This is a genomic window from Tenacibaculum sediminilitoris, from assembly GCF_964513795.1.
GTDB classification, from domain to species: Bacteria; Bacteroidota; Bacteroidia; order Flavobacteriales; family Flavobacteriaceae; genus Polaribacter; species Polaribacter sediminilitoris.
Map to the genome: position 1 here is coordinate 115,344 of NZ_CAZEQR010000049.1, position 49,044 is coordinate 164,387.

A 49,044-nucleotide genomic window follows, 5' to 3' on the forward strand; every position below is an offset into this window, starting at 1 on the left:
GGAGCAGGATTAATCGTAATCGGTGGAGGAATCGGATTAGGTCAAATTGGAGGAAAAGCAATGGAAGGAATTGCTCGTCAACCTGAGGCTGCTGGTAAAATCCAAACAGCGATGATCATCATCGGAGCATTATTAGAAGGATTAGCATTCGGTGCTTTAATCTTAGGAAGATAATCTCCCAAGAAACAGAAAAGTGAAACATTTTCCTGTAACGGTTGGTTACAGGAAATGTTTTAAAATTAAACAAACAAAGAATTTAAAAGAATAAATTAGATATATAATGGATCAGTTATTAAATGATTTTTCTCCAGGGTTGTTCGTAATGCAACTAGTTGTTTTAGGGATATTATTATTTTTATTAGCAAAGTTTGCTTGGAAACCAATCTTAAACTCTTTAAATGAAAGAGAAGAGGGGATTCAAAACGCATTAGATCAAGCAGAAAATGCTCGTAAAGAAATGCAAAACTTACAGGCTGATAATGATAGATTGTTAAAAGAAGCACGTGCAGAAAGAGACACAATGATGAAAGAAGCTCGTGAAATAAAAGACAACATTATAGCGGAGGCTAAAGAAGAAGCTTCTGAGCAAGCAACAATCATAATTGAAAATGCTAAAGCTACAATTAAACAAGAGCAACAAGCAGCAATTGCTGAGTTAAAGAAGAATGTAGCAGATTTGTCAATTGATATCGCTCAACAATTAGTAAGAAAAGAATTAGCTTCTCAAGCAGATCAGTTAAAGCTTGTGGAAGGAATGTTAGAAGAGGTTACTTTAAACTAATCAGTAGATGAAAGAAGCAAGACCAGCATTACGTTACGCCAAAGCAGTTTTAAACTTAGCTAAAGATTCAGAAAATGAAACTTTAGTAAATGATAACATGAAGTTAATTGTAGATACAATTGCTGGAAGTGAAGATTTACAAACAATGCTTAAAAGTCCTGTAATTAAAGCTGCAAATAAGCATAAAGTTTTAGATGTACTTTTTGGAGATAAAGTAGATAACATCGTAAAGGGGTTGTTTAACTTATTAGAGGAAAATAAGCGTATGATGATGTTAGATTCTATTGCAAAGCAATACTCTATTATATACGATTATCACAAAAGTATGCAAGTTGCTAAGGTTACTACTGCAGTAGCTTTAACAAATGAATTAGAAGATAAAATACAAGCAAAAATTGTAGCACTCACAGGTAACAATGCTAGTATTGAAAATATAGTAAATCCTGATATTTTAGGAGGATTTATTTTACGTGTTGGAGATGTGCAGTACGATGCAAGCATCTCTAATCAATTTAATGAGTTAAGGAGAGAGTTTGACAACAGTCATTACATTCCAAAAATTTAATTATACATCAAAAGAAATAAGATGGCAGCAATTAAACCAGCTGAAGTATCAGCAATTTTAAAGGAACAATTAACAAATTTTGAGTCTAAAGCTTCATTAAACGAAGTAGGGACTGTATTACAAGTAGGTGATGGTATTGCACGTGTTTATGGATTATCTAACGTACAATATGGAGAATTAGTAGAATTCGATAACGGTTTAGAAGGTATCGTATTAAACTTAGAAGAAGATAATGCAGGTGTTGTATTATTAGGAGCTTCTACTTCAGTAAGAGAAGGGTCTACTGTAAAACGTACAGAAAGAATTGCTTCTTTAAAAGCTGGAGAAGGAATCGTAGGACGTGTTGTTAACACCTTAGGACAACCAATTGATGGTAAAGGACCAATCGAAGGTAAAACTTTCGAAATGCCTTTAGAACGTAAAGCACCAGGAGTTATTTTCCGTGAGCCTGTTACTGAACCAATGCAAACAGGTATCAAATCTATCGATGCAATGATTCCAGTAGGACGTGGTCAACGTGAGTTAATCATTGGAGACCGTCAAACAGGTAAATCAACTGTTGCTATTGATACTATCTTAAACCAAAGAGAATTTTATGATGCAGGACAGCCAGTGTACTGTATCTATGTAGCTATCGGTCAAAAAGCTTCAACAGTAGCTGCTATTGCTAATATGTTAGAAGAAAAAGGAGCGTTAGCATATACAACTATTGTTGCTGCAAATGCATCTGATCCAGCTGCAATGCAAGTATACGCACCATTTGCAGGAGCTGCAATTGGAGAATATTTCCGTGATACAGGTAGACCAGCCTTAATTGTTTATGATGATTTATCTAAACAAGCTGTTGCTTACCGTGAAATTTCATTATTATTAAGAAGACCACCAGGACGTGAGGCATATCCAGGAGATGTATTCTATTTACACTCAAGATTATTAGAGCGTGCTGCGAAAGTTATCAATGACGATAAAATTGCAAGTGAAATGAATGATTTACCAGATTCTTTAAAAGGAATTGTTAAAGGTGGAGGTTCTTTAACTGCATTGCCAATTATTGAAACTCAAGCAGGAGACGTTTCAGCATACATTCCAACAAACGTAATTTCGATTACAGATGGTCAGATTTTCTTAGAGTCAGATTTATTTAACTCAGGAGTTCGTCCAGCAATTAACGTAGGTATCTCAGTATCACGTGTAGGAGGAAATGCTCAGATTAAGTCAATGAAGAAAGTATCTGGTACGTTAAAGTTAGATCAAGCTCAGTACCGTGAATTAGAAGCTTTCGCTAAGTTTGGTTCTGATTTAGATGCTGCTACCTTAAACGTAATTGAAAAAGGTAAACGTAACGTGGAGATTTTAAAACAAGCTCAAAACGATCCTTATACAGTAGAAGATCAAGTAGCTATCATTTATGCAGGTTCTAAAAACTTGTTAAAAGATGTACCTGTAAATAAGGTAAAAGAATTTGAAAGAGATTATTTAGAGTACTTAAATGCTAAATACAGAGATACTTTAGATACTTTAAAAGCAGGAAAATTAACTGATGAAGTAATTGATACTTTAACAGAAGCTGCTAAAGAAATTTCAGCTAAATTTTCAGCTTAATAAAAGATTTTAGTATTGAGTATTGAGATGAATTTTCTCAATACTTAATACTCAATACTAAATACTTACTAGTATGGCAAACTTAAAAGAAATACGTAACAGAATTACTTCAATTAAATCAACAATGCAGATTACCTCTGCCATGAAAATGGTGTCGGCTGCAAAGTTGAAAAAAGCTCAAGATGCAATTACAGCAATGCGACCGTATTCATCTAAGCTTACCGAATTATTACAAAGCTTGAGCGCTACATTAGATAGCGATGCAGGTGGCGTATATTCAACACAAAGAGAAGTTAATAAAGTGTTATTAGTTAGTATAACATCTAACAGAGGTTTATGTGGTGGTTTTAACTCTTCTATTATAAAAGAAACAGTTAAAACTATTGAAGATAAATACAAAGGTAAAGATGTAGACTTACTAACTATTGGTAAAAGGGGTAACGATATTCTATCAAAAGAACACAATGTAATTGAAAATAGGAATGATATTTTTGATGATTTAACTTTTGATAATGTAGCACAAGTTGCTGAGCAATTAATGAATTTATATGCAGATGGTTCTTATGATAAGATAGAAATCATTTACAACAGATTTAAAAATGCAGCAACACAAATAGCACAAGTTGAGCAATTTTTACCTATTCAACCAGTTGAAAATGACGAGAATGTAAATTTAGATTATATTTTCGAACCTTCTAAAGAAGAAATAGTATTAGAATTAATTCCTAAGTCATTAAAAATGCAATTATACAAAGCAATTCGTGATTCATTTGCTGCCGAACACGGTGCTCGTATGACTGCAATGCATAAAGCAACTGATAATGCTACAGAATTACGTGATGAGTTATTATTAACCTATAATAAAGCTCGTCAAGCTGCCATTACAAATGAGATTTTAGAAATCGTTGGTGGAGCAGAAGCTTTAAATAACTAAGAATACTTATTAAAGTTATATAAAAAAGGTTGTCTTTAAAGACAACCTTTTTCTTTTGCATTATATTTATTTTCTACTCAAAATCTGATGAATGATAATAGTTTTCAGGAGTAATCGGGTATAATCCATCTTCAAAAAACTGATTCATAATTCGAGTAGTAACAGGACTAATTCCAGTACTTACTCCACCTACTTCATGTGGGTAGGTCATATTTGAAGAATGGTTATAACCAATAGTATGTCCTATTTCATGCGCTGTTATAAAACCTGTTTCTTTACGAATATAGTCTCTAAGTACATGTTCGGCAAAGCCCAGAGTAGAACCACCTCCTAAGCCAGAAACATTAACAACTTTACCACAGTTATAACGTGTTTTGTTGATAATAGAGTTATAAGCGGCTTCCTTTTCACTTTTTGTTAATGGAGTTGTTCCGTCATTGCCTATGATGTTTTCATTCATAAACTCATTTTTAAAATCGTCAGAAGCAAATATTAAACCTAGATTAATCATTAAACCTGAAAAACGGCGAATATCTTTAGCGCTAATGTCCTCAGTCCAATTATTACTGGTGTCATTCTCTGGATCGAAATCATGATATTTTATGACCCATTTTAATTTGTTTAAGCCTTTAAGTTGTTGAATAACCTTGCCATGACCAGTAAAGTCAAAAGAAATATCACTAGGGTTTATACCTGTTTCTTTAAACATCGAAAGATCAACTTCTTGGTTACTTGCATTTAAAAATAAAGAAGTGTTATCTATAAAAGGATAATTAATTTCTTGCTTACCATGAGCTCTTATCTTATCAATTTTAAATAGCTTAATAGGTTTAAGGAATCCTTCTGTTTCAATTGTCGCGGTAATTGTAATGTCTTCTATATCTATAGGAGCGAAATTAGCCACTTCAATAGTGGTGTTATCAATAGGTTTTACTCGTATTACTTTACTAATTTCATAAGCTCTCCATTCTGAAGTCATTGTAGATAATTCTTCACCATCTTGAAACATAAGACTAGAGTTAGCTTCTGAGTCAAAAGAATAGCTTTCGAGATTAATATTAGGAATGGTTTCTTTATCACTACAGGATAGGACTAAGAATGAACAAACCAAAGCTCTAAACAGTACTTTCATGTATTATAATTTATAAGGGTTTATTTCGCAAATATAAAACTTTGAAGCTATACAGTTTCTGAAAGTTTTTATTTCTTAGAGATTCTAATGATGAAAAAGCAAGTATAAACCCAATATAAAACAACTAGTTAACAAAAAAATTAAGCAGAAGCTAAGTTTTTTAGAACTCTTTTTAGTTAAATTTTGTAATTAAAGACAGCGAAGGTGTAAGTAGTCGATTTTGATTTAAATCTGTTCCAAGTACCAATGATAAAATGTCATTTATTGCAGGTAGTGATTCAAGAAACAACAGAACACCAAGAAGAGGTGCTAATTTATTAGTTTCTAAATTAAAACCAACGACGGTATTTTTTGTAGGAGACATGACTAATGGAGATTCTAATTCTGAATGGCAATATAATACTGCAAGTGATGGTAGAATGTTTCCTATAGCGTCAACAAGAGGAAACCATGAAGGATCTAATAATAATATCTATAACTTATTTAATGTTCCTTCAACAAATGTTTATTATGATATCACACTCGGAAATAATTTATACGCTGAACTTAGAGATTTCTGCTGGTGGTACTCAGTATTCATGGTTGAGTCAAAGGTTGAATGCTAACAATTCTATTTAGAAATCTTCCCAATACCACAAACCTATGCGTCCACACGTATCATCAAAATCAGAAGGAAATGATGAATACGCTAGTTAGTCTCAATTATTTTATGACAAAGGAGTGAATTTAGTATTTGAATCAGATTCTCATATCGTAAAAACAACATGGCCAGTAAAACCTTGTTCAACTGGAAGTAATTGTGATGAAGGGTTTGTAAGAGACGATGTTAACGGAACCGTTTATGTAGGAGAAGGTTACTGGGGTGCACCGTTGCGTTTATCCAATGATTCAAAAAACTGGACAAGAGACGCGAGTACTTTTAATCAGTTTAAATGGATTTTTGTTGAAGAATCTAAAATAGAAATTAGAACAATTAAAGTAGATAATACAAGTAGTGTAGGTGCTGTTTCAAATCAAAACCCATTTACACAATTTACTACAGATGAAACAAATTCGGTAAGTACATCATTTAAAATTCAAGATTCGTCAAATGCACCAAATATTACTTCTCAAAGCTATAATATTACTTCAAGAAGTTATAATAGTCAATCGGTTGCTTGGAATCCTAGTTCTTGGAGCTCTGTTGGAGCATTTGAAACAGCACAAAGAACACCAGGTTTAAAACCATTAGTACAATATGTTGTAAACAAGTCTAATTGGGCAACAGGTAATTCAATGCTGTTTTATATTTCTGGAACAGGAGAACGAACAGCTGAATCATACAATGGAAGTAGTGCTATTGTTCTAAAACTGATGGTTACTTATAGTACAGAATCTCCTGATAATGGAGGAGGAGAGACTCCAGAATATGAGGGTGTAAACGTAACAATTACGTTTGATAAATATTCTTATGAAACTTCTTGGACTTTGAAGGATGGTAATGGACTAACGGTGATGAGTGGAGGTGATTATACCCAAGGAAATGAAGAGTTAAAAAGCGAACCAATTTGATTCGCTTTTCTTTTTATAATAAATCTTGAATTGTTTTTTTAATTGAATTAACATCTATTCCACAAATTTCTTGCAATTGTTGAATTGTGCCATGATGTATAAACTCATCAGGAACTCCTAATAGTTTAATTTTTCCTTGATAATTTACTTCGGAAGCATATTCTAACACAGTACTTCCAAACCCGCCTTTGATAGTACCATCTTCAATAGTAATAATAGTATCAAATTTTTCGAAAACGCTCTCTAAAAGTTGTTCATCTAAAGGTTTTACAAAACGTAAGTCGTAATGTGCGACGACTTCTTTGTTTTTAAACAGATTTAAAGCTTCAGAAACGTTATCGGCTATTGTTCCTATAGATAATACTGCTATTTGATTTCCTTCTTTTAAACAAGCTCCTTTTCCGATTTCAATCTTTTCAAAAGGAAGGTTCCATTGCTCTAATTTTCCTTTGCCCCTCGGATACCGAATCGCAATCGGATGTTCCAATCCTTGTTGAGCGGTAAACATTATGTTACGTAGCTCAATTTCGTTACAAGGAGCAAATACGATTAGGTTAGGTATACAATTTAAATAGGCCAAATCAAAAACTCCGTGATGCGTTGCTCCATCTTCACCAACCAATCCCGCTCTATCAAGACAGAAAATTACAGGTAATTTTTGCAAGGCTACATCATGAATTACTTGATCGAAAGCGCGTTGTAAAAAGGTAGAGTAGATATTACAAAAAGGAATTAACCCTTGGGTAGCCATACCCGCAGCTAAGGTTACCGCATGTTGTTCGGCAATACCAACATCAAAAGTTCTATCAGGAAAAGCTTCCAACATAAATTTTAACGAACTTCCTGTTAACATTGCAGGAGTAATCCCTACAATTTTTTCGTTTTGTTGCGCTAGCTCAACAATAGTTTTCCCAAAGACATCTTGATATTTGGTATATTTACTTGCTTCTTTAGGAAGTACATCACCAGAAATTTTATCAAATTTCCCAGGTGCATGGTATTTTACCTGATCTTGTTCTGCCTGTCGTAACCCTTTCCCTTTGGTGGTAATTACATGTAAAAACTTAGGGCCTTGAATCTTTTTTAATCGATCTAATTCACGTAGTAATTCTTCAAAATTATGCCCATCAATTGGTCCCGAGTAATCAAAGTTAAGAGCTTCAAAAATATTATGCTGCTCAATTTCTAATCGAGGAGCTTTAATTTTTGTCAAATAATCTTTTAAAGCACCTACGGAAGGGTCAATCCCAATAGCATTATCGTTTAAAATAACTAAGAGGTTTGCGTTAGTATCTCCTGCATGGTTTAAAGCCTCAAAAGCCATTCCACTTGCTATAGAAGCATCTCCAATCACAGCTATATGATGTTTTTTAACTCCCTGCAACTTTGAAGCAATAGCCATTCCTAAAGCAGCTGAAATCGCTGTAGAGGAGTGACCAACTCCAAAAGTATCATATTCACTTTCTGAGCGCTTAGGAAAGCCTGAAATACCGTCGAACTGACGATTGGTATGAAAAACATCTTTTCTTCCTGTTAAAATTTTATGTCCGTATGCTTGATGTCCCACATCCCAAACTAACAAATCGTTTGGGGTATCAAATAAATAATGGAGAGCGATGGTGAGTTCTACCACACCTAAACTTGCACCTAAATGCCCTTCTTTTGTAGCAACCACATCAATAATAAACTCACGCAATTCTTGGGCGAGCTGTGGTAATTCTTCTGATGTTAACTTACGTAAATCAGCAGGAATTTGAATGTTTTTCAATAGGTCGTTCGACATATAGCAAAAGTACAAAAAGGTAGAGATTCCTAACTTTTTAGACTAAAAACTTTGTAGTTTTGTTGTATGAGCAAATTGTACTTGGTGCCCACACCGATTGGAAATTTAGAAGACATTACGCTGCGAGCGTTAAAAGTCTTACAAGAAGTAGATTATATTTTAGCTGAAGATACACGCACGAGTGGTAAATTGTTAAAACACTATGATATTGCTACTCCAATGCAATCGCATCATATGCACAATGAACATAAAACGGTTGATACCATTGTAAAACGTTTACAAAGTGGTGAAACTTTTGCATTAATCTCTGATGCTGGAACACCTGCTATTTCTGACCCTGGTTTCTTATTAACTAGAGCATGTATACAGCATGGTATTGATGTAGAGAGTTTACCAGGAGCTACTGCTTTTGTACCTGCATTGGTAAACTCTGGGTTGCCGAATGATAAATTTGTATTTGAAGGATTTTTACCTGTGAAAAAAGGACGTCAAACTCGTTTAAAGTTCTTGGCAGAAGAAACTCGTACGATAATTTTTTATGAAAGTCCACACAAACTACTAAAAACACTTGCAAATTTTGCAGAGTATTTTGGAGAGGATAGACAAATATCGGTTTCTAGAGAATTAACAAAATTGTTTGAAGAAACCAAGCGAGGAAGTGTAAAAGAAGTGTTAGCATATTATACTGAAAAACCAGCCAAAGGTGAGATTGTTGTTGTGGTTGAAGGGAAAAAGTAGTTTTAGATTGCTGTTGGCTTAACTGTTAGCAAATTTATATTCAGGATACTGCTCTTCGAGAAGTTCTTCAGCTTTTTTTGGGATTACTATAAGCGTAATGTAAGAGTATATTATTGTTAAAGTTAGTATTAAAGAAATTAGCAATGCTCCTAAATTAGAAGGAGTTTTTTCTATATGATTAAATACTTGGGGTAGATTAGAGGCAACCATAATACCTCCAAAAGAAGCTACGTTAAAAATCATATCTTCAAACATCCATTTTTTATTGTTTTTTTTAGTTCTTTTATTAAATTCCTTTTTCAGTTTAGTCACAAATAATAGGTCAAGTATAGCCAATATAAAAAGAGAACCGCCAACAATATAAACACCCATAGGAATTTGTATGAAATAGTAAAAGAAAAGAAAGATACTTGCTGTAAGTATTATTTTAGGAAGTTTAAACCACTCTTTAACATACTTCCAGAGTACTTTTCTATATTTTTTTCCAAGTTGTTTTTGCTTTTCCTCAACAACATCCATAAATCCAAAGACACCAAATTTTTTAAAAGACTTGTCACGTGCTTGTTCAAAAGTAAGTATTGGTGTTTCTTCCCAAATTTGTTCAATATCGTTGGCTAGGTGATCTACCAATTCAGTTTGTACGTCGTAATGTTCTACGTAGTGTTGACGTGTAAACCTGTAGAGTTGCTCTATATGTTGGTCGGTTAGTTTCATAAAGCTAATTCTTTTTTCATTTTCTCAACTTTAATTATGGCAGTTTTATAAACTTTATATCCCGTATAGGTTATAACATAAAACAAGGGAATGAAGATGAGGAAAAATAGTTTTTGAAAATTTTCAGATGATTCTTTGATAAATTGTAAAGGAAGATTAACTATAAGAAAAGGAAAAGAAAAATAGAATGTTCCATAGTCTAAGTTTACAGACCTTCCATAAGATTTTAATAATTGCTTTGTAGTGATTAAAAGAAAAGGAATTATAAGTAAAAGAAATAATGAGATACTTACTTTTGAAAAAGTATAATGATTCATTTGTTTTGAAATGAAATAATAAAGAAACGCAAGTAAAACAAAAGAAAGAGTGTTTTTAAAGGATTTAAAAAAGCGTATAATTTCTTTATAATATTTTCTTCTATACTTTGTATTAACATTTTTCCATCCCTCTTGATTTTCTTTACGTAAACTTTCTTGCCATCCTAACTTTTTTAAAGATTTTTCTAGTTCTATTTTAAAGTCATTAGTTGTTGCATTTTCTTCAATATCAGAAACAATATGATCTACCATTTCAACACGTAGATCCCAATATTTAATACCTTTTATTTTTAGACGGGTGTCAATTTTTTTGATTTGTTCTTTTGTTAACTCCATAGTTAAAAAATTACTCTAAACTAAATTTAGGGTTTACTAGTTGTTGCATGGTATTTAAAAACCCTTGCATCTCAGAAAGACGATTTACTGTTTCTTTAGTGCCACTTTCGGTAAGCTTGTAATACTTACGTAAGCGATTACCAACCTTAGCAACTTCAACGTCTAACAAGCCTTCTGCCTCTAGTTTGTGCAAAGCAGGGTACAAAGCCCCCTCAGTAATCTTCAATTCTCCTTTGGTAAGTTCTTTTACCCTTTGAGTGATTTCGTATCCGTACATTTTATCATTTTGAGCTAATAATTTCAAAATAATAGTTTGTAAAGAACCTTTATATAATTTCTGATTTCCCATAAGTTCGAAATTTTACCCTAAGATTCTTAGGTATACAAATATACATAATTTTCTTATGTATAAAAATCTTAGGTATATATTTTATATTAACCCTAACTTTTGTTCGTGTTGAGTTTGTTATTTTTGCATTTCAAATTTGATTACATGAGTACTTTTTATAAACTAACAATACAACAAATAATAAAGGAAACGAAAGATGCTGTTTCCATTCTTTTTAATGTTCCTGCAGACTTAAAGGACAAATTTCAATTTATTGCAGGGCAATACATTACATTAAAAGCAACAATACAAGGTGAGGAAGTGCGTAGAGCTTATTCTATTTGTGCATCACCAAAAAGCAATCAATTAAAAGTAGCGGTGAAAGCTGTAGAAAATGGAAAATTTTCAACGTTTGCAACCACTCAATTAAAAGAGGGAGATGAACTAGAGGTAGCAGTACCAGAGGGAAAATTTACGTTAACTCCAGAAGACAATAAAAATTACATTGCATTTACAGCAGGGAGTGGAATAACGCCTGTTTTATCAATGATTAAGTCAGTTTTAGAGGATTCCTTGTCAACATTTACTTTAGTGTACGGAAATAGAAGTATTGATACTACTATTTTTTACAATGATTTGAACTTATTACAACAAGAATATCCTAAACGATTTAACTTGCATTATGTGTATAGTAGAGAGCGTCAGGAAAACACTTTGTTTGGTAGAATTGATAGAGGACATGTAAATTATTTTGTAAAGAACCTTTATAAAGAAACTTCTTTTAATGCAGCCTTTTTATGTGGGCCAGAAGAAATGATTGAGCTAGCTTCTGAGACCCTAGAAGAAAACGGACTTGATAAAAAGGTTATTTATTTTGAGTTATTTACAGCTTCAACTACTGATGAAAACACAGACCAGATTAAAGAAGGAGAAGCGGAAATTACAGTATTACTAGATGATCAAGAAACTAGTTTTACAATGAAGCAAACCGATACGATTTTAGCTGCTAGTTTAAGAAATAAATTAGATGCTCCTTATTCTTGTCAAGGAGGGGTTTGTAGTAGTTGTATTGCAAAAATTACTGAAGGTAAAGCTGTTATGACTAAAAACTCCATTTTAACTGATGGAGAGTTAGAAGAAGGTTTGGTACTTACTTGTCAAGCGCATCCAACAACACAGAAAGTTGTCGTAGATTTTGATGATGTATAGGTAAAAACGTAACTTTATAGAATGGATTTTTACGACTTTAAAAGCGCATTTTTTGTAGGTGTTTTCATGGCTTTTATGATTGGCCCTGTTTTTTTTATGCTAATCAAAACTAGTATTTTAAAAGGAGCTAGAGCTGCTATTTCTTTTGATATAGGAGTGATTTTAGGAGATATTTCTTTTATGTTAATAGCTTATTTTGGAAGTAGAAGTTTACTAGAAAAAATAAAAGATGATCCACGTTTGTTTCTTATTGGTGGGTTGGTACTTATCGTTTACGGGTTAATTACCTACTTAGAAAAAAATAATAAAAAAGAAGCGAAAGCCCCTGATGTAATGTTGTTAGAAAGTAATAATTACTTAAAACTATTATTTAAAGGTTTTTTCTTAAACTTTATCAATATAGGAGTATTAGCCTTTTGGTTAGGATTAATTGTGGTAATAGGACCTACATACGATATGAATCCGAAGTACTTAGTTTGGTATTTTGGAACGGTAATAGTAGGATATGCTATTACAGATTTAGGGAAAATACTACTTGCAAAACAGCTGAAAAGTAAGTTGACGCCATTAGTTATTTACCGAATAAAAAGAGGAATGGGTGTGCTATTAATCGTTTTTGGAGCTGTATTAATGCTGAAAGGATTTATTCCTAAAAGTAAGATTGATAACCTAATTGAGAAGGTAGAGTCAACTGATTAAAAACCAATAATTATTTTTGCTATCCAAAAATAGATTAAAATCCCAAAAATATCATTACTGGTCGTAATAAAAGGACCAGTTGCAATTGCAGGATCAATGCCTTTCTTGTCTAAAAACAAAGGAATAAAAGTACCTACTAAACCAGCAACTATAATTACAGCAAAAAGAGAGATTGAAATAGCAGTAGCAATAATTATATCTGATTTCCAAACCCATACAAAGAAAAATAAAATAATAGCTAAAACAAGTCCGTTAACAGCAGCTAGAGACATTTCCTTGAGTAAGCGACTAGAAACACTTCCTTTTACATCATCATTAGCTAGCCCTTGTACGATTATCGCAGATGATTGAACCCCTACATTACCTGCCATAGCAGCAATAAGAGGGGTAAACATAAAAAGAATTGCATTTTCTTCTAAAGCACCTTCAAAAAACCCCATAATTCTCGCCGCTCCAATACCTCCTATTAAGCCTAAGAACAACCATGGTAGTCGAGCTCTAGTTAACTGTAGAATACTGTCTTCGGAGTCAACATCTTGGGTAATACCCGCGGCTAACTGGTAATCTTTTTCAGCCTCTTCTTTTATTACATCGACAATATCGTCAATGGTAATTCTTCCAACTAAAACTCCCAATTCATCTACTACAGGAATAGCCTCTAAATCATATTTACGCATTATATTGGCTACATCTTCTGCTTTATCATGAACATTGACAAAGTCTACTTTAGGAATATATACATCAGAAATTTTAGCACGAGTAGATGCCATTAATAGATCTTTTAACGACAAACGACCTTTTAATTTCCCTTCATCATTTACTACATAAATAGAATGAACTCTAGTAACTTCTTCGGCTTGTTGGCGCATTTTTTTTACACAAGTAAGTACATTCCAGTTTTCATTAACTTTTACAAGCTCTTTTGCCATCAAACCACCAGCAGAATCTTCATCATACCTTAATAATTCTACAATTTCTTTAGCATGCTCACGGTCTTCAATTTTCTGAATAACGTCTTGTTTTCGTTCTTCAGGAAGTTCGGCAATAACATCAGCAGCATCATCGGTATCAAGTTCGTCAATCTCTTCGGCAATTTCTTTTGCAGAAAGCTGTTCAAAAACTTTTTCACGAACTTCCTCATCAACTTCCATTAATACATCTGAAGTCGTTTCACTATCTAATAAACGAATAATATAAACGGCCTCTTCAAAAGAGAGTTCATCTATAACTTCAGCAATATCGGCATAGTGAATGTCTGAAAAAACCTCAGAAAGAGCGGTGTCTTTTTGGTTTTGGATGAGTTCTTGTACGTTTTCTAATAAGTCTTTAGTGATTTCTAATGCCATCGTGTGCAATTTTGCTCGATAATTGAGATTTGAATATTCCAGAATCTAATTCAAAAAGAAGACATGTTTTATTTAAAATAAACTCCTAACTATTGTTTTGAACTATTTTTTGTGTCAACTCAATGAATTTTTGTACCGATAATTGTTCGGGACGCATCGCAAATATAGGGTCTTCTTTTAAGGTATCCGAAAGATTGAAAGATTTTAAACTAGAACGCAACATTTTTCTTCGTTGATTGAAAGCAGTTTTTACTACTCTAAAAAATAATTTTTCATCAACAGGAAGAGTATAATTTTCTTTTCGTATAAACCTAATAACTCCAGAATCTACTTTTGGAGGTGGATTGAAGACTGAAGGCGGTACGGTAAATAAGTATTCTACATCATAAAAAGCCTGTGTTAGTACAGATAGAATTCCGTAAACTTTACTTCCTTCTTTTTCAGCAATTCGTTGAGCAACTTCTTTTTGAAACATTCCTGAAAACTCTGGAACAAACTCACGATTTTCAATAGCTTTAAAAACTATTTGAGAAGATATATTGTATGGGAAATTCCCTATAATAGCTACTTGTTGTCTGTTAAAGATTTCAATAAAGTTCTTTTTTAAAAAATCACCTTCAATAATGGTAAATTTTTCTTTTGAAGTATTTAATTTAAAATGTTCAACAGGAAAGGTTTTTTGTAAATAGGTAACTGACTCAGAATCTAACTCCATCACCGTAATTTTTGGCTTTTTTCCTAACAAATATTTAGTAAGAACTCCCATTCCAGGACCAATTTCCAATACGTTATCATATCCGTTTTCTGTTAACGAATCGGCGATTTTCTTAGCGATGTTTTCATCGTTTAAAAAATGTTGTCCTAAGTGTTTTTTTGCTCTTACGGTCATTTTTTGAAGTATCTACTTACTTGGTTTGTAATTTTAATGCTATAAACACTAGTCCAAAACCCATTTCACTAATAGTTTCTTAAGGTTCATTTCCAGAGTTGTTATGTCTTACCTTCCACCAATAGCAGTTGTAGTTATTAAGATAATTTCTTGTTATAATAAATTTAGTTGCTGTTCACTGCTGGAAAAAACTCATTAACTACTTTTAATTCAGTACGAAAGGCCAGCATTTTATCAGCAAATTTTTTCATACCATCATTACGTAGTTTTTCTGCACTGTGTTTATAGTAATTATCTAAATCTTCACGTGTTTTGGCAGTATATTGAATAGAGTAAGTAATTCCACCCATTTCTTCTTCAACCAGAACTTGAGTCATTTTTGCACTTAAAAAATGCCCTGTTGCTAATACTTCAGGTATATGACTTTCTATCCAAGTTAACCATTCTGCATGAATACTTTCATCTATATTTATTGTTACGTTATATATGTACATGATTGACTTTATTAAGCGTTATGATATTTATAAAAAATAAATAATTCAGCAAAATTAAGGAGTTAAACGTCATCTCCTCTTAGTTTTCTATACTTTTTTCGAGCTTCTACGAGATAGATGCTCGCAGGATGGTCAAAAATTATTTTCTGATAGTATTCTTTTGCTTTTTCTGAATTGTTTAATTCATAATTATACACTTCAGCTAAGTTATAATAAGCATCATCAACATATATCCCTTTGGGATCTAGGGTTATTATCTTATCATAATTCAAAATAGCTTGGTCGTACTGCTTTTTTTTAATAAATAATTGAGCTTGTTTGAACAAGGCTTCGTCTTCAATTGGTTGACCTTTATAATTAGTAATTAAGTTGTTCAAAATAGTAATTGCTTCATCGGTTTTATTTTGATAAGTTAATAAATCGGCTTTAGCATATTCTTTTAAGCCTGTGTCAGTACTATCTTTAGGTTCATTGTCTGAAATTGTTAAGAATAAATCAGCAGCATCGTTAGCAATGAGTTGTGTAGCTGATCCTTTTAAAACCTTTAGTTGAGCCTTTGCCCAAGTAAAGTCATTTTTAAAATAAGAAGCTTGTGCTACCTTAAAACGAGCTTCTTGACCTATGTAATGATTTTTAAATAGTGTTTGAACTTGAGAAAAGTAAATTAACCCTTTATTAAATTTACCCATAAAAACAAAAACATCACCAACTTTCAACTTTATTGTAGCTTTCATAAGATTTGAACTAGTAAATGTTAGTGCATTCTCTAAAATAACAGCTGCTTTTTTTGGGTTGTTTTTTGTAAAAGTTAAATAATTAGCATATTCTATTTGTGTGAAAAGAGTTTTGGAGTTAATTCCGTATTCTTTAAAAATAGTATTAAAACGTTCATCTATATCAGGTTGGCTTGTTGCGACAGCTATTTTTAAGTTATTGTTTATCGCTTTAAACTTATCTTTAGGATAATTAGTTTTTTCAATAACAAGATGAAAACACTCTTTAGCGGTTTCATAGTCTTTGTTTTCTAGAGCTATTTTACCCAAACTGTTAATTTTATCCAAATTATCTGGGTCTCTTGCAAGTAATGCTTTGTTTTGAATAAGGGCTTTGTTATATTGTTTTTGCCTAATAAACAACCAAGAAAGTAAATCATTCCAGATGTCTTTTGGGTTGCTTATTGATTTTCGTAATAGAGCTTTTTTAAATAAAATATTGTTTTCATTTTCTTTATCGTCAGTTAAATACCTTCCTGCATAGCGTTTAACATTATTTAGGTAGTTTTCATTTTTATCTACCAAATTAATATACGACTCAAACATTTGTTCAAAATTTCCTTTTTCACCATAAATCTGTGCCAGTTGAAATCCGTAATTAGCTTTAGGGTTGATTTCCATTGTTTTATTAAAAGCTTCAATGGCTAGATCTAACTTACTGTAGTTTTTAAACAATCCAGCAATTAAAGAACCATAGTTTGCTTTTTTATTGATAGATGTAATTGCTTTTTGGTAATTTTCATTAGCATCTTTAGTTTTTTCTTGACGTTCAAAATTATAACCAAGTATTACATATAGGTATGATAAATTGGGTTTTTCTTTTAATTTTTGAGTAAGTAAGTTTTCAGCGGTGATATATTGTTCAGTTTCCTGATAGGATGTGATTAATTTTTGTAAATAGGTAGTGTTGTATGGGCTTTGATTGTACAATTTTTTATACAACTGAATTGCTTTTTCATATTCATTATTTCTAAAATAATTTTCAGCAATAATAAAATCGTTTTGTTGAGCTTGACAAAACAAGTTAAAAATTAGTAGATTAAATAAAAAAACAACTTTTCTCATCTATCAAAAATACAGAACATAATTGTTAAAATACTATTAAAAGAGTTAGTTTTTTGAAAATCTGTGTAACATTTTGGCACGAACTTTGTCTTGTTAATAGAATAACTAAACAATGTAAACTATGAGAAATTTTTCGACACAATACGAGATGGCAAAACAAAACGCAAATGAGTATATGAGAAAAGGTCAAATAACTCAATACTTTGAAGCATTGTTAGAAATGAACAAATACAAGAGACTAATGGTAGCTGTGGTTGCCAACTAAACATATTTTTTAATGGGGATTAATTAATTTAAAAACCCAAGCATCTTAATTGAGGCTTGGGTTTTTTTATTTTGAAATCAAATATTGATTAATCAATCATATCAAAACCACAATAAGGAACTAGTACTTCTGGAATTTTAATACCACTCTCAGTTTGATAGTTTTCTAAAATACCTGCTAATACTCGTGGTAAAGCTAAAGAGCTTCCATTTAAAGTGTGTGCTAGTTGGCTCTTTCCTTCCTTGTTTTTAAAACGTAGCTTTAAACGATTTGCTTGAAAAGTTTCAAAATTAGAAGCCGAACTAATTTCTAACCAACGCTCTTGTGCTGTTGAGTATAATTCAAAATCGAATGTTAGAGCAGAAGTGAAACCTGTATCTCCACCACACAAACGTAGAATACGATATGGTAATTTTAATTCGCGTAAAATTTCTTTAATATGTTCTACCATTCCATTTAAAGCATTGTAAGAATTGCTAGGGTGTTCCACACGAACAATTTCTACCTTGTCAAACTGGTGTAAACGATTTAGACCACGAACATGTGCTCCGTAACTTCCAGCTTCACGACGGAAACAAGGAGTGTAACCTGTAACTGCAATTGGCAAATCGGTTTCTTTTACCAAATCACCTCTAAAGATATTAGTTACTGGAACTTCAGCAGTTGGAATTAAGTACAAATCATCACCAGTTACATGATACATTTGCCCTTCTTTATCAGGTAGTTGACCTGTTCCAAAACCAGAAGCTTCGTTCACTAAATATGGAACTTGTACTTCGTTATAACCAGCAGCAGTATTTTTATCTAAGAAATAATTAATTAAAGCACGTTGTAAACGAGCTCCTTTTCCTTTATATACAGGAAAACCAGCTCCAGTAATTTTAGCGCCTAAATCAAAATCAATAATATCATATTTCTTAGCCAATTCCCAATGAGGTAGGGCATTGTCTCCTAAATTAGGTATAATTCCTTCTTTAAAAACTTCTTCATTATCCTCTTCATTCTTTCCTGCTTTTACTGAAGGGTGAGGAATGTTAGGGATTTGGTATAATAGCTCGTTTAGTTTGTCTGCGGCAGCATTTAACTCTTCGGTTAATTGTTTAGATTGCTCTTTTAAGTCCCCTGTTTTTTCTTTTAATTGATTAGCTTCATCAACTTTACCAGATTTAAAAAGACCTCCAATTTCTTTGGATATTTTGTTTGATTCAGCTAAAATATTATCTAAAGAAACTTGTGTAGTTCTTCGCGTTTCATCAGCAGTTAATACTTCTTCAATAATTGTTTGGGCATTTGCAAAATTACGTTTTGCTAAACCCTCTAAAACAGTTTGTTTGTTTTCTCTAATAAACTGAACCTGTAACATCTTTTTAATTTTTAAGGAAATACAAAGATAAAAGAAGCAGTAGACTTAAGCAATGTGTTTTGTGTACTAAATTTTTTCGAACATCATAAAAAAATCTGATAGCGTAATATTAAAATAATCACATATTTTTTAAGGGTAGTAATGGTAATATTTGTTTTATTCTAGCCATTTGTATTCTAGTATTAATATAAAATTTGCTTGCAGTAATATGATATACTTCTTTATAAACTTTTTACAGAAAGGGCTACCTTTTTAAGATTATCTCTTTTTTAGCATCATTCTTATTTGATACAAACTACAAACTCTTAAAAAATATGAATTACGTAATGACAAGCCTGTCATTATAAAGGTTTTAAAAGAATTAACTTTTTAAAAAGAGTATTGAATTTTGCTTGTCTTTTTTTAGCTGATAAATTAAATCAGATACAGAATCGAATTTTTGCTCGTTTCTTAAATAGTAAAGTAGTTCGATTGTCAATTCTTTACCATATAAATTTTTATTGAAGTCGAAATAATGCACTTCAATTGTTTGGTGTTTACCGTTTACCGTTGGTCTGTTACCAATATTCATCATTCCATAAACAATATTGTTGTCAATCATAGATTTTACAATGTAAACACCTGTTTTAGGAATTAATTTATAGTCCTCAGGTACATTAATATTTGCTGTAGGAAAACCTATTTTTCCACCTAACTGTTTTCCGTTTACAACTTTTCCAGTAAGTGAAAAATTATATCCTAAATAATTATTAGCAGTTTTTAAATGCCCATCTGCAAGTGCTTTTCTAATTTTGGTAGAACTAACAGCTACTTCATCAATATCTTGTGCAGGAATTTCTTCAACTATAAAATCATATAGTTGAGAGTACTCTGTTAATTGTTCGATATTACCCTCTCTGTTTTTTCCAAAATGATGATCATATCCAATAATCAGTTTTGAAATATTTAGTTGGTTAACTAAGATATCACGAACAAAATCTAAAGCAGTAAGCCTTGAAAACTTTTTACTAAAAGGATGGATAATTAAATAATCTAACCCTAGTTTTTCAAGATGTTGTGCTCTTTCGTTAATGGTGTTAATCAACTTAATAGAAACATCTTTTTGTAACACCATTCTTGGATGAGGAAAAAATGTTAATAGCACTGATTTTTTATTGTTAGACCTTGCTTCATCAACCAATTTTTTTATAATTTTTTGATGCCCAATGTGAACCCCATCAAAAGTACCAATAGTTACCATAGTTTTTTGAGTAGGAATAAGATCAAAAATAGAATATATAATTTCCAAGGCTACAAATAAATTTAAGCAAAAATACAATTTGTATGAAACGAATAATAATAAATTAAAAAATAAAAATAAAATTAAGTATTGATAAAGTTAGTCTCTTTAAATTAGTATAATTATAAAAAAAGAAGCTAAATATTTCGCAAATGAAAAAAAATTGTATTTTGCACTACAGTTAACAAATTATTTTACATTATGATGAAAAAACTATTACTTGTTGCATTTGTGCTATTTGGTACTGCAATAATGGTTGCTCAGACTACCATTACAGGTACGGTCAATGATGCATCTCTTGGTGAACCATTACCAGGGGCAAACATTAAGGTTTCGAGAAAATCAGTAGGAACTTCTACTGACTTTGATGGTAAGTTTACTATGACAGTAACAGATATCCCTCCGTTTACCATTGAAATCTCTTCTTTAGGATATCAAACTAAAACAGTTGAAATAACAAAAAACAATCAAGTTGTTGAGGTTAGTTTAACAGAAAATGCTACTTCTTTAGATGAAGTAGTTATATCGGCTTCGAGAACTCCAGAGCGTGTTATGGAATCTCCAGTAACAATTGAGCGTTTTGATTCAAGAGCAATTAAAAATACTGCCTCAGCATCGTATTATGATGGGTTAGAGAACTTAAAAGGAGTTGATATTAACTCTGGTGGTCTAACTTTTAAAACGGTAAATACACGTGGTTTTGCTACGTTTGGTAATGAGCGTTTTGTGCAGTTGGTTGATGGAATGGATAATGCTTCTCCAGCACTAAACTTTGCGATTGGAAATTTATTAGGGATTTCTGAAGTAGATGTTAAAAGTGTTGAAATTTTACCTGGAGCAGCTTCGGCTTTATATGGTGCCAATGCATTTAACGGTATCATGTTAATGCGTAGTGAGAATCCGTTTAATGAACAAGGAATTAGTGTTGGTTTAAAGACTGGTTTAACAAGTCAAGAAGCAGCAGGAGATAATGGTTATTATGATGCTACTATTAAAATGGCACATGCTTTTGATGATTATTTCGCAGCTAAAGCTAGTTTTTCATTTTTAAAGGGTGAAGAATGGCATGCAACTGATTACAGAAATACTACTGGTATTGGGGGTACATATATTCCTGGAACCAGTCATAATGACAACCCAAACTATGATGGAGTGAATGTATATGGAGATGAGGTTTCTGTTAATTTAGGCGGAGCTATCGGGCAAGTAAGTAGAACAGGGTATAGAGAAGTAGACTTAATGTCTAACGAAGCTAAAAGTGTAAAATTCAATGGAGCTATTCACTATCGTCCGTTAGGAAATGACCGTGTTGAAATAATTTGGAACTCTAAATATGGTAGAGGTAACACTATTTATCAAGGTCAAAACCGTTATAATTTAGCTAACTTCTTTATGGAACAACATAAATTAGAAGTAAGAGGTAAAAACTTTTTCATAAGAGGATATTATGCAGGAGAAGATGCAGGAGATTCGTATGACACTCGTTTCGCTGCAATTAACATAAATAGTAAATGGAAACCTAATACCAATTGGTTTGGTGAATATGCAAAAGCATATTTAGTGTCTGGTTCTCACGAAGTGGCGAGAGCGGTAGCTGACACAGGAAGACCAGAACCAGGTTCAGCAGAGTTTACAAGGCTGTTTAATGAAGTAACTTCAGATTCTGATTTATTAACAGGTTCAAAGTTTAGAGACAATACAAGTTATTATCATGCAGATGGGAATTTAAATTTACGTGACTATATTGATTGGGCAGAAGTTCAAGTAGGTGGGTCTTATAGACAATATAGATTAAATTCTTATGGAACTATTTATACAGATAGTGATGGTCCAATTAAATATGGTGAATATGGGATTTATACTCAAATTCAAAAGAAAATGATGGATGACCGTTTAAAGTTTACTGGGTCTATTCGTTATGATAAATCAGATAACTTTGATGGAAACTTTACACCAAGAGTTTCATTAGCGTATGCAGCAGGAGAAAATAAGAACCATAACTTTAGAGCATCTTTCCAAACAGGTTTTCGTAACCCAACAACACAAGACCAGTATATAGGTTTAGCAACTGGAGCAGGGTTTATCTTAGGAACAGCACCAGACAATATTGGGCGTTTTTCTGCACCAGCAATAACAACAACAGGAAGTTTTGTTTTAACAGGTCAAGATGTATTTGATAGAGGATATTCAGCGAACTCAATTGCAAATGGAAATCCTACACTAGCAACAACTGATTTAGTAGAACCAGAAAAAGTAAAGTCTTTTGAGGTTGGTTATCGTGCTGCTCTTCCATTAGGAGAAAACAAGTTAACCATTGATTTTAGTACATATTATAATATGTATTCTGACTTTATTTCAAATAAAGATGTAGTTGTATTAGTAGACCCAAATACACCTGTTACAGTAAATAACCTAACTAATAGAGATTTAGTGAGAACTTTTAGTGTAAAGACAAACTCAACTGTTGATGTAGATTCTTATGGGTTAGGTTTAGGATTAAATACTAAAGTGTTTAATGGGTTTGATGTTGGGTTAAGCTATACATGGTCTAGATTTGATTTTGATCAAGCTGCAGACCCTGATTTTGAAGCTGGATTTAATACTCCAGAGCATAAGGTTAAGATGCAATTTGGACATCCAAATTTATTTGAAAACTTTGGGTTTAATATAAGTGCTCGTTGGCAAAATGAATTTTATTGGCAGTCTACATTCCTAGAAGGAAATGTAGAAGAAAGAACAGTATTAGATGCTCAGATTAACTATTCTGTTCCTTCAATTAAATCAGTATTTAAAGTAGGAGGGTCTAATTTAACAGGAAAAGAATATTTAAGTGCACCAGGAGTAGGAGCAGTAGGTTCTCAGTACTATATTTCTTGGACTATCAATAACTAAAAAAAGAAACAATGAAAAATACAATTAAATATACTTTTTTATCTGCATTATTTTTAGGTTTTGCCGCCTGTGATGTAGATAATACATTACCAGAAATTAAAGGTGAAGCAGAGAGTACAATAGCATTGCAAGCAGGTAGTGCAGATTTTTCTAAATATGTGTCAATAGGAGCTTCTTTTACAGCAGGTTTCACTGATGGGGCTTTATTCAAAGCATCTCAAGAAAATTCTTTTCCAAACATTTTAGCTAATAAGTTTGCTATGGTAGGCGGTGGAAGTTTTACACAACCTTTAATGAACGATAATATAGGTGGTTTTTTAATAAACGGTGAGGAAAAAGCTGAACCAAGATTTTATTTTAATGGATCAGGGCCTACAAGGTTATCAGCGGTGCCAACTACAGAAATAGGTAATATACAAGCTGGACCTTACAGCAATATGGGTGTACCAGGATTAAAAAGTTTCCATTTAGGAGTAGAAGGCTACGGAGCGTTAGTTGCTTTACCTAATGCGAATCCCTACTATGTAAGAATGGCTTCTGCACCAATGGCAAGTGTTATGCAAGATGTGCTAATGCAACAACCAACATTTTTTACGTTATCTGAAATTGGCGGGAATGATGTATTAGGATATTCTATTGCTGGAGGAGCAGGAGAAGATCATAATGAAACAGAGAATTTAAATCCTGCTACATATGGAGTAAATGATATTACAAATTCAAATGTTTTTGCTTCTGTTTTTTCAGGAACTGTTGATGCTTTAACTGCGAGTGGAGCAAAAGGAGTCGTAGCTAATTTACCTTATGTTACTTCGTTACCTTACTTCACTACGGTACCTTATGCACCTCTAGATCCAAGCAATCCTGATTTTGGAGCGCAGATACCAACGTTAAATAACGTTTTTGGGGCAATTAATGGAGTTTTTCAAGCTATAGGAGTTCCTGAAAGATCTATAGTATTTGCAACAGATGCTGCAAGTCCAGTAGTTATTAAAGATGAATCATTAGAAGATAAAACAGCTCAAATTATAGGAGCTTTATTAGCAAGTCCTACTTTTCCACCTTTTGTAGCTAGTTTTGGTTTACCTACAGACGCGACTACATTACAAAAAGTAGCTGGATTATTAGGAACTTATTACGGCCAAGCAAGACAAGCGACTGAAGAAGATTTATTAGTATTACCTAGCAGTACTATCATTGGTACTGTAAATACGAACTCAGTTGGTTTTTTAATGTCACAAGGTTTACCACAACAATTAGCAGGACAGTTTTCTGTTGAGGGAGTTTCTTTGCCTCTTGAAGATAAATGGGTGTTAACTCAAGATGAAGTGACAAGAGTTAAAACAGCTACAGACTCTTATAACAATACTATTAAATCTATAGCTGAAGCAAAAGGATTGGCTTTTGTAGATTTTAAAGGTATTTTACAAGAAGCGTCTACGGTAGGTTTAGAGTTCGGAAACTATAATATGAACACTAGTTTAGTAACTGGAGGTTTAGTTGGTTTAGATGGAGTTCATTTAACAGCAAGAGGATATGCATTAATGGCTAATAAAATGTTAGCCGCGATTGATACAACGTATGGATCTAACTTTACAGAAGGAAAAGATGGTTTAGCAAAACCAGATGATTACCCAACAAATTACTCGCCTACATTACAATAGTGCGCCATAAATAAAATTAAGAAAAGCTGAAGATTAATCTTCAGCTTTTTTTTTGTCTTTATTAGAGTTCATAACATACTTTTTATACTTGCCATCTTTGTATCTATAGTAGATAAATAAAGGCATTAATATAAAGGACATGTATAAAACACCTAAGCCCATTACAATTTGTGCTTTAGGATGCTTTGTGTTTAAAAGATAAGCTCCCACAATCATCCAAATTAAAAAGATGATGAATAATATTTTAAGTATAGTTTTCATCTGTTAGTTTACTATTAAAGCTCTTATATAATATTAAGACTTGTAAAGTTATTTGCTACTGCAAAAATAAAAATCCTAAACGGTTACGTTTAGGATTTTTATTTTATTGTTATAAGACTTATACTTCCATTTTTCGTAACCAAGAGCGTATATCTACATCTTGTTTAATAATGTTGCTTAATTCTTCTATTTTAACTCGTTTTTGCTCCATAGTATCTCTATGACGAATGGTAACAGTATTGTCTTCTAAAGTATCATGATCTACAGTGATACAAAAAGGAGTACCATTTGCATCTTGACGACGATAACGACGCCCTACAGCATCTTTTTCATCATAAACAACATTGAAGTCCCATTTTAATTCATCAACAATTTTACGAGCAATTTCTGGTAATCCATCCTTTTTAACTAAAGGTAAAATAGCAGCTTTTGTTGGTGCTAAAACAGCAGGCAGTTTTAAAACTGTTCTTGTAGTACCATTCTCTAGTTCTTCTTCTTGTAAAGAGTTAGAGAAAACAGCTAAGAACATTCTGTCTAAACCAATAGATGTTTCTACTACGTATGGTACATAACTAGTATTGTCTTCATGATCGAAGTACTGAAGTTTTTTACCAGAGAATTTTTCGTGTTGACTTAAATCAAAATCAGTACGAGAATGAATTCCTTCTAGCTCTTTAAAACCAAAAGGAAACTTAAACTCAATATCAGCAGCAGCATCAGCATAATGTGCTAGCTTGTCGTGGTCATGGAAACGATAGTTTTCTGCTCCCATTCCTAAAGACATATGCCATTTTAAACGAGTGTCTTTCCATTTTTCATACCATTCTTTTTGAGTTCCAGGCTTTACAAAAAATTGCATTTCCATTTGCTCAAATTCACGCATTCTAAAAATAAACTGACGTGCGACAATTTCATTACGAAAGGCTTTACCAGTTTGTGCAATTCCGAAAGGAATTTTCATACGTCCGGTTTTTTGTACGTTTAAGAAGTTTACAAAAATCCCTTGAGCTGTTTCTGGACGTAAATATACTTGAGTTGAGCTATCAGCTGAAGCTCCAAGTTGCGTTCCAAACATTAAGTTAAATTGCTTAACTTCTGTCCAGTTTTTTGAGCCAGAAACAGGGCATGTAATGCCTAAATCTATAATTAAGTTTCTAAACCCTTCTAAATCATTTTCTTCCTGAACTCTAGTTAGTTCAACGGTAATCTCATCAATTTGCTTTTGACGTCTTAAAACGTTAGGATTTGTACTTCTAAATTCGTCTTCATTAAAAGCATCACCAAAACGTTTTTTGGCTTTAGTAATATCTTTTTGAATTTTTTCGTTGATTTTTTCCCTATAATCTTCAACTAAAACATCAGCTCTATAACGTTTTTTTGAATCTTTATTATCTATTAGGGGGTCGTTGAAAGCATCAACATGACCTGAGGCTTTCCAAGTAGTTGGGTGCATTAGTATTGATGCATCAATACCTACAATATTTTCATGCATTTGCACCATTGCTTTCCACCAATAATCACGAATATTTTTCTTTAACTCTACTCCGTTTTGAGCGTAATCGTACACAGCACTTAAACCATCATAAATTTCAGATGATTGAAATACATAACCGTATTCTTTTGCGTGCGATAATACCTTTTTAAATTGATCTTCTTGTTTTGCCATGTTGCAAAAATAAAATAAGGATTTAAACTATGGGTATGTAAAAAGAAAAAAGTGAAGAATTAATTTAACTCTTCACTTTTTAGTTATATTTTATAAGTACTTTTTATCGTAAACTTATTACAGTATTTCCAGAATAAATACCGTCTACAAAAGCACTAATAACATACTTTCCTTTTTTAATGTCATCCCTATTTACTAATACTAAGGATACAAGGCTTAAACGATTATTGTTATAGTTGATTTCAAGAGAGTCAGTATACTGAATTTTTTGTCCGTTTTTGAGGTTAGTTTTTCCTTTAGCAGCAACTACTTTTTTATTCTCATCAATAATTTGAATGTATACACGTTTTTCACCAGCTGTTGTAATAGGGTTCTCTAATAAATCAAAATTAACTCTAAAAGCATCAGTTCTGCTCGATCTACCTGTAGAAGTTAATTTGCCACTACTTCTTTCTTTCATAGCTACGGCTTTAACAGGACTCGTTTTAATAATTCCTCCAATAGCTACTTTAGCTTCTAGTTCTTTGTTTTTTTCGGTTAAGGTTTGGTTTACACTATCTTTTTGTTGTAGAATTTCGCTAGTAATTATATTTTCTTGGGCTAAAGCATCATTAGCACCATTTAAAGAGTCTATTTGAATAAAGAGTTTTTTGTTTTCACGCTCTAAGCTCGTAATTTTTCTTCTGTATTTTTTAATGAGACTAAAATTATTAGATTTTAAGTTTTTTATTGAGTCTCTTAAAACTTTCATTTTTGTTAATTCTATTTCAAGTCTGTCTGTCAAACGTTTTTTACCGACTATAACATCGGTATAATCTTTAATAATTTCGTCAAGATCTTGCTGTAATTCAGCTTTTTCTTCTAAGAAGATGTTTTGAAGATTATCATATTCACTTGATTTCTGAAATGAGTAATAAAATAATAAGAGAGATAAGATTACCAATACAATTATTAGAGCATTTTTCTTCTTTTGATTATTCATGATTTAAGGAGGATTGATTAAGTTAAGTTCTATTGTTTTAAGGTTAGGAATTTATTAGCTGTATATATACCACTTACAAAGGCATTCATATTATGTGTTCCTGCATTGATTTTATCGTTAATATGTAATAAAAGAGATCATGGATAATTGTTTGTTGTTATATTCAGTAATTAAAATATTGTTGCACCATATATTTTTTGTTATTTAAGGTTATTTCTTTAGCATTGTCGTTTTTTGAAATTAGCTTATTGTTAATTATATTAAGACGATTTATTTGAGTAAAAAGTTTTTCATTTTCATCAATAAGAACTTCGGTTCTTTTTTATAATATCTAATAAATCTATAGTCTGCTTCTTTTAGGTTTTTAATAGAGTCTCTAAGCTAAATTACTTTGTGAAGTTCATCTTTTTAGTTTTAATGAATATTCACTTTTCTTGTAACTTGCTTCTTTAGGGTCTTTAAAAATGTTTGTTAACCCTCCTTTTTTAAGCTCAAAAACAGTTTTAAGTTTAGAGTAGTCACTGGCATTTTGATAAGACAAAAAACCTATAACAAGTGTTAGTAAAACCAAAAAGGCAGTAAAGCCATTGTTTTTTATTTTTGAGGCAAGCATCATTTTAAGGGGGTTATAATGAACTATTATGCTCCGTGCTAATATACTATTTATTTTTTAACACATTTGTAAATAAAAGCAGGAGGAAAGTTTAAAGGTTCAAAACTTAAATTAATGGCATCACCAAAAACCTCTTTTAATTTTTTATAATAGGTTAAACTATATTGGTATTGAATAAAAGCGCCTTTGTAACTTAAGAAGTTATAAGATTTTACAAGTATAGAGTGTGAGATTTCTTTTGGAATAATAGTTAAAGGCAAGCTAGAAACAATGTAATCAGCTTTAGTATACCCTAGCTTTTCTATTTGAGATTTAATAGCTTCTGCTGAATCTTTTAAAACAATTAATTGCGGATGTTTTATTTTTTTTAACTCTTTATAAAAAGCATCATTAATTTCAAAACAAATTAATACAGCTTTTGGTTTAATTTTTTTTAAAATATGTTGAGTTATTGCTCCATTTCCTGGGCCTAATTCTACAATTACTTCTGCAGTTTTAAAATCAATTTCTTTTAGCATTTTTGCCGCTAAGTACCTAGAACTTGGAACTACAGTGCCCGATGTTTTGTAATTTTTTACTGCTTCTTTAAAAAAGTTAAACTTTTTACCCAAAATATAATTTTTGTTGTTTTTTGTATCTTTCTAGAAAAAAAGGCTTGTAAAGATGCAATTTTTAAAAGACATATTCTATTTATTTTATCCCAATCTATGTATAAAATGTGAAATAACATTATTACAAAATGAATTTTTTTTATGTACTATTTGCAAAAACGATTTACCAATTATAGACGATAATGAGCACATAAATGTTACATTAATGTCAAATTTTTACGGAAAAGTACCAGTACAGAATGTACGATCCTTTCTTTTTTATCAAAAAGGGGGAGTTACACAAAAGCTTATTCATAAATTAAAATATAACAACCAACCAGAAATAGGAGTTTTTATAGGAAATTGGTTTGGAGAGCGGTTAAAGTCAGCAGCTGTTTTTAATGATGTGGATTATATTGTTCCTGTACCATTACATATTAAAAAACTTAAAGAAAGAGGCTACAACCAAGTTACTATGTTTGGTGAAACGTTAAGCAAAATTTTAAATATCACATATAAGCCAGATATTCTTATTAGAACTTCAATAGCTGAAACACAAACATTAAAACAACGGTTTGAACGATTTTCTAATAGTAAAACAAAGTTTAAAATTACTGACACTAAAGTTTTTGAAAAGAAACATGTTTTACTAGTTGATGATGTAATTACAACTGGTGCAACGCTTGAAGCTTGTGTGAATGAATTATTAAAAACAAGTAATGTTAAAATAAGTATTGGAACTATGGCGTATACACCAAAAGACTAATTTCATTCCATCTTAATTTACTACTTTTGAATATTGGATTAAAACAATTTAATTTGTGAGAAATAAACATCTTATTTTAGTAACTCTTTTCGTTTTTATAATAAGTAGCTGTGCTCGAAAAGGCCGACCAGAAGGAGGGCCAAAAGATGAAACAGCACCAATTATGGTTACTGCGAATCCACCTTATGAAACCATTCATTTTGATGATGATAAGATTCGTATTTATTTTGATGAATATATAATTTTAAAAGAGTTACAGAAGCAATTAGTAGTTTCTCCTCCAATGAAAAACCCTCCTTTAATTACACCTCAAGGAACACCTAGTAAATACATAAATATTAAAATACTAGACACATTACAACCAAAAACTACTTATACTTTTAATTTTGGAAATGCAGTTCAGGATAATAATGAAAACAATAAGTTAGAAAGTTTTAAATATGTATTTTCAACGGGAGATTATATTGATTCTTTAAAAATTAAAGGAACAGTAGCTGATGCTTTTGATAAAAAGGAAGTAAAAGAAGTGAGTGTGTTATTGTATAAATTAGATAGTACTTATAACGATTCTATTATTTACAAACAAAAACCAAACTATGTAACAAGTACGTTAGACTCTACAAATTTTGAGTTTAGCAACCTACGAGAAGGAAAATACTTAATGCTGGCGTTAAAAGAGTCTGGAAATGACTATATTTTTAATAGTAAGACAGATAAGGTAGGTTTCGTAGCAGATACAATTACATTACCTCGAGACACTATTTTAAATAAGCCGATTCGTTTTTTTAAAGAAACACAACCATATAAATTTAAAAGAGGTAAAGAAGTATCAAAAGGAAAAATTCAATTTGGATTTGAAGGCAAGCAAGAGAATATGAATGTAGAGTTGCTATCTGAAGTTCCAGAAAATTTTAAATCATTTTCTGAATTTGAAAAAGACAAGGATACACTTAATTATTGGCATACACCTATCGAAAGAGATTCGTTAAATTTTATAGTTAACAATCAAAATATTAAAGATACAGTAACGGTGTTTTTAAGAAAAAAAGAGTTAGATTCTTTATCTGTAACATCTAGTGTAACTGGAGTTTTACACCCAAAGGATACAATGTTTATTAAAACAAATAACCCTATTATTTCTTTTGATAAATCAAAATTTTCATTGATTGATACAGATACAATAGCTGTTGATTTTGAACTGAAAAAGCAATCAATTAATAAACTAGCTGTTTTATTTAAAAAGAAGCAAAAGGTAGGATATATTTTTAAAGCTTTACCTAAAGGAATAGTTGATGTTTACGAAACAACAAACGACACTCTTGACTATAAGTTTACAACACGTACTTTTGAGGATTATGGAAGCATATTATTAGATGTCAAAAACAAAACAGATCACAATGTTGTTATTGAGTTATTGTATCAAGAAGAAGTAGTTGAAAAAAGGTATGTTACAACTTCTGAAAAAATAGAATTTACGTTATTGGAACCTAAAGAATATAGGATAAGGGCTATAGTCGATGAAAATAATAATCGTATGTGGGATACGGGTGATTTCTTATTAAGAAAACAACCAGAACAAATAATTTATTTACAAACAATATTCAAATTAAGAGCCAATTGGGTTCAAAACGAAACGTTTGTAATTGAATAATAATATCACATTTATTATTTCTAAACTAGAAAAAACCTTTAATGGGCTTCTAACCAATTAGCTCCTGTATCAATTTCAACATCTAACGGAACTCTCATTTTAAAAGCATTCTCCATTTCTTGCTTAATGATAGGTTTAATAATGTCTAATTCATCTTTATGTGCATCAAAAACCAATTCATCATGTACCTGTAATAACATTTTCGATTTGAAGTTCTCTTGCTTAAATCGTTTGTAAATGTTAATCATAGCAAGTTTAATAATATCTGCCGCAGAACCTTGAATAGGAGCATTTACAGCATTTCTTTCTGCAGCACCACGAACAATAGCATTACGAGAATTAATGTCTTTTAAATAACGACGACGACTTAAAACAGTCTCTACATACCCATGTTCACGAGCAAAATCTACTTGCTTAGACATATAATTTCTCAGTTTCGGATAGGTCGCATAATAGGTGTCAATCAGCTCTTTGGCTTCTTTACGAGATAAGTCGGTTTGATTACTTAACCCGAAAGCAGAAACCCCATAAATAATTCCGAAGTTCACCGTTTTAGCATTGCTACGTTGCTCACGAGTTACTTCGTTAATAGGAACATTAAATACTTTTGCAGCGGTAGAAGCATGAATATCTTCACCATCTTGAAAAGCTTTAATCATAGTTTCTTCTTCGCTTAATGCAGCAATAATTCGTAGTTCAATCTGGCTATAATCTGCAGCTAGTAATACATAATTTTCATCTCTTGGAATAAATGCTTTACGCACTTCTTGTCCGCGTTTAGTACGAATAGGAATGTTTTGTAAGTTCGGGTTGTTAGAACTCAAACGCCCTGTAGCAGCAACTGCTTGTGCGTATACGGTATGTACCCTTCCAGTTTTTGGATTGATTTCATTCGGAAGCGCGTCAACATAAGTACTTTGTAGTTTTTTATATTGACGATATTCTAAAATATCAGCAATGATTTGATGATCTTTAGCTAAATAAGAAAGTACATCTTCTGCGGTTGAATATTGTCCTGTTTTAGTTTTTTTGGGTTTATCAACCAGTTTTAACTTGTCAAATAAAATAGGACCTAATTGCTTTGGAGAGGCAATGTTAAATTCTTCACCGGCTTGTTCGTATATATTTTGCTCAAGTTGAGAAATGTCTTTAGACAATACCTTGGAAAGTGTTTTTAAAAAGTCGACATCTAAATTAATACCTTCTATTTCCATAGCGGTTAATACCGAAACTAGTGGTGTTTCAACGTCGTTGAATAACTTGGTAACATTACCGCTTTCAAGCTCTTTAGAAAAATGCTCTTTTAATTGATAAGTAATATCAGCATCTTCAACTGCATATTCGGTTTGTTTTGGTAACTCAACCTGTCGCATTGAAAGTTGATTTTTACCTTTTTTGCCAATCAATTCTGTAATAGAAACAGGTTGATAGTTTAAGTAGGTTTCAGCAAGCACATCCATGTTATGACGCATATCTGGATTGATTAGGTAATGCGCAATCATGGTATCAAACAACTTACCTTTTACAGGTATGCTGTAGTTAGATAGTACTTTAATGTCGTATTTTAAATTATGACCAATTTTTTCAATGGTTTCGGCTTCAAAAAATGAGCGAAAATCTTCTAAAACTGTTTTGGTTTCTTCTTGGTTTTCAGGAAAAGGAACATAATAGCCTTTACCAGTTTCCCAAGAAAACGAAATTCCAACCAGCTCAACTTCCAAGGCTTTTAACCCTGTTGTTTCAGTATCAAAACAAACAGAGTTTTGTAGCATTAATTTCTCTAACAATAATTTTCTTGAAAGAGGCGTATCCACTAATTGATAGAAATGATTAGTATTTTCAATAGTTTTAAAACCATTAATATTTGTTTCTTTAGTAGCACTTCCACTGCCAGGAGTTGCAAATAAATCGAATTGACCTGCGGTACTATCCTTTGTTGTTTTTGGTTTTTCTGCTATAGCAGAACTTTCTTCAGAAGGCGCAAACGTTTTTAAGAAGTTCTCCGTTAAACGACGAAACTCTAGCTCAGTAAAAATTTCTTTGGTGGCTTCAATATTAGGTTGTTCAAAAACCAATTTATCTAACTCTAATTCTACTGGAACGTCTAGCATAATGGTTGCTAGTTTTTTAGAAAGTAACCCTAATTCTTGATTAGCTTCTACCTTTTCTTTCATTTTTCCTTTTAGCTCATGTATATTTTCAAACAAGCCTTCCATACTTCCATAAGAAGCAATGAATTTTTTGGCTGTTTTTTCACCAACACCAGGCAAACCAGGAATATTATCAACAGCATCTCCCATCATTCCTAAAAAGTCAATTACTTGCAATGGGTCTTCAATACCAAACTTTGTTTTAACTTCTTCAACTCCCCATTTTTCGTATCCATTCCCCATACGAGGCGGACGGTACATAAAAATATTGTCAGAAACCAGTTGAGCAAAATCCTTATCAGGTGTTACCATATAGGTGTGAAGCCCTTCTTTCTCGGCTTTTTTAGCAAGTGTTCCTATAATATCATCAGCTTCATACCCTTCTTTTACAATGGCAGGAATGTTCATAGCTTCTAATATTTTTTCTATATAAGGCACTGCTAAACGAATGGCTTCAGGAGTTTCTTGTCGGTTGGCTTTATAGTCTTCGAAAGCTTCTACACGATCAACACTTCCACCTCTGTCAAAACACACTGCCAAATAATCTGGTTTTTCACGTTTAATTACATCTAGTAAAGAGTTTGTAAAACCCATAATTGCTGAGGTATCTAACCCTTTAGAGTTAATACGTGGGTTTTTAATAAAAGCATAATATCCTCTAAAAATTAAAGCGTATGCGTCGAGTAAAAAAAGTCGTTTATGATCTGCCATGCTATGTTTTAAGTCTGATAAAAATAAAGTGTTGATAGCGATTTGTTTACCAAAAAAAGTAGGTAATATTTGTCAACAAATATTCTAAGGGTAAAACTACGAAACTTTACAGGATGTTGAAAATGAATTTTAAGAAACGGAAGAAGTTTGTTAAACTCTTCTAAAAATCAAATCGTTAAACTTTTAAAAGAAGTAAATTTGCTAAAATTTTTTACATGCCACGTAGAGTCATAATTACTTTTGCAGTTATAGGTGTTTTAATCTTTATAACAGAATACTATACATTTCAAGCTCTTAAGATAGCAACTAAGCTAAAAGCTTTAAAATGGGTTGTACTTATTACAAGTATACTTATTTATGTAAACTTTTTTTACACGATTTATTCTATGGATAGAGGAGGTGGACAAACGATTACTTTTCAATGGGCATTTGGTTGGTTACTAATAGCGTTAATACCTAAGATTTTTATCATGTTATTTCTTTTTGGTGAAGATCTTTTTAGAGGAGGGCAAAAGGTGTTTTCTTTTTTTATATCAGAAACAAAACCAATTGGAGGACGTAGGAAATTTTTATCGCAATTGGCGTTAGGAATAGCTGCTATTCCTTTGGCAAGTTTGTTATATGGTGTTTCAAGAGGGAAGTTTAATTATAAAGTAATTAAATATCAATTAAAGTTTAAAGATTTACCTAAGGCTTTTGACGGTTTTACTATTTCGCACGTTACCGATATTCACTCTGGAAGTTTTGATAATAAAGAAAAAATTCAATATGGTGTAGATTTAATTAATCAGCAAAAATCTGATATGATCTTATTTACGGGTGATATTGTAAATAATTTCGCATATGAAATGGATGAGTGGGTATCAATGTTTTCTGAATTAAAAGCACCTGCAGGAAAATATTCAATATTAGGAAATCATGATTATGGAGACTACTCTGATTGGAAAACTCCAGAAGATAAAAAGGCTAATTTTCAAGCCGTAAAGGATATTCATCCAAAAATAGGTTTTGAGTTATTACTGAATGAGAATAGATATATTGAAAAAGATGGACAAAAAATAGCTTTAATAGGAGTAGAAAACTGGGGAAAAGGTTTTAACCAAGCAGGTGATTTAGAAATGGCATCTGAAGGAGTAGCACAAGATGATTTTAAAATATTGCTTTCTCACGACCCTAGTCACTGGGAGTATAAAGTAAAACAAGATGATTTTAATTATCAACTTACTTTAAGCGGGCATACTCATGGTTTACAATTTGGAATTGAAATTCCAGGTTGGATTAAATGGAGCCCTGCAAAATATGTTTACAAGCAATGGGCAGGTTTGTATGAGGAATTTGGTAGATATATTAATGTAAATAGAGGATTTGGGTATCATGCTTTTCCTGGAAGAGTAGGGATTTGGCCAGAAATTACTGTAATTGAGTTAAAAAAAGCTTGATTTCCAGTATTTTTAAGGTTTTCATAATAATTACATAATAAATAATTAGTAACTTTAGGCGCTTTACTGATAAAACTTATGCAAAAAATGACAAAGTTTGGTGAAATAATAAGTATTGATAAGCCTGTGTTGATTGATTTTTATGCAGACTGGAGTGAGCTAGAACCTAGTTTAGATACACTTCGTGACGTAGCTGCTGCGTTAGGAGATAAAGCCAAAGTAATTAAAATAGATATTAAAAAAAATGAAATTCTTGCTGATGCCTTACGTGTTAAAGGGAATCCAACTTTTATGATTTATAAGAACGGTGAGATGAAATGGCGTCAAACAGGTGAGCAAGATGCTAATACGTTAATAGGGTTAGTTCAGCAATTTGTTTAAGAAATTGCTTTAAATTTATAACCTTGCTGCGTAAATTCTTCTAAAACTTTAGGAAGTACGTAGTACAATTTGTTATTAGCTTTTATACTATCGTGAAAAACGATAATACTTCCGTTCTGTACATTTCTTAGTACGTTTTGTAAACATTTTTCTTTGGTAATAGTTGTGTCAAAATCTGCCGATAACACATCCCACATAACAATTTTATAGCCTTTTGTAATTAATTTTTTTGCTTGTGATTTTTTAATCTTTCCGTAAGGAGGACGAAATAGCTTTTTTTGGTTTGTTAGTAAATTCTCACATTTACTCGTGTTTTCAAGATAAGTCGTATCACTGCTTTTCCATCCGTTTAAGTGATTAAAAGTATGATTTCCTACCGAATGTCCTTCGTCAACAATTCTTGAAAAAACAATAGGGTGTTTTCGAATATTATCACCAATACAAAAAAAGGTAGCTTTAGCATTGAAGTTTTTTAATTGATTAAGTACAAATTCGGTAACCACAGGAATAGGACCATCATCAAAAGTGAGATAAATTTCTTTTTTATCGGTAAAAAAACACCACGTATACTTAGTAAATAGTTGTTTAAGTATACGTGGTGTTTTTACAAAATACAACCTCATTCATTAAGGTTTAATAGTGTCAAGTTCTTGAGGTAATTCAGGTTCTTCTTCGGGCATTAAATGACTAAATAAACGAGCATGCGTTATATAGTTTTCAAAAAACGTCTTACCATACTCTTCGTCTTTGTCGTATCTAGTAATTTGCTGAACCAAGTTTTGATACATGTACAGAGTTGTTTCTAAATTATCAATAATTAAACCAATATCTTCACTTTTAAACGTACTGTAATATGTAAGCTTTTGTTGGAAAATGTAAGCCAAAGTTTCAGCCGTTTCACGAGCCTTATTAATATCACCAATGCTATAATACAGCTCAGGGTAACCTAAAGAGAAATTATAATGGTCAAATTCTTTAATAGGCATTTTGTGTAATGATAAATCTAACACATCTTTTGCTTTTACTGAATCTCCTTTTTGTAAGAATTCTTCAGATAAACGAATTAAGTTATTGCGTAATGAAATAGCATTACGTTTACTTTGCTCATCTAAGTAAATTTCACCATTGTTAATGGTTCTCCAGTCCCATTTTTTTACGTTGGCATACATTTTTTCAGGGTCGATACGTCCCATATCAAAAATTGTTCGTCCTTCATTCGGTGTTTTGATAGGAACCAATTTGTAAGCCATTCCATCCAACTGCAAGTAATCTTTTAACCAGATGTATTCTTCATCGGCGTTAGCACCACCAGTGAAGTAAATAGGTCGCTTCCAATCAAAATTATTTAGGATATCTAACATTAAAAGTCTGGACTTTGATAAACCACGGTCATCTACTGTAATGTCAATATAATCTACCATTTTATCAGCATCTTTTTGTGCTACTAAACCAAATTTTAATGCATTTTCTTTGTTAACAGGAATACGTATTCTATTCGTTGGGTAGAATTTTTCTTTAGCTCCGTCTCCTGCATCTAAATAAGTAGCATCGTTATCACTAGCAATCCAACGCATAAAATCTTTAATAGAAAGAATAGAGTCTTTTAACTTTGGAATAGGATAGTAATATGCCATATCCAAGGTTCCATACTTGTACTGATCGTGTGTTAACTGTGACGGAATTGGCTCAGCATCGTAGGTTTTCTTTTTCATTTGGTCGATGTACCAATCTGTTTGAAAAAGACTTGTATTTACTATTTTAATATCTCTACGTACACCTTCTACTTGTTGCATGTACCAAAGAGGGAAAGTGTCATTGTCTCCAATAGTAAAGATGATTGCATTTGGGTCACAGCTTTCTAAATAAGTTTGTGCATTCAATTGTGCTAAATAACGGTCAGCTCTATCATGATCGTCCCAGTTTTGGAAGCCCATTAAAGTAGGAACAGCTAGCAATGAAACCACTGAAACAGCAATAGCAACCACCTTTTTACTAGCGTACTTTTTAAAGTAATCATAAAGGGCAAGTACTCCAAAACCAATCCAAATAGCAAAAACATAAAACGAACCAACTACCGCATAATCACGTTCACGAGGTTCAAAAGGTTTTGGATTAGTGTAAAATATGATAGCTAGACCTGTGAATAGAAAGAACAGTGTTAACACATAAAAATTCTTCTTATCTCTATTGAGTTGATATAATAAACCAATAAGACCTAAAATAAAAGGCAAAAAGAAGTAGGTGTTACGTCCTTTGTTGTTTTTAACATCATCTGGTAATTTTTGTTGTGAGCCTAAGCGAGCTTCATCAATAAAGTCAATACCACTTAACCAATTACCATTTTCAATATCTAAATGCCCTTGAATATCATTCTGACGCCCTACGAAGTTCCACATAAAATAACGCCCATACATGTATCCAAATTGGAAGTCAACCATAAACTTTATGTTCTCTAAAAAAGTGGGGCGTCTTTTACTTCGAGCAGGTATACCAGCAATGTTTTTATATTCCTGCTCGGAAGCAGGATTCACCATACGAGGAATAAATCCTTTATGTTTGCTTGAGTAATTAGGAAGTACTTTTTTGTATTTATTAACAATAACATACTTACCATCTATTTTTTCGTACTTAGGTTTGTCATCTTTATATGGGGTGTCAGCATCTTGCTCTCTATCATAAGCAAAAGAATAATAGTTGTCGTAAAAAACATTCGCATCACCGTACTGCTCACGATTGTAGTACGCTAATAATTCACGTGCACTTGATGGGTTGTTTTCGTTAATAATAGTATCAGCATTCGCACGAATGGGTAACATTAACCAAGATGAGAATCCAATCATGATAAATAATACAGATAGTATCAATGTATTTACAGTAACCAGGTTTTTTTTACGTGTATATTTTAATCCGTAAAAGAATAAACCGATTAAAATAAATCCTGCAATAATAGTTCCTGAGTTATAAGGTAATCCTACTTGGTTAATAAAGAATAATTCAGCAGCACTAAAGAATTTTAAAGTGAAAGGAAATAAAAACTTAAACACAAACGCTAATACTAGTATTGCAACTAGAGTAGCAATTGCAGTTGTTTTCAAAGTAATATTTTTATACGTTTTAAAGAAATATAGTAAAACAATTGAAGGAATTACTAATAATGATAATATGTGAACCCCAAAGGATAGCCCAACTACAAAACTGATTAATACTAACCATTTATTTCCTCTAGGAGTGTTTAATTCACTTTCCCAGCGTAATCCTAACCAAAATAGCACAGCCATTAAGAAAGAAGACATGGCATATACTTCTCCTTCTACAGCACTAAACCAAAAGCTATCAGAAAAAGTATACGCTAAAGCACCTACTAATCCGCTTCCTAATACAGCGATAGCTTCATTTTTGCCCAATTTCCCATTTTTCATGGCCATTTTCATAGCTAAATTGGTAATTGTCCAAAACATGAAAAGGATAGTAAAAGCACTTGCCAATCCAGACATAAAGTTGACCATTTTTGCCAACTGACTAGGGTCACTAGTAAACATAGCGAAAAAAGCCCCTAACATTTGAAATAAAGGAGCACCAGGAGGGTGTCCAACTTCTAAATTTACAGCAGTTGCGATGTATTCTCCACAATCCCATGAACTCACAGTAGGTTCAAGGGTTAGGGTATAAGTTATTAACGCTACCGCAAATGAAACCCATCCTAAAATGATGTTCCACTTTTTATAGTTAAACTCAGTCATAGTTTTTTATCTAGATATAAAGTACGAATGTATTAATTACTAATGATTTTTTACTGAAAACAAAAATATAATTTTGATAGTTTTTCTAATAGAACCCTTTGTTTAAAGTTCTGTTAAATGAATTTTAAGGAGTAAAAAAGATGTAAACGAAAAAAAGTATAAAAAATTTGCTGAAATAAAAGTTTGTTTTATATTTGCATCCGCAATAAGCAATTGGCCTATGGTGTAATGGTAACACACCGGTTTTTGGTACCGATATTCAAGGTTCGAGTCCTTGTAGGCCAACAAAATCCTTACGAACTTCGTGAGGATTTTTTTATAAAAAGTGTTTAATGATTTCTAAATATAAAACTTTGTTTTTATATTTGCAGTACAAATATTGGCCTATGGTGTAATGGTAACACACCGGTTTTTGGTACCGATATTCAAGGTTCGAGTCCTTGTAGGCCAACTTAAAAAGTCTTAACTGAAGAAGTTAAGACTTTTTTATTTGTAACAAATTCATATAGTAGTCGTCTTCAATTAAAACACTACAATTATGAAACGAATTGCAACCATCTTTTTCTGCCTCTTTGTGTTAAGTTCTTTTGCGCAAAAAGAAAACTTTAAAACATTTTACCAATCTAATAAAGACAAAGCAGAAGTGTCTTTAAATATTCCTAGTTTCTTTGCCAATATGTTCATCTCTGATGAAGACACCGATGAATTTGGAGTTTTCTTAAAGAAATCTAAAAACTATAAAATCATGGTGTTTAATAATAATATGGCATCAGTAAAACAAAATTTTAAAAAATTTGTACGAAGAAATAACTTGAAAACTTTAGTAAGAGTTAAGGATGGTAACGAAAGAGTTACGGTGTATTTTAGAGAAACTAAAGACCGAATTAAAGAAATTATTGTGAACGTTCACGATAAAAGTGATGGGCTGGTGTTGTTAGGAATTAAAACGAATCTTACCATGGATGAATTATCTGCTATGGTAGAGGCCTCTACCAAAAACAAAAGCATAGCTTCAAATTAAAAGACTTTTATGTTCCCTGAGCGTAGTCGAAGGGAAGTATATAAATTAGCATTATACAAAACTCCGACATTTTACAGTCGGAGTTTTGTAGTTATTTAACCCACAAGTTCTTTTAAACTTTCTACCACTTTTTTACTGTTTCCAATAAAAATTTGGTCATCAACAATAAAAACAGGACGTTTTAAAAATGTGTATTCATCTAAAATATATTGTTTGTAATCAGCTTCCGTTAAATTTTGATTCTTTAAATCCATTTCTCGATACAGTTTAGCACGTTTGTTAAATAAACCTTCATAGCTGTCTGCTAACTCACGCATTGATTCTAGCTGAGCAACAGTAATTGGGTTGGTTTTTATTTCTTGCTTTTCAAATCCATCAAGATTTACTTCCTTTAAAATTCTTCGACAAGTATCACAAGTTTGTAAAAAATAAACTTTTTTCATCTGTTTACGTTTTTATTGTATTAGCTATAGTTCAGTTTTAACCATTAAATAACAAACACTCATTGTAGGTTTTCATGGCTAAATAGGTATCTTTGAAATAGCTAAAATAAGTAGAAAAATGAACAAACAGTTTGAAGTTTTAAAAAGATCAAGAGACTTAGTTTTAAAAAGAATAGAAGGTTTATCATTAGAACAATTGCATATAACTCCTGAAGGGTTTAACAATAACATTGCTTGGAATGTGGCGCACTTAGTAGTTACACAACAATTATTACATTATAAGTTATCAGGATTAAATTGTTTAGCTCCTGATGAGTTAATTGAAGGGTATAAAAAAGGAACTTTTCCAACGAAAGATTTTACCGAAGAAGAACTTGAAGAGGTAAAAGATTTATTAGTTGGTTTACCTGAAACTTTAGAAGAAGACTTTGAAGCAGGTATTTTTAAAGAGTATCAAGAATATGAAACCAGTACAGGTTTTGTGATAGATTCTTTTGAAAGTGCTGTCGCCTTTAATAATTTACATGAAGGAATGCATTTAGGAATTATTATGAACTTGAGTAAATTGGTTTAGAGTTCTAATAATTTAATGTTGTTTCTGGAGTAAGTTGAATAAATACTAACAGATGAAATTCAATACGAAAACAATACACGGAGGTCAAAAACCTGAAGAAGCTACAGGTGCAGTAATGCCTCCTATTTTTCAAACATCCACTTATGCACAGTCGAGTCCAGGAGTGAATAAAGGATATGCGTATTCACGTTCAGCTAATCCTACACGTACCGCTTTAGAAAATGCATTTGCATCTTTAGAGAATGGAACACAGGGGTTTGCTTTTTCTTCTGGTTTATCAGCAATTGATTGTGTATTACGAACTTTGAATCCAGGTGATGAGGTAATTGCAGGTGATGATATTTATGGGGGAACATATAGAATGTTTACCAACATGTTTGAAAAATATGGATTGAAGTTTCAGTATGTTAACATGAATGAAGTTGCCAATGTAGTTAATGCAATTTCAGAAAAAACGAAACTAATTTGGATAGAAACACCAACCAATCCGTTAATGAAGATTGCAGATATTGAGGAAATAACCAAAGCAGTAAAAAAAATAAAGGAGGCTATTGTAGTAGCTGTTGACAATACCTTTGCAACACCCTACTTACAGCGTCCGTTAGATTTAGGAGTAGATATTGTAATGCATTCGGCAACAAAGTATTTAGGAGGGCATTCCGATTTGGTGATGGGAGCTTTGATAACCAAAAATGTGGAGTTAGCAGAACAATTACATTTTATTCAGTTTGCTGGAGGAGCTATTGCAGGACCTATGGATTCGTTTTTGGCATTACGTGGAATAAAAACGTTGCATTTACGTATGCAACGCCATTGTGAAAATGGTAAAGCAGTAGCTGAATATTTATCAGCACACCTAAAAGTAGGAGAAGTATTTTATCCAGGATTAGAAAGTCACCCAAATCATGAAATCGCTAAAAAACAAATGGGTGATTTTGGAGGGATGGTTTCTTTTCGATTGAAAGATGAAAGTAAACAAGCAGCTTTAACTTTTTTAGAAAATACTAAAATTTTTACCTTGGCTGAATCGTTAGGTGGTGTAGAAAGTTTGGTAAGCCACCCAGTAACGATGACGCATGCATCCATTCCTGAAGCTGATCGTTTAAAAATAGGAATTACCGACTCTTTAATACGATTGAGTGTTGGAGTAGAAGATATAGACGATTTACTGTCTGACTTAGAGCAAGCGTTGAGTAGATAAAAGAATAAATAAAAAAAGACCTGTATTTTTACAGGTCTTTTTTTATTTATTACAAAAGCTAAGAATTATTTAGCTGCAGCATATCTTCTTTCTACTTCGTTCCAGTTGATTACTTTGAAGAAAGCTTCGATGTAATCAGGACGACGGTTTTGGTAGTTTAAGTAATAAGCGTGTTCCCAAACGTCTAACCCTAAAATAGGAGTTCCGCCACAAGTAACACCTGGCATTAATGGGTTGTCTTGATTAGGAGTAGAGCAAACTTCTACTTTTCCTCCTTTGTGTACACATAACCAAGCCCATCCTGAACCAAATTGAGTAGCAGCTGCTTTAGAGAAAGCATCGATAAAAGCTTCTTTTGAACCAAACTCAGCTTCGATAGCATCTTTTAATTCTCCAGATAGATAACCTCTATCTTCTGGGTTCATTACTGTCCAAAATAAAGAGTGGTTGTAAAAACCACCACCGTTATTACGAACAGCAGCGTTGTTCATGTCTAAGTTAGTTAAAATATCTTCGATAGATTTTCCTTCTAAATTAGTACCTTCAATAGCAGCATTTAATTTAGTAGTATATCCGTTGTGGTGCTTAGTATGGTGAATCTCCATAGTTCTAGCATCTATATGTGGTTCTAAAGCGTCGTAAGCATATCCTAATTCTGGTAAGTTAAAAGCCATAATTATTTGTTTTTTAATAGATTAATTTTTCGTTTTTCCGAATGTAAATTTAATTCAAAAAAATAAGGCAAACAACTGTTTGCCTTATGGATAATTTATTTGAGTATAAATAATAACTATTCTTTAATAGGTTGGCTTTTCATCAGTAGAGAATTTAGTCATAAATTCTTCAGCTTTTTCAACCATTTGTATACTACCACAATAAAAAGGTACACGTTGGTGTAATTCGGTAGGTTTGATGTCTAAAACGCGAGTAAAACCATCGGAAGCTTTACCGCCAGCTTGCTCACAAATAAACGCCATAGGATTACATTCGTACAATAAACGTAATTTTCCTTTTGGTGTTATAGCAGTTGCAGGATAAATATATACGCCACCTTTTATCATATTTCTATGAAAATCTGAAACTAGCGATCCAATATAGCGTGCTGTATACGGACGGTTATCTGCTTCGTTTAATTCTTTACAATACACCAAGAAACGTTTCATTCCTTCTTGGAAATGTGTAAAATATCCTTCACTTACTGAGTAAATTCTACCAATTTCAGGGTAACTCATATTAGGGTGTGATAAGTAAAAAGTACCAATGGCAGGATTTAAGGTAAATCCGTTAACACCATTTCCAGTCGTAAAAACTAACATAGTTGAGGTACCGTAAGCAACATAACCTGCAGCTACTTGTTCGCTACCTTTTTGTAAAAAGTCTTCTTTAGTTACAGGAGTTCCTACAGGAGAAATTCTTCTGTAAATAGAAAAAATAGTTCCCACTGAAACATTTACATCAATGTTAGATGATCCGTCTAAAGGATCCATTAACAACACATATTTATTTTCGTTGGCTTTGTTTTGGCCTTCAACAACTACAAAGTCGTCTTCTTCTTCACTAGCTATACCACAAACAATTTCACGGTTAATCAATGTTTGTTTAAATAAATCGTTAGCTAAAACATCTAATTTTTGTTGTGCTTCCCCTTGAATATTAATATCACCAGCAGCTCCAGTAATATCAACTAATCCAGCTTTTCTAATTTCGTGGTTTACTACTTTGGCAGCTAAACGTATAGAATTTATTAAACGAGATAATTCACCAGAAGAATATTTAAAGTCTTTTTGTTTGCTGATAATGAACTCACCCAGCGTCATATGCTTATTACTCATGTCAAATTTTTGTTGTGCGTACAAAGATGCCAACTTTTATTTAGTAATTTAAAATTTTCAACAAAAAAATATGATGTGTTTTAATTTTTCATTTGTTTTATCAGAAAGTTTTAAGAGAAGTATCTTTACCAAAAAAATTAAGAAATGAGTTTTATTATCAGACCTGGAGAGCCAAAAGATGCTCAAGCTATATTAGATTTAATTATTGAGTTAGCTGTTTTTGAAAAGGAACCCGATGCGGTTAAAATTACGATTGAAGATATCGTTAAAGATGGTTTTTCTGATATGCCAAAGTTTAAAGTCTTTGTAGCAGAAGAGGATAATAACATTATAGGAATGGCGTTGTTTTATGAACGATATTCTACATGGAAAGGGAAAGCAATTCACTTAGAAGATTTGATGGTAACCCAATCAAAAAGAGGTATTGGTGCAGGAAAAGCATTGTACAGTGCTGTGATGAATTATGCATATAAAAACAATTGCAAAAGAGTTGCATGGGAAGTATTAGATTGGAATACAGGAGCTATTGATTTTTACAAAAGTACTGGAGCTACTGTATATGATGAGTGGAGAGTATGCCATATGAATGAACAAAGCTTAGAACAATTTTGTAATGAGAATATTTAAGTTTGGAGGAGCATCTGTAAAAGATGCAAATGGAGTAAAAAATGTTGCAAAAGTATTGCAGCACGAAGGAACAGAGAATACACTAGTTGTAATTTCTGCCATGGGAAAAATGACCAATGCTTTTGAGCAAGTGGTCGACGATTATTTCTATAAAAAAGAAAACCTTAAAGATTCTTTGAGTTTTATAGAAGATTTCCATCAAAAAATGTTGGATGATTTGTTCAATCCAAATCATGAGATTTATAACAAAGTAAATCATTTGCTAGGAGAGTTGGGTGGATTTATGGTTCGAAATACATCTAAAGATTATAATTATGTGTACGATCAAATGGTTGGTTTTGGAGAGTTACTTTCAACTACCATTGTAAGTGCGTATTTATCTGAAACTGGAGTAGAAAATCAATGGTTAGATGTAAGAGATTACATTAAAACCAATGGTAACTATCGTGATGCAAAAATTAATTGGGAGCAAACTCAGCAGCAAATTCAAGAAAAAGTAGATGTATCTAAACTAAATATTACGCAAGGGTTTTTAGGAGGATTTGGAGTAGAAACAACAACCTTAGGAAGAGAAGGTTCTGATTACACAGCAGGTATTTTTGCTTATTGCTTAAATGCCGATAGTGTTACTATTTGGAAAGACGTTCAAGGAGTTTTAAATGCTGACCCTAGAGTGTTTTCTGAAACAGCTTTACTACAAGAGATTTCATATACAGAAGCTATTGAGATGGCATTTTATGGAGCCTCGGTAATTCACCCAAAAACAATTCAGCCGCTAGAACAAAAAAACATTCCGTTATATGTGCGTTCATTTGAAGATGTTACAAAATTAGGAACATGTGTTGGGAGAGGAAAAAAAATAACACCAGAAGTTCCATGTTTTATTGTAAAGAAAAATCAAATTTTGGTAGCGATTTCAGCAAAAGACTTTTCTTTTATGGTAGAAAACAATATTAGTGATGTTTTTAAAAAGCTACACGATTATAATTTAAAAGTAAATTTAATACAAAATTCAGCAATAAGTTTTTCTGTTTGTATTGAGGATAAGTATAACAAATTTGAAGATTTTTATAACGAATTAAAGGCGGCATATAAAATTAAAGCCTATAAAAACACCACTTTGTATACAATTCGTCATTTTAATGATGAAGCAATAAAAACGATAAGAAAAAGAGGAAAATCAATCATTCGTCAAATAAATACTGAAACTGCACAGTTAGTGATTCAAGAAAACATATAAAGCTTGCAAAAAATCGATTATATTTGCAGTTATGTCAATTGATAACTATGTATGGGATTAGTAACACCTAAAGAAATTGCAGAAGCAATAGGAGCTGATAAATTCGGGGTTTTCGGAACATTTTCAGGTTGGTTGCTGATGAAAATGTTGCGAATTTCTACTGCTAACGAAATTTATAATAAGCATAAGCATAAAAAAGATTTGCCTTTTTTAAATGGTTTGCTTGAAGAGTTTCAGATAGAATTTGAAATTCCAGAAGAAGATTTAAAACGCATACCTAAAGAAGGTCCGTTTATAACGATATCTAATCATCCATTAGGAGGTATAGATGGTATTTTATTATTGAAACTTTTATTAGAGCATAGAACTGATTACAAGATTATAGCAAACTTTTTATTGCATAGAATAGAGCCTTTAAAGCCTTATGTAATGCCTGTAAATCCTTTTGAAAACCATAAGGATGCTAAATCGAGTGTAGTGGGAATAAAAAACGCTTTATTACATTTAAAAGAAGGAAAACCTTTAGGGCTTTTTCCAGCGGGTGAAGTATCTACTTACCGTGACGGAAAATTAATGGTTGATAAAGAATGGGAACAAGGAGCTGTACGCCTGATAAAAAAAGCGAAAGTACCTGTAATTCCTATTTATTTTCACGCTAAAAACAGCCAGTTGTTTTACACATTGTCTAAGATTAGTGATACGCTAAGAACAGCAAAGCTTCCGTCAGAATTATTATCTCAGAAAAACAGAGTTATCAAAGTAAGAATTGGTAAACCTATATCGGTAAAAGATCAAGATTCATTTACAGAAATTCCCGACTTCTATCAATTTTTACGTAGAAAAACGTACATGTTGGCAAATCCTTATCAGAAGGCATCTCAAAAGATTTTATCAACCCAAAGTCTAAAAATACAGAAGAAGGCTAAAAAGATTATTTCTCAAAAATCTCCTGATTTATTTGTAAAAGAAGTAGATGCTTTAAGAGATAAAGGAAGTAGGTTGTTAGAGAGTAAAAATTATGAAGTATTTTTTGCTAGTGCAAAAGAAATACCAAATATCTTACACGAAATAGGTCGCTTACGTGAAATTACGTTTAGAGAAGTTGGAGAAGGAACCAATAAGGCAATAGATTTAGATAAATTTGATAAATATTATCACCATTTATTTTTATGGGATAATCACAAAAATAGATTTGTTGGGGCCTATAGAATGGGGTTAGGAAAAGATATTTACAAAAAACATGGAGTAAATGGTTTTTATATTCAAACATTGTTTAGAATAGAGCCAGAGTTATACCCAATGATGGAGCAAACCATTGAAATGGGACGTGCTTTTATTATAAAAGAATACCAACAAAAACCAATGCCTCTATTCTTATTATGGAAAGGAATTGTACATGTTACATTGCGCCATCCAGAATATAAATATTTAATGGGTGGAGTAAGTATTAGTAATCAGTTCTCTGAATTTTCAAAGTCGTTAATGATTGAGTTTATGAAATCTCATTATTACGACCCGTATGTGGCACAATATATTCATCCTAAGAAAGAATTTAAAGTAAAGTTAAAAGATGCTGATAAAGACTTTGTATTTGATGCTACCGAGGCAGATATGCAAAAGTTTGATAAGATTATAGATGAACTTGAACCTGGAGAGTTACGTATACCCGTATTGATAAAAAAATACGTAAAACAAAATGCGCGTTTAGTTGCGTTTAATGTAGATCCTAAGTTTAATAATGCAATAGATGGATTAATGTATATAAAGGTAGCAGATATACCAGAAAGTACAGTAAAACCAGTTATGGAAGAATTTCAAGCAGAGTTAGAACGTCGAGCAGCAGAAATTTTGAATAATAAAGGATAATTAAAAAATATTTGAGTCGTCCTAAAATAGGTTGACAGTTATTTAAAAAATTATATTGAACCAGAGAAGTTAACTTCTCTGGTTTTTTTGTTATGTACAAAGTTAGGTGTTTTCATGTTAAGACTTAAATGTGGTCTTTTGTTATTATATGTATTTATAGACTCTTTAATTAATTGTTTAAGTTCCTTTCCATTATTACATTTATAAATTAAAAATTCTTGTTTTAATATTCCATTAATACGCTCGGCTAATGCGTTTTGATAACAATCATATCCATCAGTCATTGATGGTTTTACATTGTTTTTTAACAAAGCCTTTTGATAAATAGAAGAACAATATTGTAATCCTCTATCAGAATGATGTATTAATTCGTTGTTGTTGTTCCGATTCTTAACTGCCATATTAAAAGCTTGCACTACATTTTCAGCTCCCATATCATCACTAAGCTTATAGCCCATTATTTTTCTACTATAAGCATCTGTAACTAATGACAAATAATGTGTTTTGTCTCTACTTTTAATGTATGTTATATCACTTACATAAACATGTTCTGGTCCTTTTGGTATAATACTTT

At 32.0% G+C, this 49,044-nt stretch carries 46 protein-coding genes and 2 tRNA genes (1 of these 48 cut by a window edge); 25 read left to right on the forward strand and 23 right to left on the reverse strand.

What is annotated here, in order from left to right; all coding sequences use genetic code 11:
• The 5 genes from atpE to atpG form a co-directional block, all read left to right on the forward strand.
• On the forward strand, positions 1-174 hold the 3' portion of the coding sequence (gene atpE / locus ACKTSW_RS12685) for an ATP synthase F0 subunit C (protein WP_136950250.1). It extends 15 nt beyond the left edge of the window; 174 of the gene's 189 nt are visible here — the last part of the coding sequence; its start codon lies off the left edge, out of view; its stop codon occupies positions 172-174.
• A 106-nt stretch (positions 175-280) separates the two neighbouring features.
• Entirely contained in the window at positions 281-781 is a 501-nt protein-coding gene (locus ACKTSW_RS12690) for a F0F1 ATP synthase subunit B (protein ID WP_408025617.1), read from the forward strand.
• Between the two features lie 7 nt (positions 782-788).
• A complete protein-coding gene (gene atpH, locus ACKTSW_RS12695) occupies positions 789-1,346 on the forward strand; it encodes an ATP synthase F1 subunit delta (RefSeq protein WP_408025618.1) in 558 nt (185 codons plus the stop codon).
• A gap of 21 nt (positions 1,347-1,367) precedes the next feature.
• Entirely contained in the window at positions 1,368-2,948 is a 1,581-nt protein-coding gene (gene atpA, locus ACKTSW_RS12700) for a F0F1 ATP synthase subunit alpha (protein WP_408025619.1), read from the forward strand.
• Positions 2,949-3,021: 73 nt separating this feature from the next.
• Positions 3,022-3,882: an ATP synthase F1 subunit gamma gene (gene atpG / locus ACKTSW_RS12705; protein ID WP_408025620.1), complete on the forward strand. Its 861-nt coding sequence runs from the start codon at positions 3,022-3,024 to the stop codon at positions 3,880-3,882.
• Between the two features lie 73 nt (positions 3,883-3,955).
• Here the strand turns inward: atpG and ACKTSW_RS12710 are convergent, their stop codons facing one another.
• Entirely contained in the window at positions 3,956-5,014 is a 1,059-nt protein-coding gene (locus tag ACKTSW_RS12710; protein WP_408025621.1) for a hypothetical protein, read from the reverse strand.
• Between the two features lie 254 nt (positions 5,015-5,268).
• On the opposite strand from ACKTSW_RS12710, the gene ACKTSW_RS12715 reads away from it, so the two are divergent.
• Together ACKTSW_RS12715 and ACKTSW_RS12720 are read left to right on the forward strand one after the other, a co-directional pair.
• Complete coding sequence (locus ACKTSW_RS12715) at positions 5,269-5,619, forward strand: metallophosphoesterase (protein WP_408025622.1); 351 nt, start codon at positions 5,269-5,271, stop codon at positions 5,617-5,619.
• Positions 5,620-5,734: 115 nt separating this feature from the next.
• Positions 5,735-6,565: a hypothetical protein gene (locus ACKTSW_RS12720; protein ID WP_408025623.1), complete on the forward strand. Its 831-nt coding sequence runs from the start codon at positions 5,735-5,737 to the stop codon at positions 6,563-6,565.
• A 13-nt stretch (positions 6,566-6,578) separates the two neighbouring features.
• Here the strand turns inward: ACKTSW_RS12720 and ACKTSW_RS12725 are convergent, their stop codons facing one another.
• The gene (locus ACKTSW_RS12725) at positions 6,579-8,348 is read right to left on the reverse strand and encodes a 1-deoxy-D-xylulose-5-phosphate synthase (RefSeq protein WP_408025624.1); all 1,770 of its coding nucleotides are present in this window, start codon (positions 8,346-8,348) and stop codon (positions 6,579-6,581) included.
• A gap of 66 nt (positions 8,349-8,414) precedes the next feature.
• Between ACKTSW_RS12725 and rsmI the strand changes: the two genes are divergently transcribed.
• Positions 8,415-9,086: a 16S rRNA (cytidine(1402)-2'-O)-methyltransferase gene (rsmI, locus tag ACKTSW_RS12730; RefSeq protein WP_408025625.1), complete on the forward strand. Its 672-nt coding sequence runs from the start codon at positions 8,415-8,417 to the stop codon at positions 9,084-9,086.
• An 18-nt stretch (positions 9,087-9,104) separates the two neighbouring features.
• Here the strand turns inward: rsmI and ACKTSW_RS12735 are convergent, their stop codons facing one another.
• Genes ACKTSW_RS12735 through ACKTSW_RS12745 form a run of 3 tightly spaced genes read right to left on the reverse strand, consistent with a single transcriptional unit; the run spans position 9,105 to position 10,802 of the window.
• Complete coding sequence (locus tag ACKTSW_RS12735) at positions 9,105-9,800, reverse strand: hypothetical protein (protein WP_408025626.1); 696 nt, start codon at positions 9,798-9,800, stop codon at positions 9,105-9,107.
• Positions 9,797-10,453 (reverse strand): hypothetical protein, encoded by a 657-nt coding sequence (locus ACKTSW_RS12740; RefSeq protein ID WP_408025627.1) that lies wholly within the window; start codon positions 10,451-10,453, stop codon positions 9,797-9,799. Before ACKTSW_RS12740 ends, ACKTSW_RS12735 begins: the two co-directional genes overlap by 4 nt.
• Before the next feature lie 10 nt (positions 10,454-10,463).
• Positions 10,464-10,802: a PadR family transcriptional regulator gene (locus tag ACKTSW_RS12745; RefSeq protein ID WP_408025628.1), complete on the reverse strand. Its 339-nt coding sequence runs from the start codon at positions 10,800-10,802 to the stop codon at positions 10,464-10,466.
• A 144-nt stretch (positions 10,803-10,946) separates the two neighbouring features.
• Here ACKTSW_RS12745 and ACKTSW_RS12750 point away from each other — a divergent pair, with 144 nt between their 5' ends.
• Complete coding sequence (locus ACKTSW_RS12750; protein WP_408025629.1) at positions 10,947-11,990, forward strand: 2Fe-2S iron-sulfur cluster-binding protein; 1,044 nt, start codon at positions 10,947-10,949, stop codon at positions 11,988-11,990.
• Positions 11,991-12,011: 21 nt separating this feature from the next.
• Entirely contained in the window at positions 12,012-12,689 is a 678-nt protein-coding gene (locus tag ACKTSW_RS12755; RefSeq protein ID WP_408025630.1) for a LysE family translocator, read from the forward strand.
• Here the strand turns inward: ACKTSW_RS12755 and mgtE are convergent.
• From mgtE to ACKTSW_RS12775, 4 genes are all read right to left on the reverse strand, one after another.
• Positions 12,686-14,035 carry a magnesium transporter gene (mgtE, locus tag ACKTSW_RS12760; protein WP_408025631.1) on the reverse strand — a complete coding sequence of 450 codons (1,350 nt, stop codon included), beginning with the start codon at positions 14,033-14,035 and terminating at the stop codon, positions 12,686-12,688. The genes ACKTSW_RS12755 and mgtE overlap by 4 nt on opposite strands.
• 85 nt (positions 14,036-14,120) lie before the next feature.
• Positions 14,121-14,924, reverse strand: coding sequence for a 16S rRNA (adenine(1518)-N(6)/adenine(1519)-N(6))-dimethyltransferase RsmA (gene rsmA / locus ACKTSW_RS12765; RefSeq protein WP_408025632.1), 804 nt, complete (start codon positions 14,922-14,924; stop codon positions 14,121-14,123).
• Positions 14,925-15,088: 164 nt separating this feature from the next.
• Positions 15,089-15,418, reverse strand: a complete 330-nt coding sequence (locus ACKTSW_RS12770; RefSeq protein WP_408025633.1) for a DUF4286 family protein — start codon at positions 15,416-15,418, stop codon at positions 15,089-15,091.
• Positions 15,419-15,480: 62 nt separating this feature from the next.
• A complete protein-coding gene (locus tag ACKTSW_RS12775; protein WP_408025634.1) occupies positions 15,481-17,214 on the reverse strand; it encodes a tetratricopeptide repeat protein in 1,734 nt (577 codons plus the stop codon).
• Positions 17,215-17,377: 163 nt separating this feature from the next.
• Between ACKTSW_RS12775 and ACKTSW_RS12780 the strand changes: the two genes are divergently transcribed.
• A complete protein-coding gene (locus ACKTSW_RS12780) occupies positions 17,378-17,521 on the forward strand; it encodes a hypothetical protein (RefSeq protein WP_408025635.1) in 144 nt (47 codons plus the stop codon).
• Positions 17,522-17,609: 88 nt separating this feature from the next.
• Here the strand turns inward: ACKTSW_RS12780 and serS are convergent, their stop codons facing one another.
• Positions 17,610-18,884 (reverse strand): serine--tRNA ligase, encoded by a 1,275-nt coding sequence (gene serS, locus ACKTSW_RS12785; protein WP_408025636.1) that lies wholly within the window; start codon positions 18,882-18,884, stop codon positions 17,610-17,612.
• Positions 18,885-19,245: 361 nt separating this feature from the next.
• Positions 19,246-20,172 carry a bifunctional riboflavin kinase/FAD synthetase gene (locus ACKTSW_RS12790; protein WP_408025637.1) on the reverse strand — a complete coding sequence of 309 codons (927 nt, stop codon included), beginning with the start codon at positions 20,170-20,172 and terminating at the stop codon, positions 19,246-19,248.
• A 192-nt stretch (positions 20,173-20,364) separates the two neighbouring features.
• On the opposite strand from ACKTSW_RS12790, the gene ACKTSW_RS12795 reads away from it, so the two are divergent.
• Together ACKTSW_RS12795 and ACKTSW_RS12800 are read left to right on the forward strand one after the other, a co-directional pair.
• Positions 20,365-23,055: a TonB-dependent receptor gene (locus ACKTSW_RS12795; protein ID WP_408025638.1), complete on the forward strand. Its 2,691-nt coding sequence runs from the start codon at positions 20,365-20,367 to the stop codon at positions 23,053-23,055.
• An 11-nt stretch (positions 23,056-23,066) separates the two neighbouring features.
• On the forward strand, positions 23,067-24,716 hold the full coding sequence (locus ACKTSW_RS12800; protein WP_408025639.1) for a G-D-S-L family lipolytic protein: 1,650 nt from the start codon (positions 23,067-23,069) through the stop codon (positions 24,714-24,716).
• 33 nt (positions 24,717-24,749) lie between these two features.
• Here the strand turns inward: ACKTSW_RS12800 and ACKTSW_RS12805 are convergent, their stop codons facing one another.
• From ACKTSW_RS12805 to ACKTSW_RS12825, 5 genes are all read right to left on the reverse strand, one after another.
• Entirely contained in the window at positions 24,750-24,977 is a 228-nt protein-coding gene (locus tag ACKTSW_RS12805; protein ID WP_408025640.1) for a hypothetical protein, read from the reverse strand.
• Between the two features lie 118 nt (positions 24,978-25,095).
• On the reverse strand, positions 25,096-26,643 hold the full coding sequence (locus tag ACKTSW_RS12810; protein WP_408025641.1) for a glycine--tRNA ligase: 1,548 nt from the start codon (positions 26,641-26,643) through the stop codon (positions 25,096-25,098).
• Between the two features lie 103 nt (positions 26,644-26,746).
• A complete protein-coding gene (locus ACKTSW_RS12815) occupies positions 26,747-27,625 on the reverse strand; it encodes a hypothetical protein (protein WP_408025642.1) in 879 nt (292 codons plus the stop codon).
• Positions 27,626-28,025: 400 nt separating this feature from the next.
• Positions 28,026-28,241 (reverse strand): hypothetical protein, encoded by a 216-nt coding sequence (locus tag ACKTSW_RS12820; RefSeq protein ID WP_408025643.1) that lies wholly within the window; start codon positions 28,239-28,241, stop codon positions 28,026-28,028.
• 47 nt (positions 28,242-28,288) lie between these two features.
• Positions 28,289-28,849 (reverse strand): class I SAM-dependent methyltransferase, encoded by a 561-nt coding sequence (locus ACKTSW_RS12825; protein ID WP_408025644.1) that lies wholly within the window; start codon positions 28,847-28,849, stop codon positions 28,289-28,291.
• Between the two features lie 205 nt (positions 28,850-29,054).
• On the opposite strand from ACKTSW_RS12825, the gene ACKTSW_RS12830 reads away from it, so the two are divergent.
• Together ACKTSW_RS12830 and ACKTSW_RS12835 are read left to right on the forward strand one after the other, a co-directional pair.
• Positions 29,055-29,594, forward strand: a complete 540-nt coding sequence (locus ACKTSW_RS12830; RefSeq protein WP_408025645.1) for a ComF family protein — start codon at positions 29,055-29,057, stop codon at positions 29,592-29,594.
• A 55-nt stretch (positions 29,595-29,649) separates the two neighbouring features.
• Positions 29,650-31,245: an Ig-like domain-containing protein gene (locus tag ACKTSW_RS12835; RefSeq protein WP_408025646.1), complete on the forward strand. Its 1,596-nt coding sequence runs from the start codon at positions 29,650-29,652 to the stop codon at positions 31,243-31,245.
• A 38-nt stretch (positions 31,246-31,283) separates the two neighbouring features.
• Here ACKTSW_RS12835 and polA read toward each other — a convergent pair whose 3' ends face one another.
• A complete protein-coding gene (gene polA / locus ACKTSW_RS12840) occupies positions 31,284-34,106 on the reverse strand; it encodes a DNA polymerase I (protein ID WP_408025647.1) in 2,823 nt (940 codons plus the stop codon).
• 215 nt (positions 34,107-34,321) lie between these two features.
• Here polA and ACKTSW_RS12845 point away from each other — a divergent pair, with 215 nt between their 5' ends.
• Together ACKTSW_RS12845 and ACKTSW_RS12850 are read left to right on the forward strand one after the other, a co-directional pair.
• Entirely contained in the window at positions 34,322-35,545 is a 1,224-nt protein-coding gene (locus ACKTSW_RS12845) for a metallophosphoesterase (RefSeq protein WP_408025648.1), read from the forward strand.
• Positions 35,546-35,632: 87 nt separating this feature from the next.
• Positions 35,633-35,926, forward strand: a complete 294-nt coding sequence (locus ACKTSW_RS12850; RefSeq protein ID WP_408025665.1) for a thioredoxin family protein — start codon at positions 35,633-35,635, stop codon at positions 35,924-35,926.
• Here the strand turns inward: ACKTSW_RS12850 and ACKTSW_RS12855 are convergent.
• Positions 35,923-36,549 carry a polysaccharide deacetylase family protein gene (locus ACKTSW_RS12855; protein ID WP_408025649.1) on the reverse strand — a complete coding sequence of 209 codons (627 nt, stop codon included), beginning with the start codon at positions 36,547-36,549 and terminating at the stop codon, positions 35,923-35,925. The genes ACKTSW_RS12850 and ACKTSW_RS12855 overlap by 4 nt on opposite strands.
• A gap of 3 nt (positions 36,550-36,552) precedes the next feature.
• Entirely contained in the window at positions 36,553-39,666 is a 3,114-nt protein-coding gene (locus ACKTSW_RS12860) for a protein O-mannosyl-transferase family (RefSeq protein WP_408025650.1), read from the reverse strand.
• A 214-nt stretch (positions 39,667-39,880) separates the two neighbouring features.
• Between ACKTSW_RS12860 and ACKTSW_RS12865 the strand changes: the two genes are divergently transcribed.
• From ACKTSW_RS12865 to ACKTSW_RS12875, 3 genes are all read left to right on the forward strand, one after another.
• A tRNA-Gln gene (locus ACKTSW_RS12865) sits at positions 39,881-39,951 on the forward strand.
• Positions 39,952-40,046: 95 nt separating this feature from the next.
• Positions 40,047-40,117, forward strand: a tRNA-Gln gene (locus ACKTSW_RS12870).
• Between the two features lie 87 nt (positions 40,118-40,204).
• Positions 40,205-40,687, forward strand: coding sequence for a DUF4252 domain-containing protein (locus ACKTSW_RS12875; protein ID WP_408025651.1), 483 nt, complete (start codon positions 40,205-40,207; stop codon positions 40,685-40,687).
• A 95-nt stretch (positions 40,688-40,782) separates the two neighbouring features.
• Here ACKTSW_RS12875 and ACKTSW_RS12880 read toward each other — a convergent pair whose 3' ends face one another.
• A complete protein-coding gene (locus ACKTSW_RS12880; RefSeq protein ID WP_408025652.1) occupies positions 40,783-41,130 on the reverse strand; it encodes an arsenate reductase family protein in 348 nt (115 codons plus the stop codon).
• A 118-nt stretch (positions 41,131-41,248) separates the two neighbouring features.
• Here ACKTSW_RS12880 and ACKTSW_RS12885 point away from each other — a divergent pair, with 118 nt between their 5' ends.
• Positions 41,249-41,704 carry a DinB family protein gene (locus ACKTSW_RS12885; RefSeq protein ID WP_408025653.1) on the forward strand — a complete coding sequence of 152 codons (456 nt, stop codon included), beginning with the start codon at positions 41,249-41,251 and terminating at the stop codon, positions 41,702-41,704.
• Positions 41,705-41,756: 52 nt separating this feature from the next.
• Complete coding sequence (locus tag ACKTSW_RS12890; RefSeq protein WP_408025654.1) at positions 41,757-42,905, forward strand: cystathionine gamma-synthase; 1,149 nt, start codon at positions 41,757-41,759, stop codon at positions 42,903-42,905.
• Positions 42,906-42,970: 65 nt separating this feature from the next.
• Here ACKTSW_RS12890 and ACKTSW_RS12895 read toward each other — a convergent pair whose 3' ends face one another.
• Together ACKTSW_RS12895 and fbp are read right to left on the reverse strand one after the other, a co-directional pair.
• Entirely contained in the window at positions 42,971-43,579 is a 609-nt protein-coding gene (locus ACKTSW_RS12895; RefSeq protein ID WP_408025655.1) for a superoxide dismutase, read from the reverse strand.
• 123 nt (positions 43,580-43,702) lie between these two features.
• Positions 43,703-44,737, reverse strand: a complete 1,035-nt coding sequence (fbp, locus tag ACKTSW_RS12900; RefSeq protein WP_408025656.1) for a class 1 fructose-bisphosphatase — start codon at positions 44,735-44,737, stop codon at positions 43,703-43,705.
• 144 nt (positions 44,738-44,881) lie between these two features.
• On the opposite strand from fbp, the gene ACKTSW_RS12905 reads away from it, so the two are divergent.
• From ACKTSW_RS12905 to ACKTSW_RS12915, 3 genes are read left to right on the forward strand one after another with little or no spacing between them, the layout of a single operon-like run.
• Positions 44,882-45,364, forward strand: coding sequence for a GNAT family N-acetyltransferase (locus tag ACKTSW_RS12905; protein WP_408025657.1), 483 nt, complete (start codon positions 44,882-44,884; stop codon positions 45,362-45,364).
• Positions 45,351-46,604, forward strand: coding sequence for an aspartate kinase (locus tag ACKTSW_RS12910; RefSeq protein WP_408025658.1), 1,254 nt, complete (start codon positions 45,351-45,353; stop codon positions 46,602-46,604). The genes ACKTSW_RS12905 and ACKTSW_RS12910 overlap by 14 nt, the downstream gene beginning before the upstream one ends.
• A 51-nt stretch (positions 46,605-46,655) precedes the next feature.
• A complete protein-coding gene (locus ACKTSW_RS12915; RefSeq protein ID WP_408025659.1) occupies positions 46,656-48,470 on the forward strand; it encodes a GNAT family N-acyltransferase in 1,815 nt (604 codons plus the stop codon).
• Positions 48,471-48,520: 50 nt separating this feature from the next.
• On the opposite strand, the gene ACKTSW_RS12920 is transcribed toward ACKTSW_RS12915, so the two are convergent.
• On the reverse strand, positions 48,521-49,044 hold a 524-nt coding region (locus ACKTSW_RS12920), incomplete at its 5' end, for an IS3 family transposase (RefSeq protein WP_408025660.1).

Excerpts from the sequence above, each read along its gene's own strand:
- ACKTSW_RS12690 (WP_408025617.1), top strand. The coding sequence starts at position 281 with ATGGATCAGTTATTAAATGATTTTTCTCCAGGGTTGTTCGTAATGCAA.
- atpH (WP_408025618.1), top strand. The coding sequence starts at position 789 with ATGAAAGAAGCAAGACCAGCATTACGTTACGCCAAAGCAGTTTTAAAC.
- atpA (WP_408025619.1), top strand. The coding sequence starts at position 1,368 with ATGGCAGCAATTAAACCAGCTGAAGTATCAGCAATTTTAAAGGAACAA.
- atpG (WP_408025620.1), top strand. The coding sequence starts at position 3,022 with ATGGCAAACTTAAAAGAAATACGTAACAGAATTACTTCAATTAAATCA.
- ACKTSW_RS12710 (WP_408025621.1), bottom strand. The coding sequence starts at position 5,014 with ATGAAAGTACTGTTTAGAGCTTTGGTTTGTTCATTCTTAGTCCTATCC.
- ACKTSW_RS12715 (WP_408025622.1), top strand. The coding sequence starts at position 5,269 with ATGTCATTTATTGCAGGTAGTGATTCAAGAAACAACAGAACACCAAGA.
- ACKTSW_RS12725 (WP_408025624.1), bottom strand. The coding sequence starts at position 8,348 with ATGTCGAACGACCTATTGAAAAACATTCAAATTCCTGCTGATTTACGT.
- rsmI (WP_408025625.1), top strand. The coding sequence starts at position 8,415 with ATGAGCAAATTGTACTTGGTGCCCACACCGATTGGAAATTTAGAAGAC.
- ACKTSW_RS12735 (WP_408025626.1), bottom strand. The coding sequence starts at position 9,800 with ATGAAACTAACCGACCAACATATAGAGCAACTCTACAGGTTTACACGT.
- ACKTSW_RS12740 (WP_408025627.1), bottom strand. The coding sequence starts at position 10,453 with ATGGAGTTAACAAAAGAACAAATCAAAAAAATTGACACCCGTCTAAAA.
- ACKTSW_RS12745 (WP_408025628.1), bottom strand. The coding sequence starts at position 10,802 with ATGGGAAATCAGAAATTATATAAAGGTTCTTTACAAACTATTATTTTG.
- ACKTSW_RS12750 (WP_408025629.1), top strand. The coding sequence starts at position 10,947 with ATGAGTACTTTTTATAAACTAACAATACAACAAATAATAAAGGAAACG.
- ACKTSW_RS12755 (WP_408025630.1), top strand. The coding sequence starts at position 12,012 with ATGGATTTTTACGACTTTAAAAGCGCATTTTTTGTAGGTGTTTTCATG.
- mgtE (WP_408025631.1), bottom strand. The coding sequence starts at position 14,035 with ATGGCATTAGAAATCACTAAAGACTTATTAGAAAACGTACAAGAACTC.
- rsmA (WP_408025632.1), bottom strand. The coding sequence starts at position 14,924 with ATGACCGTAAGAGCAAAAAAACACTTAGGACAACATTTTTTAAACGAT.
- ACKTSW_RS12770 (WP_408025633.1), bottom strand. The coding sequence starts at position 15,418 with ATGTACATATATAACGTAACAATAAATATAGATGAAAGTATTCATGCA.
- ACKTSW_RS12780 (WP_408025635.1), top strand. The coding sequence starts at position 17,378 with ATGAGAAATTTTTCGACACAATACGAGATGGCAAAACAAAACGCAAAT.
- serS (WP_408025636.1), bottom strand. The coding sequence starts at position 18,884 with ATGTTACAGGTTCAGTTTATTAGAGAAAACAAACAAACTGTTTTAGAG.
- ACKTSW_RS12795 (WP_408025638.1), top strand. The coding sequence starts at position 20,365 with ATGATGAAAAAACTATTACTTGTTGCATTTGTGCTATTTGGTACTGCA.
- ACKTSW_RS12800 (WP_408025639.1), top strand. The coding sequence starts at position 23,067 with ATGAAAAATACAATTAAATATACTTTTTTATCTGCATTATTTTTAGGT.
- ACKTSW_RS12805 (WP_408025640.1), bottom strand. The coding sequence starts at position 24,977 with ATGAAAACTATACTTAAAATATTATTCATCATCTTTTTAATTTGGATG.
- ACKTSW_RS12810 (WP_408025641.1), bottom strand. The coding sequence starts at position 26,643 with ATGGCAAAACAAGAAGATCAATTTAAAAAGGTATTATCGCACGCAAAA.
- ACKTSW_RS12815 (WP_408025642.1), bottom strand. The coding sequence starts at position 27,625 with ATGAATAATCAAAAGAAGAAAAATGCTCTAATAATTGTATTGGTAATC.
- ACKTSW_RS12820 (WP_408025643.1), bottom strand. The coding sequence starts at position 28,241 with ATGATGCTTGCCTCAAAAATAAAAAACAATGGCTTTACTGCCTTTTTG.
- ACKTSW_RS12830 (WP_408025645.1), top strand. The coding sequence starts at position 29,055 with ATGTCAAATTTTTACGGAAAAGTACCAGTACAGAATGTACGATCCTTT.
- polA (WP_408025647.1), bottom strand. The coding sequence starts at position 34,106 with ATGGCAGATCATAAACGACTTTTTTTACTCGACGCATACGCTTTAATT.
- ACKTSW_RS12845 (WP_408025648.1), top strand. The coding sequence starts at position 34,322 with ATGCCACGTAGAGTCATAATTACTTTTGCAGTTATAGGTGTTTTAATC.
- ACKTSW_RS12850 (WP_408025665.1), top strand. The coding sequence starts at position 35,633 with ATGACAAAGTTTGGTGAAATAATAAGTATTGATAAGCCTGTGTTGATT.
- ACKTSW_RS12855 (WP_408025649.1), bottom strand. The coding sequence starts at position 36,549 with ATGAGGTTGTATTTTGTAAAAACACCACGTATACTTAAACAACTATTT.
- ACKTSW_RS12860 (WP_408025650.1), bottom strand. The coding sequence starts at position 39,666 with ATGACTGAGTTTAACTATAAAAAGTGGAACATCATTTTAGGATGGGTT.
- ACKTSW_RS12875 (WP_408025651.1), top strand. The coding sequence starts at position 40,205 with ATGAAACGAATTGCAACCATCTTTTTCTGCCTCTTTGTGTTAAGTTCT.
- ACKTSW_RS12880 (WP_408025652.1), bottom strand. The coding sequence starts at position 41,130 with ATGAAAAAAGTTTATTTTTTACAAACTTGTGATACTTGTCGAAGAATT.
- ACKTSW_RS12885 (WP_408025653.1), top strand. The coding sequence starts at position 41,249 with ATGAACAAACAGTTTGAAGTTTTAAAAAGATCAAGAGACTTAGTTTTA.
- ACKTSW_RS12890 (WP_408025654.1), top strand. The coding sequence starts at position 41,757 with ATGAAATTCAATACGAAAACAATACACGGAGGTCAAAAACCTGAAGAA.
- ACKTSW_RS12895 (WP_408025655.1), bottom strand. The coding sequence starts at position 43,579 with ATGGCTTTTAACTTACCAGAATTAGGATATGCTTACGACGCTTTAGAA.
- fbp (WP_408025656.1), bottom strand. The coding sequence starts at position 44,737 with ATGAGTAATAAGCATATGACGCTGGGTGAGTTCATTATCAGCAAACAA.
- ACKTSW_RS12905 (WP_408025657.1), top strand. The coding sequence starts at position 44,882 with ATGAGTTTTATTATCAGACCTGGAGAGCCAAAAGATGCTCAAGCTATA.
- ACKTSW_RS12910 (WP_408025658.1), top strand. The coding sequence starts at position 45,351 with ATGAGAATATTTAAGTTTGGAGGAGCATCTGTAAAAGATGCAAATGGA.
- ACKTSW_RS12915 (WP_408025659.1), top strand. The coding sequence starts at position 46,656 with ATGGGATTAGTAACACCTAAAGAAATTGCAGAAGCAATAGGAGCTGAT.